Origin of the sequence: Pseudomonas sp. YeP6b (assembly GCF_025642995.1) — a bacterium.
GTDB lineage: Bacteria > Pseudomonadota > Gammaproteobacteria > Pseudomonadales > Pseudomonadaceae > Aquipseudomonas.
The window spans coordinates 114,560-170,868 of record NZ_CP080090.1; the positions used below are offsets into that span (position 1 = coordinate 114,560).

A 56,309-nucleotide genomic window follows, 5' to 3' on the forward strand; every position below is an offset into this window, starting at 1 on the left:
ATCGCCGAACGCTGCCGCAAACAGAACACCGAGTTCACCGGGCGCCAGGCGTGGCTGGAACGGGTTCGCCAATTGCTCAGCGCACAGCTGCACGCCGCGCCAGGTGTTGATGGGCTGGCCGAGCAGATGAACTGCTCACCGCGCACCTTGCGCCGACACCTGCATGAGTTGGGTTGCAGCTATCAGGGGCTGCTGGACGACCTGCGCTTTGAACGCGCCAAACAGTTGCTGGGCGCCGATGAACTGCCGATCTATCGAATTTCCGAGCTGTTGGGCTTCAGTGAAACCGCCAGTTTCAGGCATGCCTTTGTGCGCTGGAGCGGCGTGGCGCCGAGCCAATTTCGACCATGATGCCCCATTGAGGGGCGAATTTCGGACAGACAATTTGGCCATATTCATCCCCTTTTGGCCGCTCCTGCCATTCTCATAAACCGCATCCGCCGCAAGACTGCATCCACTGATACAGCCTGCGGAGAACAACAAATGCTGACGATCTACTCGGACGATCACCACCTGCATCACGGCCGTTGCGAATTGATGGACGGGCAACTGATGCCCTGCTTCGAAATGCCCTCGCGCGCCGACCATGTGCTGCAACGGGTCAAGGACCGCGACCTGGGCCCGGTGCAGGCGCCGCAGGACTTTGGCCTGGCGCCGCTGCACCGCATTCATAGCCGCGACTACCTCGACTTTTTCAAAGGTGCCTGGCAGCGCTGGACCCAATTCGGTAAGGACGGCGACCTGTTGCCCTACACCTGGCCCGCCCGCACCTTGCGCCGGGTAATCCCCACCAGCCTGCACGGCCAGCTGGGTTATTACAGCTTTGATGGCGGCGCGCCGATTACCGCCGGCACTTGGCAAGCGGCGTATAGCGCGGCGCAAGTGGCGCTCACGGCACAGCAGGCCATCGCGCAAGGTGCCAACGCCGCCTTTGCCCTGTGTCGCCCGCCTGGGCATCACGCCGCCAGCGATTTGATGGGCGGTTATTGCTACCTCAACAACGCGGCGATTGCCGCCCAGGCGTTTCTCGACCAAGGCTATAAAAAAGTCGCGATCCTCGATGTGGATTACCACCACGGTAACGGCACCCAGTCGATTTTTTATGCCCGCAGCGACGTGCTCTTCACCTCGATCCACGGCCACCCGGAGGCGGAGTTCCCGTTCTTCCTGGGCTACGCCGATGAGCTGGGTGAAGGCGCAGGCGTTGGTTTCAACTTCAACTATCCGCTGGCCGCAGGTTCCGGCTGGGAGCGCTGGAGCGCAGCCCTAGAGCAAGCCTGCCGGGAGATCGAGCGCTACGGCGCCGATGTCATCGTGGTGTCCTTGGGTGTGGACACGTTCAAGGACGACCCCATTTCACAGTTCAAACTCGACAGCCCCGACTACCTGGCGATGGGTGCGCGCATCGCCCAACTGGGCAAGCCGACGCTGTTTGTGATGGAAGGTGGCTACGCCGTGGAAGAAATCGGCATCAACGCCGTCAACGTGCTCGAAGGTTTTGAGGAGTCCGCCCAATGAACATGCTCAAGTCGCTCGTCCTCTGTGCTGCGGTTATCGGCGGCGCGGCCCACGCCGAAGAGAAACCCCTGAAGGTCTACAACTGGTTCGATTACATCACGCCCAAGGCGCTTGAAGACTTCAAGGCACAGAACCCCAAGATCAAGCTGGTGTACGACATCTTCGACACTAACGAAGCCCTGGAAGCCAAGCTGCTCACCGGCAACTCCGGCTATGACGTGGTGGTGCCCTCCAATGTGTTCCTGGCCAAACAGATCGAAGCTGGCGTGTTCCAGCCATTGGATCGCAGCCAGTTGCCGAACTGGAACCACCTCGACCCCAAGCTGATGAAGCTGATCGAGGCTAACGACCCCGGCAATAAATTTGCCGTGCCCTACATGTACGGCACCATCCTCATCGGCTTCAACCCGGCCAAAGTCAAAGCAGCGCTGGGCGATAACGCGCCGGTAAACAGTTGGGACCTGATCTTCAAGGAAGAGAACATCAGCAAGCTCAAGCAATGCGGTGTGGCGTTGCTGGATTCACCTTCGGAGATCCTGCCCCTGGCCTTGCAGCACCTGGGCCTGGACCCCAACAGCAGCAACCCCAAGGATTACGTCAAGGCCGAAGCGCTGCTGATGAAGATCCGCCCGTACATCACCTACTTCCACTCGTCCAAATACATGGCCGATATCGCCAACGGCGACATCTGCGTGGCTGTTGGTTATTCGGGCAGTTTTTCCCAGGCCGCCAACCGCGCCAAAGAGGCCAAAAATGGCGTGACCGTGGACATGCGCCTGCCCAAAGAAGGCGCGCCGATCTGGTTCGACATGCTCGCCATTCCCAAGGGCGCGCAAAACCCGCAGGACGCCTACACCTTTATCAACTACCTGCTGCAACCGCAGGTGATCGCACCGGTCAGCGACTTTGTCGGCTACCCCAACCCGAACAAGGACGCCACCGAACTGGTCGACCCGGCGATCCGCAATAACCCCAACCTGTACCCGACCGAAGCCGCCATGAACACGCTCTACACCCTCAAGCCACTGGGGCGTGACGCGGAACGAGCCCGGACGCGGGCCTGGACCAAGATCAAGTCAGGGACCTGAACCGATAGGCGAACGGCGGGTGCCCCATGCCTGCCGTAAGCGCGTCAGCGCCAGGGCGATGTCCGCCTCAGGCACCGCGGCGAAGCCCAGCACCAGCCCGGCACGCTGATCGGCGGGCGTGGTGGATTGGGGTAGCCAATAGCTGCTCAAACCGTTGACCTCGACGTCCGCCGCATGCGCCTGGGCCAGCAATTGCTGCTCGCGCGCCAAGCTGTCCACGCGCACCGTCAAGTGCAGCCCGGCGGCGACACTGGGCAGTTCGCCGACACCTGGCAAGCCACTGGGCCAACCGGCGAGCAAGGCGTTGCGTCGGCTCAATGCGGCACGCCGCATCCGGCGAATGTGCCGCTGGAAATGCCCGGCCGCCATGAACTCCGCCATCACCGCCTGGGTACTGACTTCGGAATGGCGCATGTCCACGGCGCGCCGGCGGGTAAAGGCGTCCACCAATCCTTGCGGCAGTACCAGGTAACCCAGACGCAAGGCGGGGAACGCCACCTTGCCGAAGGTGCCGACGTACAGCACTCGCCCACTGCGATCCAGCGCCGCCAAAGGTGACAGAGGCGCGCCGCTGTAGCGGTATTCGCCGTCGTAGTCGTCCTCGATGATCCAGCCGCCTGCACGCTCGGCCCAGGCCAGCAATTCCAAACGTCGCGCCAGGCTCATTACCACGCCCAATGGGTATTGATGGGACGGCGTGACATACGCCACACGACAATCCTTGAGCGTGTTTAGCACCTGGCAGTCGATGCCCTCGCCATCCACCGGCACACCCTGCAATCGCCCGCCGGCCAAAGCGAACGCGTGGCCTGCCGCACGATAGCCCGGATTCTCCACCGCCACCCCATCGCCGGGCTCTACCAGCAACTGTGCACAAAGGCTAATTGCCTGTTGCGCGCCGCAGGTGATCACAATTTGCTCAGCGGTGCACTGCATGCCTCGCGAGCTGCGCAGGTAAGCGGCGATCAAACCGCGCAGACGGCCGTCACCTGCCGGGTCACCGTAGCAGAGCTGTTGCAAGTCAGGCTTGCGCCAGAATGCCCCATTCAGCTTGGCCCATACCTCAAACGGAAACAGATCAAAGGCCGGCACACCCACACGAAACGCCCGAGGCGGCCCCGAGGGAGGCAGGGACAGGTGGTTATTTTTTACCCGCGTCAAACCCGCGCTGTGGATAACTTCACTGTCCAGATCTTCCGGCAAATCCGCCCACTTTGTGGATAAGGTTGGGGATAAGCCTGTTGAAAACCCTGTGGATAGTTTTGTGGATAGTTTTTTTGCCGTGGGCAGTTGGGCTACATAAGTACCATCGCCGACCCGGCTCTCAATAAACCCTTCCGCATACAGCTGATCGTAGGCGCGCACCACACTGTTTCGCGAGATCGACAGCGCCGCCGCCAAGTCACGTGTGGCGGGCAAGCGTGTGCCGCTGACCAGCCGCCCATCCAGCACCCGCTGGCGCAAGGCGTCATACAGCTGGCGCGTCAGCCCCTGGCGGCGATCCAGCTCGATACCTGCGGGGTTGAATGACAGTGGCGGCGAGATCGACGGCATATTGGACCTATGAAATTGGCGCTAGATGGCTCTTACAACGAACCATTAGCCTGCCTAGGATGCAGGCATTCGCCAAGGAATATTTCCATGTACAGACCCCGCGCTTTTGCTCTCGACGATTTGCCCGAACTGCACCAGCTGATCCAGCACGCGCGCTTGGCGCAGTTGGTGACCTTTGGTGAGCAAGGCCTGCAAGCCAGCCACTTGCCGCTGCTGCTGAACCCTGATGAAGGCCCGAACGGTACGCTTTACGGGCACCTGGCCAAAGCCAACCCGCAGTGGCGTGACCTGCAAAACGGCAGCGAAGCCCTGGTCATTTTTGCCGGCGCCGATGCCTATATCAGCCCGGCGTTCTACCCGGCCAAGGCCGAGCACGGCAAAGTGGTGCCGACCTGGAATTACATCGCGGTGCATGCGTACGGCAAGGCAGAAGTATTTACCGACGCCGAGCGTTTACTCGCCTTGGTCACGGCACTCACCGATCGCCACGAAGGCGGCCGCGCCCAGCCGTGGAAAGTCAGCGACGCCCCGGCCGACTACATTGACGGCATGCTCAAGGCCATCGTCGGTTTCGCCCTGCCCATCGAGCGCCTGATCGGCAAGCGCAAACTCAGCCAGAACCGCAGCCAAGCCGATATCAACGGCGTGCGCGAGGGCCTGGCTGCCAGCATCGATGTGCGCGACCAGACCCTCGCGCGCTTTATTCCCCAAGGAGCTTCAGAATGAGCCAGATCGACATCCGCCAGGTCACTGCCGCCGACCACGCCGCGTGGCTGCCGCTGTGGCAGGCGTACTTGACGTTCTACAACACCGAACTGCCCGACGCCGTTAGCCAAAGCACCTGGCAACGCTTGATCGATGCCAACGAGCCGACCCACTCGGCCCTGGCCTGGCAGGACGGCAAGGCGGTGGGCATGGTCAACTTCATCTACCACCGCTCCAACTGGAGCATCGAGAATTCCTGCTACCTGCAGGACCTGCTGGTGGACCCGGCCCAACGCGGCACCGGCGTGGGCCGCAAGCTGATCGAATTCGTCTACGCCACCGCCAAGGCCGATGGTTGCTGCAAGGTCCACTGGTTGACCCACGAGACCAATGCCACGGCGATCCAACTCTACGAACGCATTGCCGAACGTCCTGGCTTTATCCAATTTCGCAAAGGTCTTTAAGGAGCGCAGCATGCCTATCTCACCCGCCGACTGGAAAGGCGTCCCAGCGCCCACCGTTGAACTGCTCGAAGGGCGTTTTATCCGCCTGGAAAAACTCGACCCCGCGCGCCATGGCGACGGCCTGTGGCAAGCCCTCGAAGGCCCCGGCGCCGACCCGAAGCTCTGGGACTATTTGCCCTACGGCCCGTTTGCCGAACGCACCGCGTTCGATGCCTGGCTCAACAACCATGCCCAGCACAGCGAACCGTATTTCTTCAGCGTGATCGACCGCCAAAGCGGCGACGTGCAGGGCATCCTCAGCCTGATGTCCATCGTCCCGGCCCAGGGCCGCATCGAAATCGGCCACGTCACCTTCGGCGCACCGATGCAGCGCTCGCCGAAAAGCACCGAGGCGGTCTACCTGCTGGCCAAGTACGCGTTCGAGCAGGGCTACCGTCGCCTGGAATGGAAGTGCAACAACGGCAATGCCCGCTCCAAATACGCGGCGGAGCGCTTGGGCTTCAGTTTTGAAGGCGTGTTCCGCCAGCACATGGTGGTCAAAGGGCAGAACCGCGATACCGCGTGGTATTCGATCCTGGATTCGGAATGGCCGACGGTTGGGGCAGGGTTTGAGGAGTGGTTGTCGCAGGCGAACCAGAGTGGTTCCGGCCAACTGAAAACACTGGCCGAGTGCCGAGCCTGACGTTGCAAAACACTCTAGATTAATGTGGGAGCCGGGCTTGCCCGCGATGGCGGCCGGTCAGCACTGCAGATGCTGGCTGACACACCGCCATCGCGGGCAAGCCCGACTCCCACATTAGATTTCAGCGATTCCAAGCTTTGGGCTCAGCCGCCTTTACCCACCTTCCAGCCCAACGCCTTCAAGGCATCACACCCATCCTGCAACAACAGATGCGCTGCCGAAGCGACATGTTGCAGGTCAGCGCCTTCGGCCAACTCGGTACTTAAACAGGTGATGCTATTGAGCAGATCGCGGGCCGCCTGAATGCGCTGAGTGGTGGTTTCAAACAACTCACAGGCTTCGACGTCGTCATTGATGAAGAAAACGGGATTGCAGCTGATATTGCTGTCTAGCGGGGTGTAGGTAGGCATGGCTCTATCTCATTTATTTAAATGAAAACGACCACCCATTGCGGCTAAACAAATTAGGTGGCAGCTGTACGAGGGTTAGCCGACCGGGAAAAATGAAAAACCCGGCACACCCGAAGGTGTCCCGCGCACAGCCGCCATAGACAAAACTGCCAGGCAACAAAAAGCGCCACGTCTGAACGGGCGCTTGTGCATCATTTTTTCCCGACCGGCTAAAGTCGGTCACCGATAATTCGGCGACGACTGAACTATAGGTGAGCCATGAAGGGATACAAACGCCCAAGGAGACGATAAACGCAGATAACTCCTTTTCCTACAAACTTCTGCGAACCTTCATCACACCCATCTTCCATCCAAAGGGGCGGAACACGGCATTCAGCGACTTCAACGTCTGATTTCCCTCGCCCTGTTCGATATGCACCAAAGTACGCACCGAGATTTTGCACATTCGCGCAAACTTAATTTGATTCAATGCCGTCACCTCGACACGTAGACGGCGAACTGCTTCACCGATCTCTATAGTTCCTTCAGAAAGTCCCTCCAGAGTGCTATCCATCAACAGCATTCGCTCATCAATACTCATCGTCATAAGGCAGCAACTTTCTCGTATCAATGGAGGCTGACGGAAAAACTGCAATGTAATGCAGTTGCGAGATCAAACAAGCACGGATATCTGCATTATATTGCAGATTACCCCCTGTCATCTCCCCGACACACTCCTGCAATCCCCCTCCGCTATACAGGTCGACTCGTTTCCATAACAAGGTCGTCTGCCATGCCACCGTCGCCCCACCGCCTCGCACTCGCCATCACTTTATTGGCCAGCGGTCTCGCTGAGGCGGCGCCCACGCCGACCAAAACCTTGCAGATCGACACACCGACCACCACGGCGCAAACCCTGACCGGCAGTGATTCGTTGACGACCTCGGGGCCGGGCAGCATTACCACGCCCGGCGTGGCCGTCACGCTCAAGGATGGCACCAGCGGCGCGGGCGTGGTGATCACCAACGCGGGCAAGCTGGTCTCCTCCGGCGGGCGTGGTATCGACAGTTCGGGGACGATCACCGGGGCGCGCAACTACAGCCTCTATAACCTCGCGGGTGGCGTGATTCAGGGCGCCAACGACGCGCTGCGCATCAACAGCAACTTTGCCAGCGGCAGATTGTTGATCGACAACAGCGGCACCATTCGCTCGGCCACCGGCCAAGGGCTGGACCTGGATGCGATCCGCAGCGCCAACGTCACGACCACTATCATCAACCGCGCAGGCGGGTTGATTCGTGGCGATGCCAGTGACGGCATGAAGACCGGCGCCAACGCCAGCATCACCAACGATGGCGAGATTTCGACCGGCGATACGTTCTCGCGCGACGACAAATTCGACGGCGTCGATGTCGACTCTGCCACCGGCGTGACGGTGACCAACTATGGCCTGATTTCCGGTGGCCGCCACGGCATCACCACCGACCTGGGCGCGACGCTGACCAACTACGGCACGGTGATCGGCCGCAACGGTTCGGGCTTTGGCTCTGATGGCGACGGCACGGTGATCAACCACGGCACCATCACCGGCGCCTACTCCGGGCTGCAACCGGACGGCGACGGCGATGGCGTGGACATCGACAAAATCGCGCATGTCGAAAACTACGGAATCATCCAAGGCATCGGCGCCGGTGGCGTCGACAAAAACGGCTTTGCCAACGGCAGTGAAGGCATCGCCCTGGGCGGCGGCTATGTGTACAACGCCGGCGGCGCGTTGGTCAGCGGCGCCAATAACGCGATTCTGGTGGACGACGGCAGCGACGGCCCGGGCCTTGCCGCCACCACGCTGGAAAACCACGGCACCATCCAAGGCCTGAACGGCTTTGGCGTGAAGTTCGTCGGCAACTTCGCCGACACCGTGATCAACGGCGGCACCATCAGCGGCAGCAACGGCCTGGCCCTGGATCTGGGCGGCGGCGATGACACGTTGGTGTTGCTCGGCGGCAGCCGCTTTGTCGGGCTGGTGGACGGCGGCGCCGGCTATGACCGACTGAGCATGGATGACGCCGCCGGCGGCAGTTTCGGTGACAGCCGCAACTTCGAATGGCTGGACGTGAAACAAGGCACTTGGACCCTCACCGGCAGCGGCGATTTCAGCGATGGCGGCGAGATTTTCAGTGGCGCCAAGCTGATCAACCAAGGCGGCATTGCCGGTCACGTGACGGTCGATGCCGGCGGTATTTATGCCGGTGGCGGCACGGTGGGCAGCCTGGTGGTCAATGGCACGCTGCAGACCAACACGGCGCTGGGCACCGCGACCATCACCCGCGACCTGACCTTGGGCAGCGGTGCGACCCTGGCCTATGGTGTGAACGCCGACGGCAGCAGCGCACCGATCAAGGTCGGCGGCACGGCCAACCTCAATGGCGCGACCTTGGCGGTCAACCCCGGTGAGGGCACATACCCCTGGCAAAGCCACTACACCGTGCTGCAAGCCGCCAGCATCAACGGCACCTTTGGCAAGGTCACCAGCGACTATGCCTTCTTGACCCCGAGCCTGGATTACAGCCCCACCCAAGTCGGCCTGACGTACGCCCGTAATGACATCGCTTTCAGCCAGTTCGCCAGCACCAGTAACGGTGCCAGCGCGGCCAACAGCCTGGCGGGGCTGGGCAAGAACAACCCGCTGTACAACGCCCTGCTCAATACCACCACGGCCACCGCAGGCTCAGCCATCGAGCAACTGGCCGGCAGCAGCACCGCCAACCTCACCAGCGCCACCCTCGGTGCCAGTGCCCAAGTGGGCAGCAGCATGCTGGCGGCGATGCACCAGCTAGGCGGCGGCGCAGGCTTGCTGGTCGGGCTTGAGCAAAAAGACACACCCGTGCTCGCCGCCACTGGTGTACCCGCGCAAGCACGCAACCTCAACGACCCGAACGCCCGTGGCCGTCTGTGGCTGCAAGGCATCGGCAGCTACGGCAAACTCGACGGCGACCACGGCAGCAATGGCCTGACCCAACGTACCAAAGGTACTGTGCTCGGCGCCGACTGGGCGCTCGACAGCGACTGGCGCGTGGGCGTGCTGGGTGGCTATTCGAAAACCGACCTGAACACCACCGGTGTCGATGGCAGTGTCGACAGCTGGCACGCCGGCGTCTACGCCCTGCGCCAAAACGGGCCGCTGGCCTTGCGCCTGGGCGCGGCCTACAGCGGGCACCAGGGCGACAGCAAGCGCACGGTGGCCTTCAACGGTTTCAGCGACCGCCCCACAGGCGACTATGACGCCAACAGCCAGCAAGCCTTCGCCGAACTGGGTTACGCCATGGGCAGTGGCCGCCTGAGTGCCGAGCCGTTTGCCAACCTCGGCTACCAGCGCTACCAGCGTGACAGCTACAACGAAAAAGGCGGCGCCGCCGCGCTGCATGTCGACGGCCAGACCCAGGATAATTTCAGCAGCACGTTCGGTGTGCGCCTGGCGCACCTGAGCCAGCTGGACAACGGCATCAGCCTCACGCCACGCGTGAGCGCCGGCTGGAAGCACACCTACGGTGATGTCGACAGCAACACGCGCCAGGCTTTCCTGGCTGGCGGCACGGCGTTCAACGTCGAAGGCAGCGCCCTGGACCGCAACAGCCTGCTGCTCGAAGCCGGGCTGGACGTCGGCTTGTCGGCCCGCCACAGCCTGGGCCTTGGCTACACCGGCGAACAGGGCAGCAACAGCCGCAACCATGCGCTGACAGGCCAATGGCTGATGCGTTTTTAATCGCGCCGTACTAGAGACAACTCCCGCAAAACAGGGGTCGATGACCTGACAGTTATCACCTCGCCATCTCGCTAAATTCCCGGCCTCACTCATCAGAGGTTGGGATTACATGCCCTTTACACATCACAGACTTGCCCTTGTCCTGGCCCTTGCGCTCAGCGCCACCAGCCTTCCCTACGCACAGGCGCGAGGCGATATCGAGTACGCGCCGTACACATCTCACCCCTACGACGCGATTGACGACAACTGGCTGCAAAAGCCCCCACAGCAAGCAGCACCGGTCAAAGGGGACCTTACCGGCCAGGCCACCTCGTACAATGGCCTGCAAATCGCGAAGGTTCTGGAACCTGCGTTGATGGGCTTGCTGGAGCCTGATGATTTGGACTCGCAAGACCTCAAGGACTTAGAGACACTCACGGACACGTTGAGCAAACACCCCGGTGGGATCGGCGCCATCCTCGAACAGTTAGCCGGCAGCCAGAATGCCAACTTGGCTGCCGCCACCCAAAACGCCACGCAGCAGCTCGGTACCCAACTGCTCTCAACCCTGCGCACCCTGCCCACTGACGACAACGGACATTTCTGGGCGCAAGGCCTTGGCAACGACGCCAGCCTCGACAAACAACGCGGCAGCGCCGGTCTGAAATATGGCACCCAAGGTTTGTTGCTGGGCGCCGACTGGGCGCTGGATCACGCCTGGCGCGTAGGTGTGATGGGCGCAAAATCCACCAGCCACTTTGACGCAAAACGCTTTTCCGCCGACCTGGACAGCTGGCACCTGGGTGGATACGCCGTGCGTCAGGATGGGCCGTTGGCCCTGCGCCTGGGTGCGGTCTACAGCGACCATACCGGGCAGAACAAGCGCAACGTCACCCTGTTTGAATACAAGGAGCAGCTCAAGGGCAACTACAACGCCCAAAGCCAAACCGTGTTCTCCGAGCTGGGCTATCTACTGGGCAGTGAAGACTTGTACATGGAGCCCTTCGCAGGCCTTGGGTTTCAGCGCTATCACCGCGACAGCTTCAAGGAAACAGGTGGCCTGGCCGCGCTGAACGTTGGCTCACAAACTCAGAAAAACCTGAGCAGCACCTTCGGCCTGCGCCTGGCCACGGTGTACCACTTCGACAACCGGATGAGCCTCACACCACACTTGAGTACGAGCTGGAAACACCTCTACGGCGAAGTCGAAAGCCAAGTACGCCAATCCTCTCGCGCTGCGCCGCTCATTGACGCGTTCACCATCACAGGTACGTCTCTGGACCGTAACAGCCTGGACCTGCAAACCGGCCTGGACCTTGCCTTGTCGACACAACATAGCGTCGGTCTAACCTACAGCGCCCAAGCCGGTACCAACAGCCGCAGCCAAGGCCTGATGGGGCAGTGGAAAATGAGTTTTTAAACCCGCCGGGCAGTCAAGACAGACGTGCTTTGTTGTGGGAGCCGGCTTGCCTGCGATGCAGGCACCTCGCAGTATCAGGCACTGCGTCGAGGCCATCGCAGGCAAGCCACAGTTAACCGAGCACGCCCTCAATACGCAGGCGAAAAAAAAGGGGGGCACCTGCCCCCCCGAGGATTAAACGTTAGCCTCGAAGACTGTTAATCAGCCTTCGATTTCAATCAGTATTTCGCCAGGGTTTACCCGGTCGCCCTTGGCCACATGAACGGCGCTGACCTTGCCGGCAATCGCAGCCTGCACTTCGGTTTCCATCTTCATGGCTTCGGTAATCAACACGGCCTGGCCGGCTTTCACCACGTCGCCCTCCTTGACCAGCACGTCGACGATGTTGCCCGGCATCGCCGTGCTGACATGGCCGGGCTCGGTGGCGTGCTTGCGCTTGCTGCCGCCACTGCTGACAAACTCGTTGAGCGGTTCGAACACCACTTCTTCCGGCATGCCATCGATGGACAGGTAGAAGTGGCGCTTACCTTCGGCCTTGACGCCGACACCGGTGATATCGACGCGGTAGCTTTCGCCGTGTACGTCGATAACGAACTCAGTCGGTACACCTTCGCCACCGGCACGGGCCACGCCGCCGGCTTCCGGAATCGGCAGCAGCACTTCGGGCGTCAGGGTGCCGGCGTCACGTTCTTCGAGGAACTTGCGGCCGATGTCCGGGAACATTGCGTAGGTCAGCACGTCTTCTTCGGACTTGGCCAACGCACCGATTTCGCCGCGCAGCTTGGTCATTTCCGGCTTGAGCAAGTCGGCTGGACGCACGTCGATCACTTCTTCGCTGCCGATGGCCTGGCGACGCAGTTTTTCGTTCACAGTGCCCGGCGCCTTGCCGTAGCCGCCTTGCAGGTAGAGCTTCACTTCGTTGGTGATGGTCTTGTAGCGCTCGCCGGCCAGCACGTTGAAGAACGCCTGGGTGCCGACAATCTGCGAGGTCGGCGTCACCAGCGGCGGGAAGCCGAGGTCTTCCCGTACCCGTGGGATTTCGGCCAGCACTTCGCTCATGCGGTTCAGAGCACCCTGCTCTTTCAACTGGTTGGCCAGGTTGGAGATCATCCCGCCCGGTACCTGGTTGACTTGCACGCGGGTGTCGACGGCGGTGAACTCGCTTTCGAACTGGTGGTACTTCTTACGCACGGCGTAGAAGTACAGGCCAATTTCCTGCAGCAGTTCCAGGTCGAGGCCGGTGTCGAATTCGCTGCCTTTGAGGGCGGCAACCATCGACTCGGTGCCCGGGTGGCTGGTGCCCCAAGCGAAGCTGGAGATCGCCGTGTCGATGTGGTCGGCACCGTTTTCGATGGCCTTGAGTTGGCACATCGCGGCCAAGCCGGCCGTGTCATGGGAGTGAATAAAGATGGGCAGACTTTGTTCGGCTTTCAGCGCCTTGACCAGTTCACCGGTGGCGTACGGGGTCAGCAGGCCGGCCATGTCCTTGATCGCGATCGAGTCGCAACCCATCGACTCCAGTTGCTTGGCCTGGGCCACAAAGGCTTCGATGGTGTGCACCGGGCTGGTGGTGTAGGCGATGGTGCCTTGGGCGTGTTTGCCGGCGGCTTTCACCGCCTCGATAGCCACGCGCAGGTTACGCACATCGTTCATCGCGTCGAAGATGCGGAACACGTCGATGCCATTCACGGCAGCCTTGGCGACGAAGGCTTTGACCACGTCGTCGCTGTAGTGGCGGTAGCCCAGCAGGTTCTGGCCGCGCAGCAGCATCTGCAGGCGGGTGTTGGGCAACGCGGCACGCAGCTGGCGCAGGCGCTCCCACGGGTCTTCTTTGAGGAAGCGTACGCAGGCGTCGAAGGTTGCGCCGCCCCAAACTTCCAGAGACCAGTAGCCAACTTTGTCGAGCTTGTCGCAGATCGGCAGCATGTCGTCGGTGCGCATGCGGGTCGCCAGCAACGATTGGTGGGCGTCGCGCAGGATGGTGTCGGTTACGAAGATTTTTTTAGACATTGGAATATTCCTCACAGGCCTGCGTGGGCGGCGATGGCGGCGGCGATGGCCAGGGCCAGCTCTTCGGGTTTGCGCTTGATCGAGTAGTTGGTCAGCTCAGGGTGGCTTTCCACAAAGCTTGTATTAAATTGGCCGCTGCGGAATTCCGGGTTGCGCAGGATTTCTTGGTAGTAGGCGGCGGTGGTCTTCACACCCTGCAGGCGCATGTCGTCCAGGGCACGCAGGCCGCGGTCCATGGCTTCTTCCCAGGTCAACGCCCACACCACCAGTTTCAGGCACATGGAGTCGTAGAACGGCGGGATGGTGTAGCCGGTATAGATCGCCGTGTCGGTACGCACGCCGGGGCCGCCGGGCGCGTAGTAACGGGTAATCTTGCCGAAACTTGGCAGGAAGTTGTTCTTCGGGTCTTCGGCGTTGATACGGAACTGCAACGCGAAACCACGGTGCTGGATGTCTTCCTGTTTCACTGACAGCGGCAGGCCCGAGGCGATGCGGATCTGCTCGCGAACGATGTCGATGCCGGTGATTTCTTCGGTGATGGTGTGTTCCACCTGCACCCGGGTGTTCATTTCCATGAAGTACACCTCGCCCTCGGCGAGCAGGAACTCCACGGTACCGGCGTTCTCGTAGCCCACGGCCTTGGCCGCGCGCACCGACAGGTCGCCGATGTAAGCGCGCTGTTCCGGGGTGAGTTGCGGGCTTGGGGCGATTTCAATGAGCTTCTGGTTACGGCGCTGGATAGAGCAGTCGCGCTCAAACAAATGCACCACATTGCCGAAGCTGTCACCGAGGATCTGCGCCTCGATGTGCTTGGGATTGACGATGCATTTTTCCAGGAACACTTCCGCCGAGCCGAATGCCTTGGTGGCTTCGGAGATCACGCGAGGGAAGGCTTGTTCGAGTTCTTCGCGGCTGTTGCAACGACGAATACCGCGACCGCCGCCACCGGAGGTGGCCTTGAGCATCACCGGGTAACCAATGCGGTCGCCTTCGGTGAGGGCTTCAGCGATGTCGGCAACGTTGCCTTCAGTGCCGGGCGTCACTGGCACGCCGGCCTTGATCATGCTGCGGCGCGCTTCGGTCTTGTCGCCCATGCGGCGGATCACTTCCGCCGACGGGCCGATGAATTTGATCCCACGTTCGGCGCAGATGTCTGCCAGCTCGGCGTTTTCCGATAGGAAACCGTAGCCGGGGTGCAGCGCATCACAGCCGGTTTCCACGGCCAGGTTCACCAGCTTGCGCGGGTTCAGGTAGCCGGCCAGGGGCTCGGCACCAATGCTGTGGGCTTCGTCAGCACGTTTTACGTGCAACGCATGGCGGTCGGCGTCCGAGTAAACCGCGACCGAGCGAATGCCCATCTCGGCGCAGGCACGCACGATTCGTACGGCAATCTCACCCCGGTTGGCGATCAGGATCTTTTTTATCACTTGGAAATTCCCTTGAGCCGATTGCTGCGTTCTTCAACCCGCTGGATCCGAGTCGGCGCGTGACCAAATGTTTCATGACAGTCGCGAGACACACACTATGCGCACCGGAGGATTAACAAAAATCAATAATTATTGGGTTGTGTATAAGTAAAGACTTATAGTTGACCGGACAGCCTGGGGCGAGAGGATTTAAATAGTGCGTAAGTCATTGATGCGTATGACATTACGGCAATTGCAGATCTTCAATGAAGTCTGTGATTTGCGTTCCTACAGCCGTGCCGCCGAGGAAATGTCCCTCACACAACCTGCCGTTAGCCTACAAATTCGCCAGCTAGAAGAGCTGGTCGGCCAGCCGCTGTTCGATTACGTCGGCAAAAAGCTCTACATGACCGAAGCCGCCGAAGCCTTGCAACGGGCCAGCCGCGACATTTTCGGGCGCCTGGAAAACCTCGATATGCAGCTGTCGGACATGCAAGGCTCACTGCAGGGCCAACTGAAGTTGGCGATCGAATCCAGCGCCAAGTACTTCGTGCCCCACCTGTTTGCCGCCTTCAAGCGCCAGCACCCGGAAGTGCAATTGCACCTGACGGTGGTCAACCGCGCCCAGGTGATTCGCCGGCTTTCGGATAACCGCGATGATCTGGTGATCATGTCCATGGTGCCCCAGGACATGGGATTGGAATTTCTGCCGTTTCTGAACAACCCGATTGTCGCCGTGGCGCCGCTCGATCATCCTTTGAGCCTGCAAGGCCCGCTGCGCTTGCAGGACCTGGAGCCTTACACGCTGCTGCTGCGCGAGCCGGGTTCCGGCACGCGGCTGGCTTGCGAGGAGTACTTCAAGGAGAAACGCGTGCACTTCACCCAGACGGTGGAAGTGGCCTCGGCCGAGGCGCAGCGTGAGTGTGTGAGCGCGGGGTTGGGCGTGGCGCTGCTGACGCGCCACGCGGTCAACCTGGAACTGGCCATCGGCGGGCTCAAGGAGCTGCCGGTGGAAGAACTGCCGCTGTACCGCAGCTGGTGCCTGGTGCAGGCCAAGGCCAAGCGCCTATCACCAGTGGCCCATGCGTTCCTGGGCTTTATCCGCAGCGAGCGGGTGCAGATCAGCGCGTTGGCTGAACGCTTCGCTGGGCAGCCGCGGGTGCCTGCCAGTGGAGTTCCGGGTAGTCACTGATGCTCTGGAGTAATTGGCGCTCCTCACAACGGTCTTCGATTGCACGACGGAACGCCATGCGGCGCTGGTCTTCCTGCTGACGACGGGTTTTGACGGTGCTGCTGTCTTCGTATTGCCGGGCCATGTTGAGTCTCCCAATGCGAGTACGGGGAGGTCAGGATGGGCGCGGGGGATGACGGTTTGGCGGCGCGCGGGTTACAGGACGATGAATATTCGGAAATTGGCGCAAAGCCAATGTGGGAGCTGGCTTGCCTGCGATGGCGATGCATCAGCCACCCAATATGGCAACTGACAGACCGTAATCGCAGGCACGCCAGCTCCCACATTTTTGACCGCGCTCAGCCTTTGATCAGTCGTCGAGGGCTTTGACGGACTTAGGCGACAACCGCAGGCTGCGCAAGCTGCGCTTCACGCTCTTGAGGTGGTTGACCAGGCTCGGCCCGCGCGCCATGGCTACACCCATCGCCAGCACGTCAATCACCACCAAGTGGGCGATGCGCGAGGTCAGTGGCGTGTAGATTTCGGTGTCTTCGTGCACGTCAATCGCCAGGTTGACCGTGGACAGCTCCGCCAACGGCGTCTGGCTTGGGCACAAGGTAATCAGCGTCGCGCCGCTTTCACGCACCAGGTTGGCGGTGATCAGCAGGTCTTTGGAGCGGCCGGACTGAGAAATGCAGATGGCCACATCGGTCGGTTTCAACGTAACCGCCGACATCGCCTGCATGTGCGGGTCGCTGTAGGCCGCTGCGGTGAGCAACAGGCGGAAGAATTTGTGCTGGGCATCGGCAGCCACGGCGCCGGAAGCACCGAAGCCGTAAAACTCGACGCGCTGGGCCTGGGACATCGCGGTCACGGCCTTCTGCAACTCCACCGGGTCGAGCTTCTCGCGCACTTCCATGAGGGTGTGCAAGGTGGTGTCGAAGATTTTCAGGCTGTAGTCAGCAACAGAATCGTCTTCGTGAATCGCAAACTGCCCGAAGCTCGCCCCCGCTGCCAGGCTCTGGGCCAGCTTGAGTTTCAAGTCCTGGAACCCGGAGCAACCGATGGCGCGGCAAAAGCGCACGATGGTCGGCTCACTGATGCCCACGCTGTGGGCCAGGTCGGCCATGGAACTGTGCATCACGGCCGCAGGGTCAAGCAGCACGTGATCGGCAACCTTGAGTTCCGATTTGCGTAACAGGTGGCGCGACTGGGCGATATGTTGCAACAGGTTCAAAGGGCAGGACTCTTGTTATTGGCAGGTGCCAGGGATGTAGCAAGCTTGTAGTTATACTACAAGAATTACCGTTTTGCCCGTCCGATGCATCACTAAATCGCCCTGATGCCCTTTGAATCAGCGGGGGGCCGGCATGTAGCCACACGGGCGGCCTGGCGCGCTTTAAGGAAAGTCTGCATTTTTGCGTAACAATTCTGCTAGCCCTTGCGCCTCCATCGGCCGGCTGATCAGGTAGCCCTGCACTTCATCGCAGTGCTCCCCGCGCAGGAAATCCAACTGCTGCTGGTCCTCCACGCCCTCGGCCACTACCTTGAGCGCCAGCCCATGGGCCATGGCGATGATGGCGCGGGTAATGGCGGCGTCCTCGCGGCCCTGGCCCAGCCCGCGAATAAACGTCTGGTCGATCTTCACGTAGTCCACGGGGATGCGCTTGAGGTAGCTGAGGGACGAATAGCCGGTGCCAAAGTCATCGATGGCCAGCTTCACGCCCAGGTCGCGCAGTTGCTGGAAGGTGGCGATGATGTGTTCGACACTGTCGAGCAGTTGGCTTTCGGTCAGCTCCAGCTCGAGGTATTGCGGGTCCAGGCCGGTCTCTTCGAGCACCTGACGCACCAGGCTGACCAGCTTGCCTTGGCGCAGCTGATGCACGGAAAGGTTCACCGACACCCGAATCGGCGCCAGCCCCTGGCGCTGCCACTCACAGGCTTGCCAGCAGGCTTGGCGCAGCACGAATTCGCCCAGCGGTACGATCAAGCCAGTTTCTTCGGCCAGGCCGATAAAGTCCGCCGGCGGCACCATGCCCCACTGCGGGTGTTCCCAGCGAATCAGCGCCTCGGCGGCGTTCAGCTTGCCGGTAGCCAGGCACAGTTTCGGCTGGTAGAACACCGCCAGCTGGCGTTCTTCGATGGCCTTGCGCAGGTGGTTCTCCAGCTGCAAACGCTCCAGCGTGCTGGCCTGCAGGCTGTCGGTGTAGAACTGGAAGTTATTGCCGCCCAAGTGCTTGGCGTGTTGCATGGCCATGTTCGACTGGGTGACCAGTGCGGAAATTTCCCGCGCATTATCCGGCAGCAGGCTGACGCCAATAGAGGCGCTGACCACCAGCTCATGCCCTTCCACCGTCACCGGCACGCGCAGCTTGGCGAGAAGCCGAGTAGCCACACGCGCGAGGCTCGACAGGTTGCCATAGGCGTCGAACAGCACGGCGAACTCATCCCCGGACAGACGCGCGATGGTGTCGGCTTCGGGCAAGGCGTTGATCAGCCGGCGCGCCATTTTCTGCAACAACTGGTCGGCGACTTCATGGCCGAGGCTGTCGTTGAGCAACTTGAAGCGGTCCAGGTTGATATGCAGCAGCGCCAGGCTGCGCCCGCCTTGGCGCACGCGTGCATGGGCTTCGCGCAGGCGCTCGCGGAACAGCGAACGGTTGGCCAGGCCGGTCAACTCGTCGTAGTGGGTGAGGTAGCGCATGCGCTCCTCGGATTCACGCCGCGCCGAAAGATCGGCGAAGAAGCCCACAATATGGCTGACTTTTCCCCGAGCATCGCGCACCACGTTCAGTTGCAGCCATTGCGGGTACAGCTCGCCGTTCTTGCGCGTTTCCACCAGCTCGCCCTGCCAGGTGCCGTGGCTGAGCAATGCCTGGCGAATCACCGGGAAATGGCGGCGGGCATCGCGAGTGCTGGGCAGCTCCACCACGTTGCGCCCGAGCATGTCATCGATTTCAAAACCGGTGACGCGGCTGAAGGCCTGGTTAACGGCGATCAGCGCGTAGTCCGGGTCAAGAATCACGATGCCTTCGCTGGCCGCTTCGAACACGGTCGACGCCAGACGCTGCTGTTCCTCCAGGACCTTGCCGGCGCTAATGTCGCGGCGAGTACCGAGCATGCGCGTGACCCGTCCGCCGGGCGTGCGCTCCACGGCGCGGCCACGGTCTTCGATCCACACCCAATGGCCATCGCCATGCCGCACGCGGTATTCGACCTGATAGTCCTCGCTGCGGCCCTTAAGGTGCTCCACCAGCGCGCGCTTGAGCAGCGGCAAGTCGTCAGGGTGCAGGCGCGGCTTGAGGTGGCTGAGCATCGCCGTGACGTATTCAGGTTCCAGGCCGAACAGTTCCTTGAGTTGGGTGTGGTGGACTTCGTCGGTTTGCAGGTTCCAGTCCCACAGCCCCAGTTCGCTGGCTTGCAGGGCCATGGCCAGGCGCGCTTCACTTTTATTCAGGGCGAGGCTGGCGGCGTCCAGTTCCTGGCTGCGTTGCGCCATGCGGTCTTGCAGGCCGGTCTGGGCTTCGCGCAATTCCTGTTCGACCTGGCGCCGCTGCTCAACTTCGCGCACCAGTTCCTGATTCAACCGTTCGCTGCGCTGCTGCGCCTGCTGTAGATGCTCGATCAGTGCCTGGTTCTGGAAACGTCGCAACAACCCGCGCTGGGTCAGGCGGTTGACCTGCCACGCCACCAGGCTCAAAGAGCCCAGCAGGATTAGGCCGAGCACGCCCCAACCTTGTTGCGCAGGCGCGCCCTTCCAGAACAGATAAAGGATGGCCGGCACCAGACACGGCACGGCAAAGGACAGGAACGCGGGCAGGCTCACTGCATAGGCGACGCTGGCCGACAGCGTCGCCGCACCGAGCAGGCCGAACACCCAGGCCTGCTGCATGAAGCTGTCCGCCGGCACCAGGGCGATAGCGGCAGTGGCTAAGGTAAGGCCGCTGACCGCCGAGCCGAGCATGAACATGCGCCGCCAGATCGGTTGGGCTTGACGGCTGGGCATCGCCGAATCAAAGGCCGCCACCTGGATCACGCGCAACGCCACCAGCGCGAGCAGCCAGATCAGCCAGACGCTGTCCAACAGATATTGTTTGGGGTTCCATAGCAACCAGGCGCAGACCAGGCCATTCACCAACATCAATAAAGTCGGCAGCAATGACCCTTGGTACAGCAGGCGAGTGCGTTCGACCGCCATCTCGGTTGCGTAATGTTTACGGATGATCTGCGCAGGCGCCGCCGAGGGGCCGAACAGGTCGGGACTGAGAGTCATAGGCAGTGTTCTTATAATGGTGAGCCCGAAACGTGCACGGAGCATACACAAGCAAGCGCGTGGGCCAAACTGCCCCACGTCATAAAACCCGCGCGACAAACCGCCGCAAACTCCGGAGCCAGACACCTCGAGCGAGACACTGCGCGGGCTGCAGCCTATGACCAACCGGTCATCCATCTCGGCAGAATGTTTCCCCCCGCCCGAAGCGCTTCCTGAGGTTTCTTGCGACCACCCGGCATTGGGATTTGCCCCACTCCCCCGGGCACCCTAGAATGCGCCGATGCGCGATGATCTCTCCCTTTTGCTGAACTCCCTCAACGATGCCCAACGCCAGGCCGTAGCAGCCCCCGTTGGCCGTCAGTTGGTCCTGGCCGGTGCTGGTTCCGGTAAAACCCGTGTGCTGGTGCACCGTATCGCCTGGTTGATCCAGGTCGAAAACGCGTCCCCACACTCCATCCTGTCGGTGACCTTCACCAACAAGGCCGCTGCCGAGATGCGCCACCGCATCGAGCAGCTGATGGGCATCAGCCCGGCCGGCATGTGGGTGGGCACTTTCCACGGCCTGGCGCACCGCCTGTTGCGGGCGCATTGGCAGAAAGCGGGGCTGAGCCAGACCTTCCAGATCCTCGACAGCGATGACCAGCAACGCTTGGTCAAGCGCGTGATCCGCGAGCTGGGCCTCGATGAACAGCGCTGGCCCGCCCGCCAGGCGCAGTGGTTTATCAACGGTCAGAAAGACGAAGGCCTGCGCCCGCAACATATCCAGGCCAGCGGCGATTTGTTCCTGGCCACCATGCGCAGCATTTATGAAGCGTACGAGGCCGCCTGCGTGCGCGCCGGCGTGATCGACTTTTCCGAGCTGCTGCTGCGCGCGCTCGACCTGTGGCGAGACAACCCAGGCTTGCTGGCCCATTACCAGAAGCGCTTCCGGCACATTCTGGTGGACGAGTTCCAGGACACCAACGCCGTGCAATACGCTTGGCTGCGCTTGCTGGCCAAAGGCGGCGACAGCCTGATGGTGGTGGGCGATGACGACCAGTCGATCTACGGCTGGCGTGGCGCGAAGATCGAGAACATCTACCAGTATTCCGACGACTTCCCGGACGCGATCACTATCCGTCTGGAGCAGAACTACCGCTCCACCGCCGGCATCCTCAAGGCTGCCAACGCACTGATCGCCAATAACACCGGGCGCATGGGCAAAGAGCTGTGGACGGACGGCGGCAAAGGCGAAGCGATCAACTTGTACGCCGCGTTCAACGAGCACGATGAAGCGCGCTATGTGGTGGAAACCATCGAAAGCGCGCTGAAAACCGGCTTGGCGCGCAGCGATATCGCCATTCTGTACCGCTCCAACGCCCAATCGCGGGTATTGGAAGAAGCCTTGCTGCGCGAGCGCATCCCGTACCGCATCTATGGCGGCCAGCGCTTCTTCGAGCGTGCGGAAATCAAGAACGCCATGGCCTACCTGCGCCTGCTGGAAGGCCGTGGCAATGACGCGGCGCTGGAGCGGGTGATCAATATCCCGGCGCGTGGCATTGGCGAGAAGACCGTCGAGGCCATTCGCGACCACGCACGCCACGCCGATGTGTCGATGTGGGAAGCCATGCGCTTGCTGATCGCCAATAAAGGCCTGACCGGCCGCGCCGCCGGTGCCTTGGGCGTGTTTGTCGAGCTGATCGAGAACCTGGCCGCCAAGTGCGCAGAAATGCCCCTGCACTTGATGACCCAGACCGTGATCGAACAGTCCGGGCTGATTGCCTATCACGAAGCGGAAAAAGGCGAGAAAGGCCAGGCCCGGGTAGAAAACCTTGAGGAACTGGTCAGCGCCGCCCGCGCGTTCGAGAACACTGAGGACGATGAAGAGCTGACCCCGCTCGCCGCCTTCCTCGGCCATGCTTCGCTGGAAGCGGGTGATACCCAGGCCGATGAGCATGAAGACAGCGTCCAGTTGATGACCTTGCACAGCGCCAAGGGCCTGGAATTCCCTTACGTGTTCCTGGTGGGCATGGAAGAAGGCCTGTTCCCGCACAAGATGAGCCTGGAAGAGCCCGGCCGCCTTGAAGAAGAACGCCGCTTGGCTTACGTGGGCATCACCCGGGCCATGCAGAACCTGGTGATGACCTACGCCGAGACCCGACGCCTGTACGGCAGCGAGACCTACAACAAGGTGTCGCGCTTCGTACGTGAAGTGCCGAAAGGTTTGATCCAGGAAGTGCGCTTGTCCAACAGCGTCAGCCGCCCGTTCGGCGGCGGCCAGCAGCAGAACTCCAGCAGCATGTTTGCCGGCTCCGAAATTCCGGAAACGCCGTTCAGCCTTGGCCAGCAGGTCAAGCATGCGGTCTTCGGCGAGGGTGTGATCCTCAACTTCGAAGGCGCCGGTGCCCAGGCACGGGTGCAGGTGAACTTCGCCGAAGGCAGCAAGTGGCTGATGATGGGCTACGCGAAGCTCGAAGCCCTCTGACCTGAGCATTCCCACGCTCCGCGTGGGAATTCCGCCCGGGACGCTCTGCGTCGCGCTTTAACCTCGTGACTCGGAGCGTCACAGGATGCGTTACCACGCGGAGCGTGGGAACGATCGATCGGTAGGCTGGCCCTTGTTTTTGAGGAACGCGGGCCAATATCTGTAACTAGTCCTACAGACCTTTCGGGATTTGTCTTACGTAAAAGCCCGAAACATTATGCCGCTAGCCAGTGTCACGACACCTGTGCAACATGGCGCGCGTGCAATCCACAAATGGGAATTCCCTTGATGAAACGTTTTCTTAGCATCGCCATGGCGTTGTGCATCGGCCTGACGATGAGCCTCGACGCCAACGCCAAGCGCTTCGGTGGCGGCAAAAGCATGGGCTCGGCGCCGACTCACCAGACCAGCCAAATGGCTCCAGCCGCCGGTGCCGGCGGTGCAGCGGCAACGGCGGGTGCAACCGGTGCGGCTGGCGCAGCAGCCAAAGCTGGCGGTGCTTCGCGCTGGTTGGGCCCTCTGGCCGGTATCGCTGCCGGTGGCCTGCTCGCGTCCATGTTCATGGGCGGCGGCTTCCAGGGTATGCAGATCTTCGACATCCTGATCATGGCGGTCATCGCTTTCCTGATCTTCCGCTTTATCGCCGCCCGTCGCCGCAAGCAGCAGGAGCACTTGGCTCCAGCCGGCGCGCCGATGCAGCGTGAAGCGTTCGAGCAAAAACCAGCCATGGGTTCGATCTTCGGCGGTTCGGCTGCACCTGCTGCCGCTCGTCCGGTTATCAACGCACCGGCCTGGTTCAACGAAGAGCGTTTCGTCGAAGCGGCACGCAGCCACTTCCAGTCCCTGCAGCAACACTGGGACGCCAACGAAATGGATAAGATCTCCGAGTTCGTGACCCCGCAACTGCTGGAGTTCCTCAAGCGCGAACGCGCTGACCTGGGCGATGCGTTCCAGTCGACTTACATCGACGACCTGCGCGTACAGCTGGAAGGTGTGGATGATCGCGCCGACAAGACCATCGCAACTTTGACCTTCAGCGGCGTGTCGAAGACTTCGCGTTTCGACCAGGGTGAAGTGTTCAGCGAAAGCTGGAACATGGAACGCCCGCAAGGCGACAACCAGCCATGGCTGGTTGCCGGTATCCGCCAGAACGGCTGATCGCTGCGCGTTTGAGCACTTGGTAATAAAAACCCCGGACATGTTCCGGGGTTTTCTATTTCACGGTTGCACTTATAGCGAGCTACTGTATAAAACGCCCCTATTAACCGCGCCATCTAGCAAGAGGATCCCGGCCGTGGAAGAAATCATCGAACAATTGCGTGAAGCCAACGAACCGGTCCCGGTGCCTCTGGAGCTGCCTGACGAAGACCAACTGGTGGAAATCGAGGAACAACTGTTCATCGACATCCCGTTTGTCTTCCGCGAATTCCTGCTGACCGTCAGCGACGTGGTGTATGGCAGCCTGGAGCCGGTGACCGTCACCGACCCGCAGTCCCACACCTACCTGCCAGACGTTGCCGCCAACGCCTGGGATGCCGGCGTTGACCGCAGCATGATCCCGATCTGCCAGGACGGCGACGACTACTACTGCGTCGAAGAAGACGGCACCGTGGTGCTGTGGTCCGGCGAAGAAGAACTGGTCACCGAAGAAACTTGGGAATCGGTGTGGCACTGGGCGCGGGACGTCTGGCTGGAAAGCTGAGCCCCACACCCCGGCCTCTAGTGCTCCGGCGTATCTTTGTGGTTATCCAGGGTCTCCAGCAAGGCGACCTGCATCCGCGTATGCACGCGGATGAACCACCGCCAGAGCACCGCCGCCACCGCTGCCGCCACCACGGCGATCAGCACCAGCAACTTGTTGGTCGGCAAAATACTGGCCGACAAGGCTGCCAGTAGCAGGAAAATCACCAGCAGCGAGAGGATGGGGATCAGTTCGGCGATCACTCGTCGCACGCGCTGGGTATGCCGCCCGGCCATTTCCGGCTTCACGCTCATCTCCGCCAGCAACATCGACAGCGCCTTGAGCTTGCGATACGCCGCAATCAAAAACGGCAGCGACAACAACAACGCCCCGCCCCAGATCAACGCCTTCTGCCAACTTGGGTCACTGATCCAACCCTCCAGGTACCCACCGATGCGTGCCGCGAAGAAGCTGCCAGTAAAGAAGATCGCTACCACCAACGCCAGGTTTACACCCACTTGCAGGATGATCTTGCGAATCATCGACGCAAGCATTGCACCCTCACCCTGAGGCTGAATGCTGCGCAGCCACTCGCCATACATGCCAAACACCCGGCTCATGCGTTTGGGCATCACCGCCGCAATCTTCAACGACAACGGGTCGGCGCCGCGAATCAGGTACGGCGTGAGCAACGTGGTGATTGCCGACACGGCCACGGCCACTGGATAGAGGAAATCGCTGGTCACCTGCAAGGTCATGCCCAACGCGGCGATGATGAAGGAAAACTCGCCAATCTGTGACAGCCCCATGCCCACCCGCAACGAGGTGCGGCCGTCGTTGCCGGCGATAAACGCCCCCAGGCCGCAGGACAACATCTTGCCCAACACCACCGCCACGGTAATGACCGCGATCGGCCACGCGTATTGCAGCAGGATCTGTGGGTCGATCATCAAGCCAATCGCCACAAAGAAGATCGCGCTGAACATGTCGCGAACGGGTTCGATCAGGCGCTCAATCTTAATCAACTGACGAGATTCGGCCATGATCGCGCCAATCAGGAACGCGCCCAGCACCATGCTGTATTCAAGCTTCACCACCAGCAGGCAGAAGCCGAAACACAGGCCCAATACGGTGATCAACAGCATCTCGTTACTTTCGAACTTGGCCACGTAGGCCAGCAGGCGCGGCACCAGCAAAATGCCAATCACCAGCGCGACGATCATGAACAGCGAGAGCTTGCCGACCGTGGAGAATACCTCTCCGGAACTGACCGTACCGCTCACGGCAATGCTCGACAGCAAGGCGATGATGCCGATACCGAGGATGTCCTCAACGATCAGCACGCCGAAAATCAGCTGGGCGAAGCGCTGGTTTTTCATCTTCAGGTCGTTGAGCGCCTTGACGATGATGGTGGTCGAGGAAATCGCCAGGATCGCGCCGAGGAACAGCGAGTCCATGGTGTTCCAGTCGAACCAGCGGCCGATTTCGTAGCCGATCCAGATCATCAGAATGATCTCGAGGAACGCGGCGATAAACGCCGTGGCGCCGACCTTGAACAGCTTGCGCAGGCTGAACTCCAGGCCCAGGCAGAACATCAGGAAGATCACCCCCAGCTCGGCGAGGGTCTTGATCGTGTCTTCGTCGTGGATCAGGCCGAAGGGCGGGGTGTGGGGGCCGATGATGAACCCGGCAACGATATACCCCAGCACCACGGGCTGCTTGAGGCGGTGAAACAGGATGGTGACAACCCCCGCCACCAGCATGATCACGGCCAAGTCCTGGATAAAACTGATGGCGTGCATGGCGAGGGGCTCCTTAAGGGTACTGGCGCTTTTCCCACTTCCACCCGGACCTTGGAACGGTCGCAATAAGCGGAAGGAAAAGTCGGCCTTTGTCGTAAGAAATGCCCTGAGACGGGCTTTTGAAGGTTAACACCGCGACTTCCGGCAAAAAGCCGGTGCAATATATGGAAACAGATCGGTGACCGCGTGACGGCAAGCCGCCCACTGGCGTCCCGTAAGGGAGAGCGCTGCAAAGATTCCAGCACCCACAGAGGTGCCTCCCCAACCGATGCCTACAACCCGTGAGTGTGCTATGGAACCCGGAAACGCCCAGCTGTCGATGACGGTATTGATGACCCCTGACATGGCCAACTTCTCAGGCAATGTGCACGGCGGCACCCTGCTCAAGTACCTCGACGAAGTGGCCTACGCCTGCGCGAGCCGTTATGCCGGCCGCTATGTGGTGACCTTGTCGGTCGACCAGGTGATTTTTCGTGAGCCGATCCATGTCGGTGAACTGGTGACCTTCCTCGCCTCGGTCAACTACACCGGCAACACGTCGATGGAAGTGGGGATCAAAGTGGTGACCGAGAACATCCGCGAGCGCTCGGTGCGCCATACCAACAGCTGCTTCTTCACCATGGTGGCCGTGGACGACCAGCGCAAACCCGCCGTCGTACCGCCGCTGCAGCCGCAGAACAGCGAAGACAAACGCCGGTTCGTGCAGGCGCAGCAGCGTCGGCAGATTCGCCAAGAGCTGGAAAAACGCTACCAGGAAATCAAAGCCGACGGGCCGTAAGGCTCATTCCAACACGCAAAGAGGAAAGTGAGCACACACGCCGAAGCGCTGATCCAGCTGGTTCATGCGTTTCACGTGATCTTCGATCGTGTCTCGCCCGACTTTCTCGTTGGTGTCACGGTAGAACTGGGCCATGAGGCTATCGATCGCAGCTACCCGAGTGCGTACGGCAGGGCCCACCGGTTGCAGCCATTGCTCAAGCACAGCACTCTCGGTATCGCGCAGGTATGAACGGTACTTGTCGCGATAAATGCCCAACGTGCGTGCGTGTTGTTCCGTGACACCTTTATAGAACAATCGGAAGTTCTGCCGAAACTGATTCCAGTAGTCCTCAGGCAGAGTAAAACTGCCCAGGAACGCCTTGCGATCGGCAACGGACTCATCCTCAAGCAGTGCCGGCGAGATCGGCTGGCGATCAGTAACGTTGGGCTCGCGATGCTCGATCGATTGCACGCTGGCCTCGATGATCTTATCCATCATCGCCGTACGCTTCAGGGTGTCCGGTAATTGACCGGGTATGACGGGGCGCTCGGTCACGCCAGACTCACTGACGTGAGGGCTGCAACCGCCCAGCAGCAAGGTCAGGGCCAGCGCAGCAGAACTCAGTGACGAATGCGACATGGTCGTCCTCATTGAGCGTAAGGGGCCAAAAGCCCGGAAGCCTATCGCTGCCCCTTGCGGTACTCGATCAGACTAATCCCTAAAAGCTGATCGGTGTCGCCTCAAAACGCACTCGAGGATGGGCGATGCGGTCCTGGGCGCGCACCAGTTCCAGCTCGTAGCTCGCGCAGGCCTGGGTTTCCAGCAGCACTTCATGCACCGCCGCCGCCGTGAACTCAAAGGCCGCCAACAGGCTGTCGCCCAACAGCACCCGCGCCAGGAACAATCCCGACGTCAAGTCGCCCACGCCCACCGGCTGACGCGGGAAGGCCAACAGCGGCCGACGCAAGTGCCAGCTGCCTTCAGCCGTTACCAGCAGCATCTCAAAGCCATCCGGTAACTTGCCCGGATAATCCAAGTGCTTGACCAGCACGGCCTTGGGCCCGAGAGCCAGCAGCGCCCTGGCCATGCCCAGGCAATCAAACAGCGATTGCGGCTTGCGCCCGGCAAAGCTGTCCAGCTCCAGCTGGTTGGGGCAGAGGAAATCCGCCATGGCCGCCGCCTCGTCCAGCAGAAAATCGCTGACTTCCTGGGGCACGATGCAGCCCTTTTCCGGGTGGCCCATCACCGGGTCGCACAGGTACAAGGCCTTGGGGTTGATGGCCTTGATGCGCGCCACGCCGGTAAGAATCGCACGGCCTTGGTCGGCACTGCCCAGGTAGCCGGACAGCACCGCATCGCAGTTACCCAGCTCGCCAATCGCGGCAATGCCTTCCACCAGCGCCGGAATTTGCTGCGACGCCAACACTTCGCCCGCCCACTGACCATACTGGGTGTGGTTGGAGAACTGCACCGTGTTGAGCGGCCAGACGTTCACCCCGACCCGCTGCATGGGGAATACGGCGGCGCTGTTTCCGGCGTGGCCAAAGACCACATGAGACTGGATCGCAAGCAGATGAGGTGTGCGTTTCATGCGGGAGATTTCCGTAAAGCCGTTGAAATTCTGGCCGCGCAGTATGCGACTAAACACAGCCTATACGACAGGCCGGCGACACAGTTAAGCTGCTCTCACTTTGTTGGAGTTCACTGCATGCTGACCCTGGGAAACATCTTCGTATTGATGCTGTTGGCGACCGGCGCCGCTTGGGTGTGGCACAACCACGGCCTGCGCGAGCGGGCGCTGGAGCGGGTCAAGCAGCATTGCGCCAAGCTTGATATCGAACTGCTTGACGGCGCAGTAGCGCTAAAGCGCATCGGTTTTGTGAAAGATGCCAATGGTCGGCGCCGTCTGGCGCGCATCTATAACTTTGAGTTCACCGTGACCGGCGAAGCCCGCCATCCTGGGACAATCACCCAATTTGGCGCCCACAGCGCGCAGATCGAACTGGCGCCCTACCCGTTCGAGATCAAAACGCCGCTGCCCAGCGCTGAAGTGATCGAGCTGAGCCAATGGCGCCAGGACCACGCCAGCAAGAACCGTCACTGACGGCAGGCCGCTAACGCACGCTGCAAGGCGGCCACGTCCTGTGGCTGGCCAAAGATCAATTCAATACGTGAGTCGCGACGCCATTCGCTGGGTTGCCAGGTGAGGGTGCTGTTATCCACAGCATTGGCGCTGACCCAGCCTTCGGTGCTGTGGATAACCAGTTTGGCACGGCGCCACTCAAGACTTGTCAGCCAGTGATGCAAGCGCTGGGTGGCAAAGTGCTGGCTCGGGTGCCAGCGCCATCCAATACTCCACCCGCCTTCTTGAGCCTGGCTGAGGCAGATGGGCTGCGCGGGGTCGGCCCAGATAGCCGGCAGCTGCGCCAAGCCTTTGGGCACGTCGAAGTTATCCACAGCCGCGTTGGCCTGCGCATTCAGGCCCGGCAACCGTTCGAGCGGCAATTGCGCCTGGCGCGTCCAGTAAAGCGGGCAGTCGGGTAATTGCTGTTCAATGGCCTGGCGCTGCACGGCATCCAGCGACTCATCCTTGTTCAACACCAACAGCCCGGCACTGGCCAGCGTCTCGCGTTGCGCATCAGGCAAAGGTTTGCCCGCCGCCAGCGCCTCGGCATCCAGCACCAGCACGCACGGCTGAACCGCCAACACGCCCTGCCACGGCGCCTGCCGCAATTGCTTGAGCAACTGCGCCGGGTGGCCAAGGCCCGAGGGTTCGATAAACAGCCGATCCGGCTTGGCCTTACGCAGCAGGCGGCCCAGGCCTACCTGGAACGGTGCGCCATTCACACAACACAGGCAGCCGCCCGCTACTTCGCCCAGGGCAATGCCGTCGTCATCCTGGGTCAGCAAGGCGGCGTCCAGGCCGATCTGCCCGAACTCGTTGATCAACACCGCCCAGCGCTCGTTGGCCGGGCGTTGGGCAAGCAGGTGCTTGATCAGGCTGGTCTTGCCGGCGCCCAAAGGCCCGGCAATCACGTGGGTGGGAATGTTCTGCAGCATGTTGGGCATCTTTCAGACCGTGTAGAGCGTTTGATCCTACCCGGTTATGCGAGCCAATCCAGCGTCAGGATCAAGCGGCGCTCATCGGCCTTGAGTGCTGGCGAACGGTGAATCAAACCATGACCTTCGTTGCCATGCCATTTGGTGCCCTTAAGCATCGCCACTTCGCCGCAGAGAATCTGCTCGATGCGCTCAGTGGGTTCCGCGTCCGGCTGGGCCAGTTTGCGGCGGTCCATCACGCCTTCGCGCAGCCACTGGCTGCCGATGCCCGCGTAAGTAGTGATCAGCCGCACCGGCACGTGGTCAACGTGAAAACGCGGGCACATGGCCTTGTCCAGCAGCCGCAAACGCACGCCAATGCGCTTGGCGCCAAGCAAACAGGCAAACGCGCTGACCAGCCACGACACATCGGCGATAAAGCCGTCGTAGCCTTCAAGATCACGGCAACTGGACGCCAAACCCTGCAAGTTCGGCACTGCGTCCTCGGTATTGAGTTCAATCACCAAGGACTCAGCCAACGGCTCGTTAAGCGCCACCAGCAAAGCACCAAACTGGGCGATATGCAGGGGCAACTGGCGTTGCCAAACCGCGAGGTTCACGCCGTCATTGAGCACGTCAGCCAGCGCCAGCGGGGTTTCACCACGGGTCTGGCGGATCACCGGGCGCAGCGGGATAACCGGGGCCAGCATCAGGCGACCTCCTCGAACCAAGGGCCAAACGGGTCGGCCAACTGGCGCCAACCCTCGACGCCCAGGGCCATTTCTTCATCGGTGAGCAAGCAGGCGTCCAGCTCGGCACGCATCTGGGTGAAGTCGATGTTTTGCCCGATAAACACCAGCTCCTGGCGGCAATCGCCGGTGCTCAGCTGCCAGTTGCCCATGATCGCCGCCGCGCTTTCTTCGTCCTGGGGCCATTGGCTTTTCGGCACAAAGCGCCACCAGCGCCCGGCAAAACCATGGCGCATCAGGCCGCCGGCCTGAGACCAACTGCCCGCATCCTGATGCTTGCTCGCCAGCCAGAAAAACCCCTTGGAGCGCAGCAACTTGCCGTTCACCCACGGGCGGTCGATAAAGTCGAAAAAACGCTGTGGGTGAAACGGGCGGCGCGCGCGATAAGCCGTGGAGGCGATGCCGTATTCTTCGGTTTCCGGCACATGTTCACCGCGCAGTTCCCGCAACCAACCCGGCGCCTGGGCGGCACGTTCGAAGTCGAAGCGGCCAGTGTTGAGGATCTTGTTCAGCGGTACTTCGCCCATGACCATCGGGATGATTTGCGCCTGGGCGTTGAGGCGCTCGAGGATCGCCATTAATTCTTCGCGCTCGCGGCTGCTGATCAGGTCGATCTTGCTGATCAGGATCACGTCGGCAAACTCGATCTGCTCGATCAGCAGGTCGGTGATCGAGCGTTCGTCCTCTTCACCCAAGGTTTCACCGCGTGAGGCCAGGCTTTCAGCGGCCTGATAATCGAGCAGGAAGTTCATGCCATCGACCACGGTGACCATAGTGTCCAGGCGCGCGACATCGGCCAGGCTTTGCTCGTTTTCATCGCGAAAGGTGAAGGTTTCGGCCACGGGCAACGGCTCGGAAATACCAGTGGATTCGATCAGCAGGTAATCAAACCGACCTTCCTTGGCGAGTTTTCCGACTTCTTCCAGCAAGTCTTCCCGCAAGGTGCAGCAGATGCAGCCGTTGCTCATCTCCACCAGTTTTTCTTCGGAGCGGTTAAGGGTGACGTCGCGCTGCACCTCGCTGCCGTCGATGTTGATTTCGCTCATGTCGTTGACGATCACCGCCACCCGCAGGTTGTCGCGGTTGCGCAGGACGTAGTTGAGCAGCGTGCTTTTACCGGCGCCGAGAAAACCGGACAACACAGTAACGGGGAGACGATTGGGCATCAGGTATTCCTCATCAGGGGTGGCCGGTCAAATCGCCCGTTTATGGCGTTCGCGCAGCTCTTCACGTTCTTTGGCTTCGATACTCAGGGTCGCGGTGGGGCGTAGCAGCAGGCGTTTCAGGCCGATGGGGTCGCCGGTTTCACGGCACCAGCCGTACTCACCACGGGCGAGCAATTCCAGGGCGTCGTCGATCTTGTCCAGCAGCTTCTTTTCACGCTCCAGCAGGCGCAGTTGCCATTGGCGCTGTTCTTCGGCGCTGCCCACATCCGCGGGGTCGCTGTTGGTTTCTTGCTCGCGTAGCACCAGGAACTCGGCTTGGATGCGCGCCTGCAGTTCGTAGCGCTGGGTCAGCAGCAGTTCGCGGAAGAAACCTTGCTGGGCTTCATTCATGTAGTCGCAGGGCGGTTGCGCCAGCAGGTCTTGTTCAGTCATGGAGAGCGGTTCACGGGTCAGGCTGTGCTACGATGTTATAGTATAACAATGCGAATAAGCCAATCTCCCTTGCTCGTCACGACGAAGGGCGCAATGCTTGAACACTTTCTTGCCCCGAGAAGCCCTATGAAATACCTGGTGTGCGCACTGTTGTTGGCGGTGGCAGGACCGGCCTGCGCCCAAGCGCCGAGCCTGTTGGCAAACTGCACGCGCAGCGCCAACCTGCTGGCCTGTGTGGACCCGTTGGGCAATGCCTATAGCGTGGCGACTGTGGGCAGCACCACGTACTTGCGAGGTTTCGAGGTGATCGGCAAACGCTACTGGGCACAGACCAACAGCCGCTATGGGCAGCTGACGTTCTTTACCGGGTTGGCGTCCGATGGTGAGGCGTGGGTCGGCTATACGCGCCGCGTGGGCTGGACCACGATCAACCGGTTTTCCAGTTCAGGCGGCACCCGCGCGACGTTCACCTGCAGCCGTATGACCGGCTGTTAGACCTGGCCGTTCTTCTGCTCCTGAACCCAGGCCATGTAGCTGTTCATCGGCGGGTTCTTCTCGAAGTATTTTTTCAAGCCCTCGAACAGCCCATCCGCCACCGCCTGTTGATGGCGCGCCGTCACCAGCCGCTGGGCGTCCTGGGTGTTGGAGATAAACCCGGTCTCGACCAGGATCGACGGCACGTCCGGTGATTTGAGCACCGCGAAACCTGCTTGCTCCACGCGCTTCTGGTGCAGCGTGGTGATGCTTTGCAAGCTGCCCAACACCGAGCTGCCCAGTTGCAGGCTGGAGGCGATGGTGGCGTTCATCGACATGTCGAGAATCACCCCGGCCAGCATCGGGTCCTTGTCCTTGAGATTGAGCAACGTAGTGGCGCCCAGCAAATCCGCACCGTTTTCACGCTGCGCCATGAAGCGCGCCGTGGCGGAGGTGGCGCCGCCTTCAGACAACGCATACACCGACGCTCCGGATGCTGTGAGCCGTGGCGCGGCATCGGCGTGCACCGAAATAAACATATCGGCCTTGTGCTGACGGGCAATCTCCACGCGCTTGCGCAGCGGCACGAAGAAGTCGTCGTTGCGCACCAGTTTCACGTCAAAACCCTTCTCGCGCTTCAAACGTTTGGCCAGCAATTGGGCGATGGACAGCACCACGTCTTTCTCGCGCTGGCCCTTGGAGCCGATCGCGCCTGGGTCTTTGCCGCCGTGGCCGGGGTCGACCACCACGATGATGTCGCGCTTGGGATGGGCTTTATCCACCGGCGCAATCAAGGGCGGCGGTTCGGCGGCGATTTGGCGCGGCGCGTGGGTAGCGTTGGTCAGGTCGAGTACCAGGCGATGGCCTTGGCCATCCTGCGGCGGCAACAAGAAGCTGTTGAGCTGCATTGGCGCGGCCAGGTCCAGCACGATACGCGTATCACCTTTGCCGAAATGCCCGGAACGGATCGAGGTAATCCCGCTGTTTTTCAGCGCCAGCTGCGAGAAATCACCGCTGAGCCCGGCGCCGCTCAAGTCGATGATCAGGCGTTCCGGCGCGGTCAGGGAAAAGGTCTTGTATTGCACCGGGCCGCTGAGGTCGAACACCAGCCGCAGTTTGTCGTCGGAGCGCCACAGGCGCGCATTACGAATCTGTGTGGCGAAGGCCCCCAATGGAAAGGTGAACAGAGGGCTGACCAGCAGCAGGTTGAGGAGCTGACGTCTGTGCATGACATGTACCGCAAATAGAGGAGCGTCCCTGCTCGACATGACTGAAGAAAGGCTGGAACAGAAAAAGCATCGTCGACTCAATAGTTATAATATAACATGTCTTTTTATTTCCAACGATGGACCTGCTCATGAATGCGCTGACTCTGCCGGATATCGCCGCGCAGGCTTCACGCCAAGCCTTGCCGCTCGACTGGGTGGGCATGTGCGGCATCGCCTTGCCCATCCTCGTCGACGGCCAACGCCTGGCTGCCACTGCCGATGCGGGCGTCAGCCTGGACGACGGCGAGGCCCGTGGCATTCATATGTCACGCCTGTACCTGGCCCTGGAAATGCTCGACCAGCAGCTTCTTACGCCTGCACTTCTGCGTAATGTACTGCAGCGCTTTCTGGAGAGTCATGAAGGTTTATCTAAGAACGCGTACCTGCGAATTCACACGGATTTGCTGCTAAAACGTCCGGCGCTGGTCAGCCCATTAGCTGGCTGGAAAAGCTACCCGGTGTGCATCGAGGCGCGTCTGGAAAACCAGATGTTCCACGTGGAACTAAAAATTGACGTTACATACTCCTCAACCTGCCCCTGCTCCGCTGCGCTCGCCAGGCAATTGATTCAGCAGCAATTTGTTCAAGATTTCGCCAATACGCCGCTGCAACACGAAGACGTGCTGACCTGGCTCGGCAGCGCCAACGGCATCGTCGCCACACCCCACAGCCAACGCAGCAGCGCAGAGCTTTCCATCCAGTTGGACGCCAACCAGTCCACCTTGCCGCTCACCAACCTGATCGACGACGTCGAGGCCGCCCTCGGCACCGCCGTGCAAACCGCTGTGAAACGTGCGGACGAACAAGCCTTCGCCTTGGCCAACGGGCAGAACCTGATGTTCTGCGAAGACGCCGCCCGCCGCCTGAACCTCGCCTTGAAACGCTCGGATGCCGTCAAAGCCTTCCACCTGAAAGTGATCCATGCCGAAAGCCTGCACGCGCACGATGCCGTGGCTGAAAGCCGCTGGACGAGAGACTCTGCATGATCACCTGTAACGCTTTGCGTTGGGGCGCACCTGGGCAACCACTCACTCCAGCGCTGGATTTGACCCTGGAAAAAGGCAGCCTCACCGGCATCATCGGCGCCAACGGCACTGGCAAAAGCAGCCTGCTCAAAGTCATCGCAGGCCTGCAAAAACCGCTGGCGGGAAGAGTCAGCGTGGCGGTCCCACGCCGCGGTGGCCTGTCGTTCCTGCCACAGCAACAACACCTGGATCGGCAGTTCCCAATCAGCCTGCAGGCGTTGGTCGCCGCCGGTTTCTGGGGCACTCAGCTAACCCCGCTACAACGCAACGAACGCCTGCAAGCCGTCTTGGAGGATTGGTGCCTCAGTGGCCTGGAGCATCGCCCGTTGATGGCGTTGTCCGGTGGCGAACTGCAACGCGCCCTGCTCGCCCGCATGAGCCTGGCCGAAGCGCCCGTGTTGTTGCTCGACGAACCCCACGCCGCCCTCGACGAAGACGGCCAGGCGCTGTGCTGGAAACACATCCACGCCTGGCACGATCAAGGCCGCACGATCATCGTCGTCTGTCACGACCTGGCATCGGTGCGCCATCACACCCCGCACGTGGTGCAGATCAAAAGCACCGGCTGCGTGTTCGGCCCCAGTAAAGAACTGATCCGCCCGCAACCTCACATGCAGGTGGTCTGATGCACTTCGCCGCCCACTTGTGGATGCCGTTCCTCGACTTCGTGTTTATGCGCCGTGCACTCATTGGCGGGCTGGTGCTCGCGTGCAGCACCGCGCCGCTGGGTGTGTTTCTGATCCTGCGGCGCATGAGCCTGATCGGTGACGCCGTGGCCCACGGCATCCTGCCTGGCGCCGCATTGGGCTTCTGGTTTGCTGGCCTCAGCCTGCCCGCGCTGACCATCGGCGGCCTCGGCGCGGGCCTGAGCATGGCCGGCTTGGCCGCGTGGATCACGCGCCGCACCGGCCTGCGCGAAGACGCCAGCCTCGCCGCCATCTACCCCATCTCGCTGGCCGCCGGTGTGCTGATCCTCGGCCTCGCCGGTAAGCGCCTGGACCTGCTGCACCTGCTATTCGGCTCAGCCCTGGCGGTGGATGAAACCACCCTCACCGGCATGCTTTGGGTCTCCGGTTTCAGCCTGATCGCCATGGCGCTGATCTACAAACCGCTGCTGCTGGACACCCTCGACCCGCTGTTCCTGCAAACCGTCAGCCGTCTCGGCCCGATCGCCCACGGGTTGTTCCTGACCTTGGTGGTGCTGAATCTGGTGATTGGTTTCCAGGCCATCGGCGCGTTGATGGTGGTGGGTTTGATGATGTTGCCGGCGATTGCTTCACGCTTCTGGAGCCGGCGCCTGCCGGTGTTGATCGCGGTATCGGCGGTGCTGGGATGCCTGTCGGTGTGGTTCGGTTTGTTGCTGTCGTTCTACTACTCGCTGCCCAGCGGCCCGGCCATCGTGCTGGTGGCTGGCGGTGGGTATTTGCTGTCCGTAATCTTCGGTCCGGTGCACGGCTTGCTGCGCCGCCCGCCTTTGCTTACATCCCAATGAGGTGTTTCCCGATGCGCGCTCTACTCGTGCTGTTCAGCCTGCTGCTGCCTTTGTCGATGGCCCAGGCCGCCGACAAGCTCCAAGTGGTTACCAGCTTCAGTATTCTCGATGACATCACCCACCAGATCGGTGGCGACCACATCCAGATCAGCAACATGGTTGGCCCGGACGCTGACGCCCACACCTACGAACCCACGCCGGATGACGCCAAAGCGCTGCTCAAGGGCAAGCTCATCATCAAGAACGGCCTGAGCTTTGAACCTTGGCTGGACCGCCTGGTAACCAGCACAGAAACCAAAGCCACGGTCGTGACCGCCAGCAAGGGCGTGATCTCCCACACCATGGACGAAGACGGCGAAACCATCCCCGACCCGCACGCCTGGCACAACTTGGCCAACGCCGAAATCTATGTGAATAACATCACCAAGGCACTGGTGGCGGCCGACCCAAGCAACAAGGCGGACTACCTGCGCAACAGCCAAACCTACCTGAAAGAAATCTACCGCCTGCTGGCCGAAGCCAAAACCAAGTTCGGCGCGCTGCCACCGGGCAACCGTCGCATCGTCACCTCCCATGACGCCTTCGGTTACCTGGGCCAAGCTTATGGCATCCAGTTCCTGGCGCCCCAAGGTCTGTCGACTGAACGTGAGCCGTCGGCCGCCGAAGTCGCTGCGCTGATCACCCAGATCCGCAAGGACAAGGTCAAAGCCGTGTTCGTGGAAAACATCAAGGACTCGCGCCTGCTCAAGCAGATTGCTGACGAAAGCGGCGCACAGATCGGCGGCACGCTGTACTCCGACGCCCTTGCCGCCGAAGGCCCGGCCAGCACCTTCACCGGGCTGTTCGAGTACAACCTCAACACCCTGTGCGCCGCCCTGAGCAAGCCATGACCTTGAGCATGCTCGACCTGGAAGCGGCTGCCATCGGCAGCCGCTTCCCACTCGAACCGGTGCTCGACGCCCTGTCGTGGAACAGCGACGGCCTGATTGCTGCCATCGCCCAGCAGCACGGCAGCGGCGAAGTGTTGATGCTCGCCTGGATGAACCGCCAGGCCCTCAGCGAAACCCTGGCCACCGGGCAGGTCTGCTACTGGTCGCGCTCGCGACGGCAGCTGTGGCGCAAAGGCGAACGCTCCGGCAACCGGCAACGACTGCTCGAGGCACGTTTGGACTGCGACGGCGACGCGGTACTGCTGATCGTCGACCAACAAGGCCCGGCCTGCCACACCGGCCGGCCGACCTGTTTCTACAACGCCATCGACGGCGCCTACGTTCATATCATCACCTCGCCCCTTAAAAAGGAGCCCACTGCATGATCCGCAAGAACCCTTCCGGCGATCTGCCGGTGATTGCCGAGTCGGCCTACGTCGACAAAACCGCGATCATCTGCGGCAAGGTCATCATCGGCGAGAACGTGTTTGTCGGCCCTTACGCGGTGATCCGTGCCGACGAAGTCGACGCCACCGGCGACATGGACCCGATCACCATCGGTGCCAATTCGAATATCCAGGACGGCGTGGTCATCCACTCCAAATCTGGCGCGGCGGTGACGATCGGTGAATTCACGTCCATCGCGCATCGCTCCATCGTCCACGGCCCGTGCACCGTTGGCGACCGCGTGTTTATCGGTTTCAACAGCGTGCTGTTCAACTGCGCCGTCGGCGATGGCTGCGTGGTGCGCCACAACTCAGTGGTCGATGGCCGCGACCTGCCCGCCGCCTTCTATGTGCCCTCCACCACCCGCATCGGGCCGAACACCGACCTGTCGCAATTCCCGCCGGTGAGTGTCAGCGCTTCGGAGTTTTCCGAAGACGTGGCGCGCACCAACGTCGACCTGGTGCGCGGTTACAAAGCCCTGCAAAACGAGTTCTGAACCATGAGCCGCCTGCTGATTCGCAATGCCCGCCTGGTGAATGAAGGCCGGGAGTTCGATGCCGATGTACTGGTCGCCAACGGCCGCATCGAGAAGATTGCCGCCAGCCTCGAAGGCTACAACGAACCGGTAGAAATCGACGCCCAGGGTCAATGGCTGCTGCCCGGCATGATCGATGACCAGGTGCACTTTCGCGAACCTGGCGCGCCCGACAAAGGCAGTTTCTACAGCGAGTCCCGCGCGGCGGTGGCCGGTGGCATTACCAGCTTCATGGACATGCCCAACACCAACCCCGCCACCCTGAACCTCCAAGCCCTGGCCGATAAGAAGCGAAGGGCCGCATTGAATTCGGTGGCCAATTACGGCTTTCACTTTGGCGTGAGCAACGACAACCTGGACACCGTCGCCGCCCTCGACCCGCGCGAAGTGGCCGGGGTCAAAGTGTTCATGGGCGCCTCCACCGGCAACATGCTGGTGGACGACCCGCGGATTCTGGAGCGGCTGTTTGCCGAAGTACCGACCATCCTCCTCGCCCACTGCGAACACACGCCGAGCATCCTGGCGAACGAGCAGCGCCTGCGTGAGCGCTTCGGCGAGCACATTCCCGCCGTCGCCCACCCGCTGATCCGCGATGCCGAAGCCTGTTATCGCTCATCGTCTTTTGCGGTGGAACTGGCCAAGCGTCACGGCACGCGCCTGCACGTGCTGCACCTGACCAGCGCCCGCGAGCTGGCCCTGTTCGAGGACAAACCCTTATCGGAAAAACGCATCACCGCCGAGGTCTGCCTGCACCACTTGCTGTTCGATGACCGCGACTATCACCGCCTCGGCCACCAGATCAAATGCAACCCGGCGATCAAGACCCGCGCCGACCGCGACGCCCTGCGCCTGGCCCTGCTGAGTGACCGTCTGGATGTGATTGGCAGTGATCACGCGCCGCATACCTGGGCGCAGAAACAGTTGGGCTATCGCGAAGCGCCGTCAGGCCTGCCGCTGGTGCAGCACGCGTTGCCGGCGTTGTTGGAGTTGGTGATCGACGGGCATTTGCCGCTGACCACGCTGGTGGCGAAGACCAGTCACCGTGTGGCCGACTTGTTCGCCATCCCGGACCGAGGTTATCTACGCGAAGGCTATTGGGCCGACTTGGTGCTGATCAAACCCGAGCCCGAAGGCAAACCCGTCAGCAGCCAACCGATCCTCGCGCGCTGCGGCTGGACGCCCTTTGCCGAGCGCAGCTTTCGCCACAGCGTCAGCACCACGCTGGTGTCCGGCCACCTGGCGTGGCACAACGGCCAGGTGGTCGACAGTTGCCAGGGGTTGCCCCTGCATTTTCTGCGTTAAGCGCGGGGTTTGACCGTACCGCAATCGTTGCCCAGCCACTGGGCGTGCGTGTCCAGGCTGCCCTTCTGCTGGATGCCGGTGGCATTGAAAGTGCCGTTAACGGTGGTGGTGAATTCCTGCTGGCTCCGGAAGGTCGCAACGCCAGTGCCTTGGGCTTTCGGACAACTGAAGCGGAATTTCCATTGGTTGCCGGTTTTGTCGGTCACTTCCTGTTTGCAGCCCGATTGAGGGTCGGTCAACGGGATCGAATCAGAAGCAACCTGGGCGGGCGTGAGGCACACCTGCACGCCTTTACCCGCCATGGTGATGCCCTGCTTTTCGAGCATGGCGCGCTGTTCAGGCGTCATCTGTTGCTTGAGCTGACCGAGGATCAGCGACAGGTCCGGCAAGTCCTGGTTATCGACTTTCATATTGCTGGTGGTCAATTCCCACAAGCCCGGCGCCAGCATCTGCGCCTGAGCCGCCACGGGCAGCGTCAATCCAACAACCATGGCCAAACCAAGCAGACGAGCATTCATCGGGTAACTCCTGGGTAATTGTCGGCGTTAGACGCCGTAAAGTTGCCAGTGTTGCACGGCAAATAAAATAGCGACATTCACCGCTGTTCATGGTCTGTTAGGCACTGGATTGCCTGGAGTTACGTCGTTCATGGATTTTTTTGGCCCGCACCTGCTCGCCTACTTCATTGCCACGCTGCATTTTCTCGGGACTCTGGCCGCGATCCACGCAGTGCTGACCGTCAGGACCGCCCAAGGCTCTATCGCCTGGGCCTTGTCGCTGATGTTCATGCCCTACCTGACGCTGATCCCTTACCTGATCTTCGGCCGCAGCACCTTCGACGCGTACATCCAGGCCCGTCGCCAAGCCAACCAGGAAATGCACACCGCCATTACCGAGCTGAACTGGCGCCCTTGGGTCGAAGAAGCCCTGGCCGCGCGCAACTCCAGCGCCTACGCGTCCCTGCGCGCCATGCCCAAGCTGGGCCGCATGCCGTGCCTGGCCAACAATGAAGTGCGCTTGCTGATCAATGGCGAAGCCACGTTCAGCGCGATTTTCGAGGCGATTCGCAACGCCAAGACCGCCGTGCTGTTCCAGTTCTTCATCATTCATGACGACGATCTTGGCAGGCAGTTGCATGCCTTGCTGAAGGAAAAAGCTGCCGAAGGCGTAGATATTTACGTGCTCTACGACCGCATCGGCAGCCACGCCCTGCCCTACAGTTATGTGCAGTCGCTGCGCGACGCTGGGGTCAAAGTCAAAGCGTTCGCCACCCGCAGCGGTTGGCTCAATCGCTTTCAGGTCAACTTCCGCAACCACCGCAAGATCGTGGTGGTGGACGGCATCACCGGGTTTGTCGGTGGGCATAATGTCGGTGATGAGTACTTGGGCAAAAAGCCACCGCTGGCACCGTGGCGCGATACCCATGTGCAGGTCACAGGCCCTGTAGTGGCGTGCCTGCAGGAGTCGTTTGCCGAAGACTGGTTCTGGGCCGCACGGGAATTGCCGCCGCTGATCCTGCCGGACGCTTACCCCGAAGACGGTGTGCTCTGCCAGTTGCTCGCCAGTGGGCCGGCCGACCCGTATGAAACCTGCTCACTGTTTTTCGTCGAGGCCATTCACGCAGCGACCGAGCGGGTGTGGATCACCAGCCCGTATTTCGTGCCCGATGAAGCCGTGTTCGCGGCCCTGCGCCTGGCGGTGCTGCGCGGCGTGGATGTGCGCCTACTGCTGCCGTCGCGGCCGGACCACCGCATCGTCTATGCCGCTTCCAGCCTGTATGCGATCGAAGCGGTACGCGCCGGCGTGCGGGTGTTCCGCTACAAGCCGGGCTTCCTGCATCAGAAAGTGGTGTTGGTGGACAGCGAAATCAGCGCCATCGGCAGTGCGAACATGGACAACCGTTCGTTCCGGCTGAATTTTGAAGTGATGTTGCTGACGGTCGATGAAGCCTTTGCCAGCGAGGTGGAGCAGATGCTGCTGGATGACTTCGCCTTGGCCCATGAAGTCAGCCAGGAGGAAAGCCTTGAGACCCGCCGCCTGCAACATCTGGGCATGCGGGTAGCACGGCTTATTTCACCCATCCTCTGAACACAACAGAACAAACGTGGGAGCTGGCAAGCCAGCTCCCACGTTTTTTAGACCTTCTGTGTTCCTAAGTCAGCGGTAGATATCTTCCCGCGTCCACGGCAGTTCATGGCTGCCATCGGCATGCGGTTTTACCGCCAATATCTGGTGCAAATTGATCCAGCCCCGCGCAAACGCATACGCGCAACCCGCCAAATACAGCCGCCAGATGCGTAACGCTTGCTCCGGCACCCTCTTCGCCGCCGCTTCCAGGTTGTCTTCCAGGCGCTCGCTCCAATGGTCCAGCGTGCGCGCGTAGTGCAGGCGCAGGCTTTCGACGTCGACCACTTCCAGCCCGACCTCGCTGATTTCCGCCGTCATCATCGCCAGGTGCGGCAGCTCGCCGTTGGGGAACACATAACGCTCGATAAACTCCCCGGCGCCACGGCCAACTGGGCGGCCGTCGATGTGTTTAGCAGTAATGCCGTGGTTCATCACCAGGCCGCCTTCACGCACTGCGCCAAACAGGACCTTGCAGTACTGCGCCAGGTTGGCGTGGCCGACGTGTTCAAACATGCCCACGCTCACCACTTTGTCGAAACGACCGTCTTGCGGCAGGTCGCGGTAGTCGAGCAGTTGCAGGTCCACCTGGCCTTCCAGGCCCTCGGCTTTGACCCGTTCCCGGGCCAACTCCAGTTGTTCCTTGCTCAGGGTGATGCCAAACACTTTGACCCCGAACTCACGCGCCGCAAACCGCGCCAGCCCGCCCCAACCGCAGCCTACGTCGAGCAAATACTCACCCGGCTGCAAGCGCAACTTGCGGCACAGATGGCGAAATTTGTCTTGTTGAGCTTGATCGATGGATTCGCTGCCGGTTTCGAAATAACCGCAGGAGTACGCCATGTCCTGGTCCAGCCACAGCTGGTAGAACTCGTTGGACAGGTCGTAATGGTAGGAAATGGCCGCTGCGTCAGTGGCCTTGTCGTGGATCGAGCGCACCGGACGACTCCCCTCGTCGTCATCAATCAGGGCGTGACTCAACTCGTCACACACCCGGATCACTTCGGTGATGGAGCCTTCCAGCTCCAATTTGCCCTCGACGAAGGCTTCGCCCAATGAGTCGAGCGTTGGATGGGTCAGACTGGACACAAACGTGGGGTCCTTCACCACGATGGTCACACTGGGCTCGGGGCCCAAGTTGAATTCATGGCCGTCCCAGAGTCGAAGACGTAGCGGTAGCTTAAGATTCTGTAAGGCCGGTGGAAGTTGCGCGAGCATGAGTAATCCCCCTTGTTTCAGACGTCTGGTTTGAGGGTAGACCATCCGAAGACAAAGTAGGAGGCTATCGAATTGATAGCGCTATTCTATAGGCCTCGTCGCTCGAGCAAACCGTCCTGGATCCACTGTTTCAGCCACGTAACCGCTTGCAGTGGCGCACCCTCTCCAGTAGTGACTGCCAACTCTGCGCACAGTTCTGAAAAACTCCAGCCAGTGGTCACCATTCCCGCCAACGCGCAGGCTTCGGCCGGCTCCAGGCTGCGGTAATGGCACACGTTCTGGTGACGCCACACCAGGCAAATCTGCGCCAATTCCAATGCCTGGCTGTCAGGGAAATCCGACTCATCTTTGCTGGCTCGCCAGATCGCCACGCTGTTGAAATGGCACAGCACCTGCTGCACCGACGGCGCCAGGGTGACCTGCAAACCCGGCCAGTCTTCGGGTGCCAATTGCGCCATGTCATTCAGGCTCAGCGGCTCGCCCTGCGGCGCGTCAAAGGCCAGGGTAAACGCCCACTCCAACCGCGCCAGCTCGGCCAGCGGCGCGCTTTGCTCAGCCACCAGATGCTCAACGAGAAACGCCGGGAACCGCTCGCCCAGCCATCGCAGGCTGTAATGGGCAGACGGATAACGCCGCACATAGGCGTGTGTCAGTAACGCGAATTCATCGTCCCCCAGCCAATACCAGATGGCGCCGAAGTCATGCCGCAACACTTCTTGCAGTCGGGCGACATAGGCGTTGTGATAAATCGCCAGGCCCGTGTCCACGTCCAGGGTCGGCCCGCCCAGCAAGGCGGCGGCAAAACAATGGTTGGCCACCGAGGTTTCGCACAATAGATGCTGTTCAAAGGCCAGCTGCCAATCAATCAGGCGCATAACGCCCTCCTGGCCAACGCGGCAGCGCCCAGTTCACGGGCCTTGCTCAGCTCGGTGAGCAGCTCTTCGAAAGGTGGGAAATGGTCATCGCGCTCCAACAACGTCGACACCGGCCCCAACAGCTCCAGCGTTTGCTGATAAAGCGCCCACACCGGGTCGCAGACCGGATGGTCGTGGGTATCGACCACGTAATCGCCGTAATCCATATGCCCGGCCAAGTGCAGCTGGCGAATGCTTTCGGGCGGCAGGCTGCGGATAAAGGTCCAGGCGTCGAACCCGTGATTACGCGAGCTGACATACACATTGTTGACGTCCAGCAACAGCTGGCAGCCCGTGAGATGAGCCAAGGCATTGAGGAATTCCCACTCGGTGAATTCATCCGCCTTGGAGCGCACGTAGCTGGAGACATTTTCCAATACTAACGGGCGCTGTAACACGTCCTGCACTTGGCGCACGCGGCCGGCTACGTGATAAAGGCTTTCTTCGGTGTAAGGCAGTGGCAGCAAGTCGTGCAATTGGTGCGCACTGCCACGGCTCCAGCACAGGTGATCGGAAATCCACGCGGGCTGAATGCGCTCGGCGAGCTGTTTGATTTGTTTGAGGTAATCGATATCGAGGGCATGCGGCCCACCGATGGACAGGGACACACCGTGCATCACCAAGGGATAACGCTCGGCTATCGCGTCCAGGTAATACAAGGCTTTACCGCCCTGGACCAGATAATTCTCGGAGATCACTTCGAACCAATCCACGGCCGGCGATTGTTCAAGGATCTGCTGGTAGTACTCACTGCGTAAACCCAGGCCGTAACCCAGACTTGGAAGGGACGCGGACATGACTCACTCCAAGGCAAAGTGTCCGCAGCGGTGGGGGGCATCCGCTGCGGGTGCACTTGGTTGCCGGTTATTCGCCGACGGTGCCGCCTTTCTGGTCGCACATGGCTTTGCTCATGGAGAGGAAGCCCTGGCCTTTGCAAGAACCCTGACCTTTGCACGCGTGGTCTTTGGTTTTGCAGTCGTTCTGGCCTTTGCAAGCGTTGACGCCATAGCAATGCACAGCGGTATCAGCGGCTTGAGCCTGAGTGGCAACACCAGCAAACATAGTAGCGGCGGCCATTGCGAGGGCGGCACCAGCAGCAGCGGATTTGATGTTCATCGTGTATTCCTCATGATCGGTAGTGGAGCCGGTCTGAACGGATTGTTCAGTCTCGACATACCACTAGAGTGAGGTCCCTTATCCGCGTTACAGCCGTGTGCAAATATTTCTAAAATTAATCGTCGAGCTTCAAAAGCGGCTCCTGAAAGCGCAGCAAACGCCCGGCGTTGCCCAGTACCAGCAAGGTGCTGAGGTTATGCAACACCGCCGCAATCATCGCGCCTGCGGCCCCCAGCCAGCCAAACGCGGCGAACACGACGATGGCCAAGGTCCAACCCAAACCGATGATCACGTTGACCTGCAACGTATGGCGGCACTGGCGACTCAAACGCACACAGGTGCCCAGGCGGCGCAGATCGCTACCGATCAACACCACATCCGCCGAAGCGAGTGCAATGTCCGCCCCGCCCGCGCCCATCGCCACGCCGACCACGCCCGCCTTGAGCGCCAGCGAGTCGTTGATACCGTCACCGACCACCATCGGGCGGAAGCCGCTGCTGATTTCCCCCAGCACGCGGTTGAGTTTGTCTTCCGGCAGCGCCTGGGCTTCGACGTCGCTGATGCCCACGTCCAGCGCCAGGCTGTCCGCCACGCTTTGACGGTCGCCGGTCAGCAGCAGTTGGCGGCCCAGGCCCAAGTCCCGCAGTTCTTGCAGTGCCTGACGCGCTTCCGGCTTGACGCTGTCAGCCAGCAACAGCCAGGCGAGAAATTGCCCGTTCAGTGCCAACCCGGCAGTCGGCCCGTCATGGTTCGGGACTGCGGTAGTGGTAATACCCAGTTGCTCAAACAACTCCGGGCGCCCCAAGGCCGCTTCGCCCTGCTCGGTCTGCGCCACCACGCCAAGCCCCTGACGTTCGCGGATATCCGTGAGCCCCAGCATTTGTTCCTGCGTCGCCAACCCCGCCAGCGCACGGCTGACCGGGTGACTGCTGGCCGAACCCAGGCTGGCCGCCAGGTTCAGCAGCACCTGCCGATCCGGCGCCGTGGTTTCGACAGATTGCAGGCGCAGCGTGCCAAAAGTCAGCGTGCCGGTCTTATCCACAACCAACGACGTCAGGTCCGCCAGCTCTTCGAGGAACGCCGAGCTGCGAATCAAAATCCCGTGCCGCGCCGCCACCGCAATCCCGGCAATCGCCGTGGCCGGTGCCGACAGCACCAACGCACACGGGCACGCCGCCACCAGCACGGCGAGCATAGCCTGCGCGTCATTGGTCACAAACCAGGTCACCGCCGCCAGCAGCAATACCAGCACCATATAGCTGCCGGCGTAACGCTCTAGCAGCCGCGTGATCGGCGGCTTGGAACGCTCGGCGTTCTGCATCAGCGCGATAACCTTGCCCAAGGTCGATTCATTACCCGTACGGGTCACTTCAAGGCGCAGCAAACCGTCGAGGTTGATCGCGCCACCAAACACCTGCACGCCGACACTGGCTTCCAGCGGCACCGACTCACCCGTAATGGGCGCCGTGTCCAGGCTCGCCTGGCCCGACAGCACCACGCCATCGGCGGGCACGCGGTCACCGGCACGCACTTCGACGATATCGCCCGTGTTCAGCGTGCCGTTATCCACTTCCACAATGCTGCCGTCAGCCTGCACCAAACGCGCGTGGCTGCGGGTCAGCTTGCCCAGCGCATGAATCGCTTCCTGGGAGCCGATGACGCTGCGCTCTTCCAGCACATGGCCGAAAATCATGATGATCGGCAGCAAGGCGGCGGTCAGCAGGTCGCCCGTGGCCCACGCGCCAATCATCGCCAGGGCGATCAACTGGTCGGTGATGCCATGCAGGCTCGGGTAACGCAGGCTGTACCAGGCCGAGCGCATCACCGGCACGGCCACCAGTAAGGAGGCGACCCCAAGCAGCAGTTGGCTCACACCGTTCTGGTCCGGCGCCAGCCAGCGCCACACCAACCCCAATACCAGCAAGCCCAACGCCAACATGGCCAGGGTCAATTGCCGGGCAGCACTGCGCTGCTCGGCGGACGTCAGCATAGGCGCGCTCATTGTTCGGCTCCCTGAATGATCAAACGGGAGTCGTCTTTAGGATCGACCGTGGTCACGGAACCGGCCTGGCCAAGAATCTTCGGCAGGCGCTCGCGGTACAGCCGTAGCATCAAGCCCGGGTCTTTGACCTGGGCCAGGCTTGCGACGGTGGCGGTTTGCGCCTGGGCATTGGCCAGGCGCTCACTGGCCTGGGCGTGGGCGACTTGCACCACGCGGTCGGCCTCTTGGGTGGCGGTTTGGGTGAGTTTTTCCGCGTCGGTACGCGCATTGGCCACGGCTTTGTCGGCTTGCTGGCTGGCAGTCAGCACTGCGTTGAATGCATTCACCGCCGGGCCCGGCAGGCTCGATTGCACATCGACACGGGTCACTTCGATGCCCAGTCCCAAACCGGTGGAAGCCAACTCCGCCAGACGCTTATTGATGCCTTGCACCAGATCACCACGCAGCCGCTCACGACGCTCGGCGGCGCCATTATCGCTGCCGATCAATTCCGGGCGCGCCACCAGAATCGTGTCCAGATCGCGCGCGGCCGTCAGGGCCACGGCGCTGCGCGTCACCAGGCGGTCCAACGCCGGCAGCACATGCTCGCCTTGCAGCACAAACGCGTAGGGTTCGGTGACCTTGTAAAACACCCGCACATCCAGCTGCACCACCCCAGCATCGCCGGTCAGCAGGTAGCCGGAGCCGGCCAGTGCGTCGCTTAACGGCGTGGCAAAACTGGCCACGCGGTCGGCCTGCGTTGCCGCGTCGGAACGCAGAAGGTTCTCCACGCGACGTTCGATCACGCGGTCCGCCGCTGGCAACAGCACCACGTGCTCGAACGGCTGCGGCCACGCCAGCAGCAACCCGGCATTTTGAATACGGTCCAGCGCGCCGAAGTGCAACACCACCGCACGGTTCTGCGGGTCGATCTGGCGCACATTGGAAAACGCCCAGGCCAACGCCGCCAACACGGTCACCGCGTACAACGCCAGGAAGGTCAGGCGCCCAGCCTGGATCCATGGGCTGTCCGGGCTGTCACGCTCACTCATGGTTGAACATCCTTCGGCCCATCGACCAGCGCGCGGAACGGCGCAGCGTCGGTGCGCAGGATGATCTTGGTGCCCGGCGTCACCACCGTGCCCAAAGTGTCCAGCGAGCGCAGCAAGTTATACAGCTGCGGATTACCGGCGTAGGCACGCCCATAAATCTGTGCGGCTTCGACCCGCGACTGCGCCTCGATGTCGGCGGCTTTCACGGTGGCATCAGCCTGCACGATGCGCGCATCACGCTCGGCGGCGGAGCGAATCTGCGCCGCTTCACGTTTGCCCACGGCCGTGCGCTCGGTGGCGATGGTTTCGCGCTCGGCACGCATGCGGTCGACGGTGGCGGTGAGCGTCACCGACGGCAGCGTCAGGCGCTCGACACCGACTTGCACCACGCGCACGCCATAAGTGGTGAGCAATTGTTGATCAATCTGCTGGCGCAACTGCGCCTCGAAATCAGTGATGCGCACTTGGCTGGCGTCGGTGTTGATCAGGCTGGACAGGTCGAAACTCGCGGCGGTGGTTTCCAGCGCCGAGCCGACGAACGTGCGAATCTGCCGCGCCGCTTCATCCGGCTGGTTCTGCACCGCACGCATAAAGCGCTGCACATTGTCGGCATCACCCTGCACCTGCCACGCCACATAGGCTTGCACGATGATGCGCAGGCCATCGCGAGTGCCCACATCCTGCAAACCGCTGGAGGTGGTGCGCAAGCGCAGGTCCACCGGGATCGCCGCTTCGAACGGCGCCGGCCAGCGCCAGCCCAGGCCCGGTTCCAGCAGCACCCGCGACGGGTTGCCGAACCGCGTAATCACCGTGGCTTCGCCGGAACGCACCTGCACCAGGCTGGCGGCTGCTACCGCAAACAGCACCAGCAACACCGCCCAGGCCATGCGCCGCCAAGGGAACGGGCCAGCCGCTTGCTCATCACCGTGGTGGTGATGGTGGTGGCCGTGATGATGACCGTGATCGTGAGAATGAGCGCTCAACAGACAGACTCCTTATTGAACGGCTTTACGCGGCGCCATCGGGTCGGCCGGCAAAGTAAAAGAACGCAGATCAATCGTCGGTGCGCCATCGGCGCCTAGGCGGTGATCCAGAATAAGCAGCTTGGCGTGGGCCAAGCCTTGGCTGAGTTGGCCGAGGTACTGTTCCAGCACGAAGGCCTGGCCTGCAGCGGCGTAGGCCTTTTGCTCAGCGGTAAAACGCAGGTCGGCCGCTTGGGCACCGGCATTCACTTCGCGCGCGGTGGCCAACGCCTGATCGCGCGCGGTGCTGGCTTGCAGCAAGGCTTGGTTGGTCTGTTCGCTGGCGGCGCCGCGCTCGCGGGAGATCAGCGCCTGGGCGCCGATCTGGGCAGCCTGCACGGCGTGGTAGGCATTGGCGGCGCCGGCCGGTGGGTGAATCGCTTCCACCACCGTGGCTAAAATTTCTACGCCACTGTTGAGTTTCTGCAAATCCGCCTGCACCGAGCGGCCGATTTCATCGGCCAGTTGGGTGCGTTGCTCACCGAGCAATTCGTCGAGGGTGCGCGAGGCAAAATCGTGAACCAGGATACGGCTGGCGGTGCTGCGGATCAGCGTCGGCACATCCGCGCTGTTATAGGTGGCGGCCAGCGCGGCCTGATCAGTCAGGCCAATGCGGTAGACGAAACGCACGTCCATATTGACGATCTGGAAGCTCTGCTTGTCGCCGCTGCTGCTGGCAATTACCTGGGCTTTGTCATTCACATGGCTGGCGTCCCACAGCCGGTTGGCGATCAGTGGCGCCGGGCCTTCAGCAGAAACCAGCTCAGGTGGGGAGCCGTCGCTGACGCTGGTGGCCAGTTCATGCACCACGCCATTTTCGATGTTGATGACGCGGCCCAACGGCCAGGGCAACCCGGCATGCAAGCCAGGGCCGAACACTTCCACCGGTTTGCCGAAGCGCTCATAAATCCCACGGCCTTGCAGGGGCACTTCATGCACACCGGTCAGCGCCCAGCCGACCGCCAGCACCACCAGCAACACCGGCAGGAAAGCCCTGCGCATGTAGGTAAACGCCCAGATCTGGCGCAGGTCGATGCCGAAGCGGTTGTGCAATTCGTGCTGCAACGCCAGCAAGGGTCGTGGCGGCCAGCGCAGCAAGTCGGCGATAAAACTTTGCGCCATCAAGCGCGGTTCGAGGCGCGGCTGGCGTGGGCTGAACAACGACAGTACGGCCCTGAGCAAAAACTCCACGGCGACCAGCCCGGGCAGCAGGCCGATCAGCACGGCCAGGCGCAATGGCCAAACAGATTCCGCGCCGGCAAACAGCAGGCAGATCGCACTGACCACCAAACAGGCAATCGCCACCCGGCTCAACTGCGCCAGCTGTGACGCCTCCGGCCATTGCGCGGCGGTTTCCTGAGCCAGGCGGCGCTCGAACACCAACAAACCAAAGGCCAATGCCAGCCCCAACGCAGCGCCAATACTCGCCGATTGCCCCACAGCCGCAGCGGGCAGCGCCAGGTTCCAGAACTCGATAATGCTGACCAACGCCAGCAACGACCAGCCGCTCAGCCACAACACCGGCGCGCCAATCTGCGCCAGCAGGCCGCGGCCAAAACGTGCGACAAATCGCGCGTACCAGCCGGCGTCTTCAACGGGCGGTTCGATCAACTCAACCGTCGGTTCTTCCAGCGCCAGGGCCCGCCAATCGGCGACCCACCATGCCGACTGCAGGCCCGCCACCAACACCCACAAGGCCGACGCGCAGTTGATCAGCACCACCGGCCAGATCGACAGCGGCGCAAACAGGGCGACAAACAACGCCAGCACCCAACCGGAAACGGCCAGCGCCGTCAGGCTGATACCGGCCTGGCGCAATCGACGGGCATGAAACAGCCCCTGCTGAAAACGCGGCAGGCCTTCCACCGAAGCGCCGTCAGCTTCTAGATCCACTTGCATCCACTCAACGCCCGCTCGCACACAATTCGTTACGATATAACACGCAGCGTGAAATTTTTGTTCGAAAACACCACAAACCCCCTGTGGCAGCGGGCTTGCTCGCGATGGCGGTCTGCCGCTTATCGATGTTTAGTCTGATACACCGCTATCGCGGGCAAGCCCGCTCCCACATTTGTCCTTCATTGCATTCGAGATCGTGACTAACCCCCCAGAAACACGAGCCATCACTGGTGTAAGCACGGATAAATCGGCACACTCCAAACAGTTTTTCGCGGGTCCATGGACTAGGAAGCGTCACCTCTCATGATTTCGATCTATCAGCTCAAGCCGCGTTTTCAAAACCTGCTGCGCCCTCTGGTGCAACGTCTCTACGACAACGGCACCACTGCCAACCAGATCACCGTGCTGGCTGGCTTGGTTTCCTTGTTGGTCGGCTTGCTGATCGCAGGCTTTGCCCAACACCTCTGGCTGTTTGCGCTGATCCCGCTGTGGATGATCCTGCGCATGGCCCTCAACGCCATTGACGGCATGCTCGCCCGCGAATTCGGCCAGCAGTCGCGCCTGGGCGCCTACCTCAATGAACTGTGCGACGTGATCGCCGACAGCGCGCTGATCCTGCCCTTTGCATTAATCCCCGGCGTGAGCCTGGCGCCGGTGCTGCTGGTCACGTTGCTGGCGGTGTTCAGCGAATACGCTGGTGTGCTCGGGCCAATGGTCGGTGCGTCGCGGCGCTACGACGGCCCGATGGGCAAGAGTGATCGCGCGTTTGTACTCGGCGTGTTGGCCACCGGCGTGGCCTTGGGCTGGCTCGGCGCGGGTTGGGTCGACACGGTGATGTGGCTGGTTGCCGCCCTGCTCGCCTACACCTTGGTCAACCGTGTACGCCAAGGCCTTAAAGAAACGACGTCCCCTTCTGCATAAGGAATTTGCGATGCGCGAACAGCAAGAGCACAGCTTCAGTACCCACGATGGCGTCGAGCTTTTCTACCGGCACTGGCCGGCCACCGCGCCGCTTGGCGATGAGCCGCGCAAGGCGATCCTGCTGTTCCATCGCGGCCACGAGCATTCGGGGCGTATTGCCCACTTGGTCGATGAACTCGACCTGCCGCAGTTCGACTTCTTCGCCTGGGACGCTCGTGGTCACGGTCAATCCCCCGGCGCACGCGGTGACAGCCCCAGCTTCGCCACCAGTGCCCGCGACGTGCAGACCTTTCGCGACCACATCGGCGCCACTTACGGCATTGAAGAAGAAAATAGCGCAGTGATCGCCCAAAGCGTCGGTGCAGTGATCGCGGCCACGTGGGTGCACGATTACGCGCCGAAAATCCGCGCGTTGGTGCTCGCCTCCCCGGCCTTCAAGGTCAAGCTCTACGTGCCGTTCGCACGGCCGGGCCTGGCGTTGATGCGCAAGTTTCGCGGCAACTTTTTCGTCAACAGCTACGTCAAGGCCAAGTTCCTCAGCCATGACCCTGAACGCGTGGCGTCCTACGACAGCGACCCGCTGATCACCAAGGCGATTTCGGTGAATGTGCTGCTTGGCCTGTACGAAGCCGCCGACCGCGTTGTAGCCGATGCCCAGGCGATCCAGGTGCCGACCCAACTGCTGATCTCCGGCTCCGACTTTGTGGTGCACCGCAAACCCCAGCAGCAATTTTTCGACCGCCTCGGCAGCCTGAAAAAAGAACTGCACATCCTGCCCGGCTTCTTCCACGACACCCTCGGCGAGCGCGACCGCGCCGTGGCCGTGAGCAGCGCCAAGCGCTTTATCCTGCAGAACTTTGCCCACCCGCTGGACCGTGCCGCCCTACTCGACGCCGACAAACTCGGCGCCACCTGCGCCGAGTCCGAATCCCTCGCCGCGCCGCTGCCGCGCAATTCCCTGCGCGACCTGTACTGGCGCATGACCCGCGCCAGCATGGGCCTGGGCAAGAACTTGTCGGACGGGGTGAAGCTGGGCTTCGACACCGGCTTCGACTCCGGCAGCACCCTCGACTATGTGTACCGCAACACTCCCACCGGCAAGGGCGGGTTGGGGCGGATGATCGACACCAACTACCTCAACTCCATCGGCTGGCGCGGCATTCGCCAGCGCAAGTTGAACGTCGAAGAACTGCTGCGCCTGGCCATGGCCAAGTTGCGCAGCGATGATCGCGAAGTGCGCATTGTCGACATCGCTGCGGGCCACGGCCGCTACATTCTGGAAGCCTTGCAGGGTGTGTCGCCGTTGCCGGAATCGATCCTGCTGCGCGACTACAGCGACATCAACGTGCGTGACGGTAGCGCATTGATTCGTGAGAAAGGCCTGGGGGATATCGCCCAGTTCGTCAAAGGTGATGCGTTTGATCGCGCGGACCTGGCGGCGCTCGACCCCAAGCCGACGTTGGCGGTGGTGTCTGGTCTGTATGAATTGTTTGCCGATAACGCCATGGTCGGTGGCTCGTTGGCCGGTCTTGCCGAAGCCGTGGAGCCCGGCGGCTACCTGGTCTACACCGGCCAGCCGTGGCACCCGCAACTGGAACTGATCGCCCGCGCGTTGACCAGCCACCGCCAGGGCCAGGCCTGGGTGATGCGCCGACGCAGCCAGGCGGAGATGGATCAACTGGTCGAGGCGGCAGGCTTTCGCAAGATCACCCAGCGTGTGGATGAGTGGGGCATTTTCACCGTGTCCCTGGCGCAGAAGATCTGAGCATGCGCGAACCCGGTTTATTGAAACCTGCAGTCCTGTGGCTGTTGCTGTTGGCACCGCTGTTTTTCAGCACCTACGGCTTCGCCACCTGGGTCACCAGCCAGCGCAGCGACGTCGGCACGCTGGTGTTCGGCTGGGAAACCCATATGCCGTTCTGGGCCTGGACCATCGTGCCCTACTGGTCCATCGACCTGCTCTACGGCTTCTCCCTGCTGCTGCCCAATAGCCGCCATGAACTGAAACAACACGCGTTGCGCCTGCTGACGGCCCAGGTAATTGCCGTGAGCTGCTTCCTGATCTGGCCGCTGCGCTTCACGTTTGAACGGCCGGAGCTGGATGGCGTGTTCGGCTGGCTGTTTGCCGTGCTGGCGGGCTTCGACAAGCCATTCAACCAGGCGCCATCGCTGCACATCGCGCTGTTGGTGATCCTGTGGATCATGTACCAGCGCCACAGCCAAGGCTTTTGGCGCTGGGTGGTCCACGGTTGGTTCGCGTTGATCGGTATTTCGGTGCTGACCACTTATCAACATCACTTTATCGACTTACCCACAGGCGCCCTCGCCGGCTGGGTTTGCGTGTGGCTGTGGCCGTTGGAACACCCGAGCCCGCTGCTGAATGCGCGGCTTACGCGGGATAGAAAACGCTGGCGGCTAGGCGTGCGCTACGGCCTGGGCGCCTTGGCCTTGGTGATTCTCGCGTTGGTGCTCGGCGGTGGGTGGCTGTGGCTGCTGTGGCCAGCGGTTTCCCTGGGGTTGGTCAAGGCCAATTACTTCGTACTCGGCGCGCCGGGCTTTCAGAAACGCGCCGACGGCACCCTGACGCCTGCCGCGCGCTGGCTGTATGCGCCCTACTTGGCGGCGGCGTGGGTCAACTCGCGCCTGTGGACACGTAAACATCCACAGCCGGACCTGGTTGTGGATAACGTTTGGCTTGGGCGAATCCCCACGGTGGGTGAGCAAGGTTCATTCAAGGCCATCGTCGATCTGTGCGCCGAATTACCGATTAATCCACAGGGCCGCTCTTATGAATGCGTCCCCGTGCTGGACCTGATCGCGCCGACACCCGCCGAATGCCTGCAAGCCGCCCAGGCCATTGAACGCCTGCGCGCAAGCGGGCCGTTATTGGTGTGTTGCGCCCTCGGCTATTCACGCAGCGCCACGGCCGTCGCCGCGTGGCTGCTGCACAGCGGGCGCGCGGCAACGGTGGATGAGGCACTGGCTGTTATTCGTACAGCGCGCGCCAACGTGGTCCTGCATCCCGCTCACCGTGAAGCTCTGGAGGGTTTAGCCCATGCCCGCTGATATGGAACTCCAAGTGGTTGCCAGCCTGCTGCGTCGCGGCCGCTCGCTGGATCAGTTATCCACAGGCCTGACGCTGCTCGGCGTGTTATTCGGCCTGGCCCAACTGCTGTTGGCGAGTATTTCGCCGATCTGCCTGCTGCTCAGCCTGTGGATGATTACCCTCGGGCTGCTGCAAAAGTACTGGGCGCTGCGGGTAGCCTTCGATGCGGATCTATTCGCCCTGCTGGCGCGTGACACCGAGCGCACCCCGGACCTCGATCAAGCCCTGCAAACCCTTGGCTTGCAATCGGCCAAACGCGTCGGCCGGCCTTGGACCGAACGCCGTCGCGGCGCCCTCAAACTGCTGCGCAAGCAAGCCTGGCTCTTGGGCGCGCAAGTATTGCTGACCCTGGCCGTGATCCTCGCCAGCCCTTGGCTACCTTTCGCCGGATAAGGAATCCCCATGTTCGAACCCGTGGTTGCCACCCTGATTACCTCAATGGCCCGCACCGTGACCGGCGCCCGCAGCCTGTGGCTGGGTTGCGCGCCGGTGCCGGTGCAACGCATCTATTTTGCCAACCACAGCAGCCACGGCGACTTTGTGCTGGTGTGGGCGTCGTTGCCACAGAACCTGCGCAAATTCACGCGCCCGGTGGCCGGCAGCGACTACTGGAACAAAAGCGCGCTGCGCCGCTACATCATCAACCGCGTGTTCAACGGCGTGCTGATCGATCGCGAACGCAAAGACCCTGTGGATAACCCTTTGCAGCCCATGCTCGCCGCGCTGGAAGGCGGTGACTCGTTGATCATCTTCCCCGAGGGCACGCGCAATCTCGAAGACGGCTTGCTGCCCTTCAAGAGCGGCTTGTATCACCTGGCAAAAAGTTACCCACAGGCGGAACTGATTCCGGTGTGGATCGCCAACCTCAACCGGGTCATGCCCAAGGGCCGGGTCTTGCCGCTGCCTTTGTTGTGCACCACGAGCTTCGGCGCGCCGCTGCAATTGGAAGACGACGAAGACAAATCCGCC

Annotated in this window: 53 protein-coding genes (2 of these 53 running past the window's edge); 28 read left to right on the forward strand and 25 right to left on the reverse strand. The window is 61.5% G+C overall.

What is annotated here, in order from left to right; genetic code table 11:
• From KZH41_RS00500 to KZH41_RS00510, 3 genes are all read left to right on the forward strand, one after another.
• Positions 1–351: the 3' portion of an AraC family transcriptional regulator gene (locus KZH41_RS00500; protein ID WP_263274200.1), read on the forward strand. Its footprint begins 642 nt before the window's first position; the window shows 351 of its 993 coding nt (coding positions 643–993); its start codon lies beyond the left edge, outside the window; it ends in the stop codon at positions 349–351.
• Between the two features lie 132 nt (positions 352–483).
• A complete protein-coding gene (locus KZH41_RS00505) occupies positions 484–1,518 on the forward strand; it encodes a histone deacetylase family protein (protein ID WP_242153531.1) in 1,035 nt (344 codons plus the stop codon).
• Positions 1,515–2,606, forward strand: coding sequence for a polyamine ABC transporter substrate-binding protein (locus KZH41_RS00510; RefSeq protein ID WP_242153533.1), 1,092 nt, complete (start codon positions 1,515–1,517; stop codon positions 2,604–2,606). The genes KZH41_RS00505 and KZH41_RS00510 overlap by 4 nt, the downstream gene beginning before the upstream one ends.
• Here KZH41_RS00510 and KZH41_RS00515 read toward each other — a convergent pair.
• Complete coding sequence (locus KZH41_RS00515; protein WP_242153535.1) at positions 2,595–4,160, reverse strand: PLP-dependent aminotransferase family protein; 1,566 nt, start codon at positions 4,158–4,160, stop codon at positions 2,595–2,597. The genes KZH41_RS00510 and KZH41_RS00515 overlap by 12 nt on opposite strands.
• A gap of 87 nt (positions 4,161–4,247) precedes the next feature.
• Here KZH41_RS00515 and KZH41_RS00520 point away from each other — a divergent pair, with 87 nt between their 5' ends.
• From KZH41_RS00520 to KZH41_RS00530, 3 genes are read left to right on the forward strand one after another with little or no spacing between them, the layout of a single operon-like run.
• Positions 4,248–4,886: an FMN-binding negative transcriptional regulator gene (locus KZH41_RS00520; protein ID WP_094949004.1), complete on the forward strand. Its 639-nt coding sequence runs from the start codon at positions 4,248–4,250 to the stop codon at positions 4,884–4,886.
• Positions 4,883–5,329, forward strand: a complete 447-nt coding sequence (locus tag KZH41_RS00525) for a GNAT family N-acetyltransferase (RefSeq protein WP_094949005.1) — start codon at positions 4,883–4,885, stop codon at positions 5,327–5,329. Before KZH41_RS00520 ends, KZH41_RS00525 begins: the two co-directional genes overlap by 4 nt.
• Positions 5,330–5,339: 10 nt before the next feature.
• Positions 5,340–6,011, forward strand: a complete 672-nt coding sequence (locus tag KZH41_RS00530) for a GNAT family N-acetyltransferase (protein ID WP_242153539.1) — start codon at positions 5,340–5,342, stop codon at positions 6,009–6,011.
• A gap of 143 nt (positions 6,012–6,154) precedes the next feature.
• On the opposite strand, the gene KZH41_RS00535 is transcribed toward KZH41_RS00530, so the two are convergent.
• Together KZH41_RS00535 and KZH41_RS00540 are read right to left on the reverse strand one after the other, a co-directional pair.
• The gene (locus KZH41_RS00535) at positions 6,155–6,421 is read right to left on the reverse strand and encodes a hypothetical protein (protein WP_263274201.1); all 267 of its coding nucleotides are present in this window, start codon (positions 6,419–6,421) and stop codon (positions 6,155–6,157) included.
• A 310-nt stretch (positions 6,422–6,731) separates the two neighbouring features.
• Positions 6,732–7,007 (reverse strand): helix-turn-helix domain-containing protein, encoded by a 276-nt coding sequence (locus KZH41_RS00540; protein ID WP_263274202.1) that lies wholly within the window; start codon positions 7,005–7,007, stop codon positions 6,732–6,734.
• Between the two features lie 186 nt (positions 7,008–7,193).
• On the opposite strand from KZH41_RS00540, the gene KZH41_RS00545 reads away from it, so the two are divergent.
• Positions 7,194–10,163, forward strand: a complete 2,970-nt coding sequence (locus KZH41_RS00545; RefSeq protein ID WP_263274203.1) for an autotransporter domain-containing protein — start codon at positions 7,194–7,196, stop codon at positions 10,161–10,163.
• Positions 10,164–10,272: 109 nt separating this feature from the next.
• Positions 10,273–11,562, forward strand: a complete 1,290-nt coding sequence (locus tag KZH41_RS00550) for an autotransporter domain-containing protein (RefSeq protein ID WP_242153546.1) — start codon at positions 10,273–10,275, stop codon at positions 11,560–11,562.
• A 201-nt stretch (positions 11,563–11,763) separates the two neighbouring features.
• Here KZH41_RS00550 and oadA read toward each other — a convergent pair whose 3' ends face one another.
• On the reverse strand, positions 11,764–13,572 hold the full coding sequence (gene oadA / locus KZH41_RS00555; RefSeq protein WP_094949010.1) for a sodium-extruding oxaloacetate decarboxylase subunit alpha: 1,809 nt from the start codon (positions 13,570–13,572) through the stop codon (positions 11,764–11,766).
• Between the two features lie 11 nt (positions 13,573–13,583).
• Positions 13,584–14,999 carry an acetyl-CoA carboxylase biotin carboxylase subunit gene (locus KZH41_RS00560; RefSeq protein ID WP_003213442.1) on the reverse strand — a complete coding sequence of 472 codons (1,416 nt, stop codon included), beginning with the start codon at positions 14,997–14,999 and terminating at the stop codon, positions 13,584–13,586.
• 196 nt (positions 15,000–15,195) lie between these two features.
• On the opposite strand from KZH41_RS00560, the gene KZH41_RS00565 reads away from it, so the two are divergent.
• Positions 15,196–16,170 carry a LysR family transcriptional regulator gene (locus KZH41_RS00565; protein ID WP_094949011.1) on the forward strand — a complete coding sequence of 325 codons (975 nt, stop codon included), beginning with the start codon at positions 15,196–15,198 and terminating at the stop codon, positions 16,168–16,170.
• Here KZH41_RS00565 and KZH41_RS00570 read toward each other — a convergent pair.
• The 3 genes from KZH41_RS00570 to KZH41_RS00580 all read right to left on the reverse strand — a co-directional run bounded on the left by KZH41_RS00570 (position 16,100) and on the right by KZH41_RS00580 (position 20,422).
• Positions 16,100–16,294 carry a PA3496 family putative envelope integrity protein gene (locus tag KZH41_RS00570; RefSeq protein WP_082895969.1) on the reverse strand — a complete coding sequence of 65 codons (195 nt, stop codon included), beginning with the start codon at positions 16,292–16,294 and terminating at the stop codon, positions 16,100–16,102. The two genes, KZH41_RS00565 and KZH41_RS00570, sit on opposite strands and share 71 nt — an antisense overlap.
• 225 nt (positions 16,295–16,519) lie before the next feature.
• A complete protein-coding gene (gene hexR / locus KZH41_RS00575; protein ID WP_010168370.1) occupies positions 16,520–17,386 on the reverse strand; it encodes a transcriptional regulator HexR in 867 nt (288 codons plus the stop codon).
• Between the two features lie 162 nt (positions 17,387–17,548).
• Positions 17,549–20,422 carry an EAL domain-containing protein gene (locus KZH41_RS00580; RefSeq protein WP_263274204.1) on the reverse strand — a complete coding sequence of 958 codons (2,874 nt, stop codon included), beginning with the start codon at positions 20,420–20,422 and terminating at the stop codon, positions 17,549–17,551.
• 280 nt (positions 20,423–20,702) lie between these two features.
• Between KZH41_RS00580 and uvrD the strand changes: the two genes are divergently transcribed.
• From uvrD to KZH41_RS00595, 3 genes are all read left to right on the forward strand, one after another.
• Complete coding sequence (uvrD, locus tag KZH41_RS00585) at positions 20,703–22,886, forward strand: DNA helicase II (protein WP_263274205.1); 2,184 nt, start codon at positions 20,703–20,705, stop codon at positions 22,884–22,886.
• A gap of 288 nt (positions 22,887–23,174) precedes the next feature.
• On the forward strand, positions 23,175–24,044 hold the full coding sequence (locus KZH41_RS00590; protein WP_094949014.1) for a Tim44 domain-containing protein: 870 nt from the start codon (positions 23,175–23,177) through the stop codon (positions 24,042–24,044).
• Between the two features lie 136 nt (positions 24,045–24,180).
• A complete protein-coding gene (locus KZH41_RS00595) occupies positions 24,181–24,588 on the forward strand; it encodes an SMI1/KNR4 family protein (RefSeq protein ID WP_017739032.1) in 408 nt (135 codons plus the stop codon).
• Between the two features lie 17 nt (positions 24,589–24,605).
• Here the strand turns inward: KZH41_RS00595 and KZH41_RS00600 are convergent, their stop codons facing one another.
• Positions 24,606–26,369 carry a cation:proton antiporter gene (locus tag KZH41_RS00600; protein WP_242153554.1) on the reverse strand — a complete coding sequence of 588 codons (1,764 nt, stop codon included), beginning with the start codon at positions 26,367–26,369 and terminating at the stop codon, positions 24,606–24,608.
• A gap of 292 nt (positions 26,370–26,661) precedes the next feature.
• Here KZH41_RS00600 and KZH41_RS00605 point away from each other — a divergent pair, with 292 nt between their 5' ends.
• Entirely contained in the window at positions 26,662–27,147 is a 486-nt protein-coding gene (locus tag KZH41_RS00605; RefSeq protein ID WP_094949016.1) for an acyl-CoA thioesterase, read from the forward strand.
• A gap of 3 nt (positions 27,148–27,150) precedes the next feature.
• Here the strand turns inward: KZH41_RS00605 and KZH41_RS00610 are convergent, their stop codons facing one another.
• On the reverse strand, positions 27,151–27,768 hold the full coding sequence (locus tag KZH41_RS00610) for a hypothetical protein (RefSeq protein ID WP_094949017.1): 618 nt from the start codon (positions 27,766–27,768) through the stop codon (positions 27,151–27,153).
• A 79-nt stretch (positions 27,769–27,847) separates the two neighbouring features.
• A complete protein-coding gene (pdxY, locus tag KZH41_RS00615) occupies positions 27,848–28,720 on the reverse strand; it encodes a pyridoxal kinase PdxY (protein ID WP_094949018.1) in 873 nt (290 codons plus the stop codon).
• Positions 28,721–28,837: 117 nt separating this feature from the next.
• Here pdxY and KZH41_RS00620 point away from each other — a divergent pair, with 117 nt between their 5' ends.
• A complete protein-coding gene (locus tag KZH41_RS00620; RefSeq protein WP_083356039.1) occupies positions 28,838–29,233 on the forward strand; it encodes a DUF3301 domain-containing protein in 396 nt (131 codons plus the stop codon).
• On the opposite strand, the gene KZH41_RS00625 is transcribed toward KZH41_RS00620, so the two are convergent.
• From KZH41_RS00625 to dksA, 4 genes are read right to left on the reverse strand one after another with little or no spacing between them, the layout of a single operon-like run.
• On the reverse strand, positions 29,227–30,189 hold the full coding sequence (locus tag KZH41_RS00625; protein ID WP_263274206.1) for a CobW family GTP-binding protein: 963 nt from the start codon (positions 30,187–30,189) through the stop codon (positions 29,227–29,229). The two genes, KZH41_RS00620 and KZH41_RS00625, sit on opposite strands and share 7 nt — an antisense overlap.
• A 44-nt stretch (positions 30,190–30,233) precedes the next feature.
• The gene (locus tag KZH41_RS00630; RefSeq protein ID WP_242153560.1) at positions 30,234–30,878 is read right to left on the reverse strand and encodes a DUF1826 domain-containing protein; all 645 of its coding nucleotides are present in this window, start codon (positions 30,876–30,878) and stop codon (positions 30,234–30,236) included.
• Positions 30,878–32,083 (reverse strand): zinc metallochaperone GTPase ZigA, encoded by a 1,206-nt coding sequence (zigA, locus tag KZH41_RS00635; RefSeq protein WP_094949022.1) that lies wholly within the window; start codon positions 32,081–32,083, stop codon positions 30,878–30,880. The genes KZH41_RS00630 and zigA overlap by 1 nt, the downstream gene beginning before the upstream one ends.
• Before the next feature lie 27 nt (positions 32,084–32,110).
• Positions 32,111–32,515, reverse strand: coding sequence for an RNA polymerase-binding protein DksA (dksA, locus tag KZH41_RS00640; protein WP_094949023.1), 405 nt, complete (start codon positions 32,513–32,515; stop codon positions 32,111–32,113).
• A gap of 126 nt (positions 32,516–32,641) precedes the next feature.
• On the opposite strand from dksA, the gene KZH41_RS00645 reads away from it, so the two are divergent.
• On the forward strand, positions 32,642–33,010 hold the full coding sequence (locus tag KZH41_RS00645) for a glutamine synthetase (protein WP_094949024.1): 369 nt from the start codon (positions 32,642–32,644) through the stop codon (positions 33,008–33,010).
• Here the strand turns inward: KZH41_RS00645 and KZH41_RS00650 are convergent.
• Positions 33,007–34,218: an N-acetylmuramoyl-L-alanine amidase gene (locus KZH41_RS00650; protein ID WP_242153564.1), complete on the reverse strand. Its 1,212-nt coding sequence runs from the start codon at positions 34,216–34,218 to the stop codon at positions 33,007–33,009. The genes KZH41_RS00645 and KZH41_RS00650 overlap by 4 nt on opposite strands.
• 128 nt (positions 34,219–34,346) lie before the next feature.
• Here KZH41_RS00650 and folE2 point away from each other — a divergent pair, with 128 nt between their 5' ends.
• From folE2 to KZH41_RS00685, 7 genes are read left to right on the forward strand one after another with little or no spacing between them, the layout of a single operon-like run.
• On the forward strand, positions 34,347–35,243 hold the full coding sequence (gene folE2, locus KZH41_RS00655) for a GTP cyclohydrolase FolE2 (protein WP_094949025.1): 897 nt from the start codon (positions 34,347–34,349) through the stop codon (positions 35,241–35,243).
• Complete coding sequence (locus KZH41_RS00660; RefSeq protein WP_263274207.1) at positions 35,240–35,908, forward strand: metal ABC transporter ATP-binding protein; 669 nt, start codon at positions 35,240–35,242, stop codon at positions 35,906–35,908. The genes folE2 and KZH41_RS00660 overlap by 4 nt, the downstream gene beginning before the upstream one ends.
• Entirely contained in the window at positions 35,908–36,774 is an 867-nt protein-coding gene (locus tag KZH41_RS00665) for a metal ABC transporter permease (RefSeq protein ID WP_094949027.1), read from the forward strand. The genes KZH41_RS00660 and KZH41_RS00665 overlap by 1 nt, the downstream gene beginning before the upstream one ends.
• Positions 36,775–36,785: 11 nt before the next feature.
• Complete coding sequence (locus tag KZH41_RS00670) at positions 36,786–37,664, forward strand: metal ABC transporter substrate-binding protein (RefSeq protein WP_263274208.1); 879 nt, start codon at positions 36,786–36,788, stop codon at positions 37,662–37,664.
• Entirely contained in the window at positions 37,661–38,089 is a 429-nt protein-coding gene (gene hisI, locus KZH41_RS00675; protein ID WP_263274209.1) for a phosphoribosyl-AMP cyclohydrolase, read from the forward strand. Before KZH41_RS00670 ends, hisI begins: the two co-directional genes overlap by 4 nt.
• Entirely contained in the window at positions 38,086–38,646 is a 561-nt protein-coding gene (locus KZH41_RS00680) for a DapH/DapD/GlmU-related protein (RefSeq protein WP_017135756.1), read from the forward strand. The genes hisI and KZH41_RS00680 overlap by 4 nt, the downstream gene beginning before the upstream one ends.
• 3 nt (positions 38,647–38,649) lie before the next feature.
• Positions 38,650–39,987 (forward strand): dihydroorotase, encoded by a 1,338-nt coding sequence (locus KZH41_RS00685; RefSeq protein ID WP_094949030.1) that lies wholly within the window; start codon positions 38,650–38,652, stop codon positions 39,985–39,987.
• Here the strand turns inward: KZH41_RS00685 and KZH41_RS00690 are convergent.
• Positions 39,984–40,505: a DUF3617 domain-containing protein gene (locus tag KZH41_RS00690; RefSeq protein WP_094949031.1), complete on the reverse strand. Its 522-nt coding sequence runs from the start codon at positions 40,503–40,505 to the stop codon at positions 39,984–39,986. The genes KZH41_RS00685 and KZH41_RS00690 overlap by 4 nt on opposite strands.
• A gap of 130 nt (positions 40,506–40,635) precedes the next feature.
• Between KZH41_RS00690 and cls the strand changes: the two genes are divergently transcribed.
• Positions 40,636–42,075 (forward strand): cardiolipin synthase, encoded by a 1,440-nt coding sequence (gene cls, locus KZH41_RS00695; RefSeq protein WP_094949032.1) that lies wholly within the window; start codon positions 40,636–40,638, stop codon positions 42,073–42,075.
• 69 nt (positions 42,076–42,144) lie between these two features.
• Here the strand turns inward: cls and cfaB are convergent, their stop codons facing one another.
• The 8 genes from cfaB to hflK (KZH41_RS00735) all read right to left on the reverse strand — a co-directional run bounded on the left by cfaB (position 42,145) and on the right by hflK (KZH41_RS00735) (position 51,313).
• On the reverse strand, positions 42,145–43,329 hold the full coding sequence (cfaB, locus tag KZH41_RS00700) for a C17 cyclopropane fatty acid synthase CfaB (protein ID WP_094949033.1): 1,185 nt from the start codon (positions 43,327–43,329) through the stop codon (positions 42,145–42,147).
• 86 nt (positions 43,330–43,415) lie between these two features.
• Positions 43,416–44,204: a DNA-binding domain-containing protein gene (locus tag KZH41_RS00705; protein WP_263274210.1), complete on the reverse strand. Its 789-nt coding sequence runs from the start codon at positions 44,202–44,204 to the stop codon at positions 43,416–43,418.
• Positions 44,195–45,040 (reverse strand): DUF692 domain-containing protein, encoded by an 846-nt coding sequence (locus KZH41_RS00710; protein WP_094949035.1) that lies wholly within the window; start codon positions 45,038–45,040, stop codon positions 44,195–44,197. The genes KZH41_RS00705 and KZH41_RS00710 overlap by 10 nt, the downstream gene beginning before the upstream one ends.
• Before the next feature lie 67 nt (positions 45,041–45,107).
• Positions 45,108–45,359 carry a hypothetical protein gene (locus KZH41_RS00715; RefSeq protein ID WP_094949036.1) on the reverse strand — a complete coding sequence of 84 codons (252 nt, stop codon included), beginning with the start codon at positions 45,357–45,359 and terminating at the stop codon, positions 45,108–45,110.
• A 115-nt stretch (positions 45,360–45,474) separates the two neighbouring features.
• Complete coding sequence (locus tag KZH41_RS00720) at positions 45,475–47,361, reverse strand: cation-translocating P-type ATPase (protein ID WP_263274211.1); 1,887 nt, start codon at positions 47,359–47,361, stop codon at positions 45,475–45,477.
• Positions 47,358–48,392, reverse strand: coding sequence for a protease modulator HflK (hflK, locus tag KZH41_RS00725; protein WP_263274212.1), 1,035 nt, complete (start codon positions 48,390–48,392; stop codon positions 47,358–47,360). Before hflK (KZH41_RS00725) ends, KZH41_RS00720 begins: the two co-directional genes overlap by 4 nt.
• Complete coding sequence (gene hflC, locus KZH41_RS00730; protein ID WP_242156156.1) at positions 48,389–49,378, reverse strand: protease modulator HflC; 990 nt, start codon at positions 49,376–49,378, stop codon at positions 48,389–48,391. Before hflC ends, hflK (KZH41_RS00725) begins: the two co-directional genes overlap by 4 nt.
• 9 nt (positions 49,379–49,387) lie before the next feature.
• A complete protein-coding gene (gene hflK / locus KZH41_RS00735) occupies positions 49,388–51,313 on the reverse strand; it encodes a protease modulator HflK (RefSeq protein ID WP_263274213.1) in 1,926 nt (641 codons plus the stop codon).
• Positions 51,314–51,616: 303 nt separating this feature from the next.
• Here hflK (KZH41_RS00735) and KZH41_RS00740 point away from each other — a divergent pair, with 303 nt between their 5' ends.
• The 5 genes in view from KZH41_RS00740 to KZH41_RS00760 are tightly spaced (at most 10 nt apart) and all read left to right on the forward strand, a layout consistent with a single transcriptional unit that may run on beyond the window.
• On the forward strand, positions 51,617–52,234 hold the full coding sequence (locus tag KZH41_RS00740) for a CDP-alcohol phosphatidyltransferase family protein (protein ID WP_094949041.1): 618 nt from the start codon (positions 51,617–51,619) through the stop codon (positions 52,232–52,234).
• Positions 52,235–52,244: 10 nt separating this feature from the next.
• On the forward strand, positions 52,245–53,999 hold the full coding sequence (locus KZH41_RS00745; protein WP_242153581.1) for a bifunctional alpha/beta hydrolase/class I SAM-dependent methyltransferase: 1,755 nt from the start codon (positions 52,245–52,247) through the stop codon (positions 53,997–53,999).
• Positions 54,000–54,001: 2 nt separating this feature from the next.
• The gene (locus KZH41_RS00750; RefSeq protein WP_263274214.1) at positions 54,002–55,300 is read left to right on the forward strand and encodes a phosphatase PAP2/dual specificity phosphatase family protein; all 1,299 of its coding nucleotides are present in this window, start codon (positions 54,002–54,004) and stop codon (positions 55,298–55,300) included.
• Positions 55,290–55,733 (forward strand): hypothetical protein, encoded by a 444-nt coding sequence (locus tag KZH41_RS00755; protein ID WP_263274215.1) that lies wholly within the window; start codon positions 55,290–55,292, stop codon positions 55,731–55,733. The genes KZH41_RS00750 and KZH41_RS00755 overlap by 11 nt, the downstream gene beginning before the upstream one ends.
• A gap of 9 nt (positions 55,734–55,742) precedes the next feature.
• Positions 55,743–56,309, forward strand: partial view of a lysophospholipid acyltransferase family protein gene (locus tag KZH41_RS00760; RefSeq protein ID WP_094949045.1) — the 5' portion only. Its footprint extends 54 nt past the window's final position; 567 of the gene's 621 nt are visible here — the first part of the coding sequence; the start codon lies at positions 55,743–55,745; its stop codon lies off the right edge, out of view.

What these genes read in the sequence shown, in the direction of transcription:
- KZH41_RS00540 (WP_263274202.1), bottom strand. Translation starts at nt 7,007, where the DNA reads ATGACGATGAGTATTGATGAGCGAATGCTGTTGATGGATAGCACTCTG.
- KZH41_RS00715 (WP_094949036.1), bottom strand. Translation starts at nt 45,359, where the DNA reads ATGAACATCAAATCCGCTGCTGCTGGTGCCGCCCTCGCAATGGCCGCC.
- KZH41_RS00750 (WP_263274214.1), top strand. Translation starts at nt 54,002, where the DNA reads ATGCGCGAACCCGGTTTATTGAAACCTGCAGTCCTGTGGCTGTTGCTG.
- KZH41_RS00660 (WP_263274207.1), top strand. Translation starts at nt 35,240, where the DNA reads ATGATCACCTGTAACGCTTTGCGTTGGGGCGCACCTGGGCAACCACTC.
- KZH41_RS00545 (WP_263274203.1), top strand. Translation starts at nt 7,194, where the DNA reads ATGCCACCGTCGCCCCACCGCCTCGCACTCGCCATCACTTTATTGGCC.
- KZH41_RS00590 (WP_094949014.1), top strand. Translation starts at nt 23,175, where the DNA reads ATGAAACGTTTTCTTAGCATCGCCATGGCGTTGTGCATCGGCCTGACG.
- KZH41_RS00740 (WP_094949041.1), top strand. Translation starts at nt 51,617, where the DNA reads ATGATTTCGATCTATCAGCTCAAGCCGCGTTTTCAAAACCTGCTGCGC.
- KZH41_RS00665 (WP_094949027.1), top strand. Translation starts at nt 35,908, where the DNA reads ATGCACTTCGCCGCCCACTTGTGGATGCCGTTCCTCGACTTCGTGTTT.
- KZH41_RS00530 (WP_242153539.1), top strand. Translation starts at nt 5,340, where the DNA reads ATGCCTATCTCACCCGCCGACTGGAAAGGCGTCCCAGCGCCCACCGTT.
- KZH41_RS00680 (WP_017135756.1), top strand. Translation starts at nt 38,086, where the DNA reads ATGATCCGCAAGAACCCTTCCGGCGATCTGCCGGTGATTGCCGAGTCG.
- uvrD (WP_263274205.1), top strand. Translation starts at nt 20,703, where the DNA reads ATGCGCGATGATCTCTCCCTTTTGCTGAACTCCCTCAACGATGCCCAA.
- dksA (WP_094949023.1), bottom strand. Translation starts at nt 32,515, where the DNA reads ATGACTGAACAAGACCTGCTGGCGCAACCGCCCTGCGACTACATGAAT.
- KZH41_RS00520 (WP_094949004.1), top strand. Translation starts at nt 4,248, where the DNA reads ATGTACAGACCCCGCGCTTTTGCTCTCGACGATTTGCCCGAACTGCAC.
- oadA (WP_094949010.1), bottom strand. Translation starts at nt 13,572, where the DNA reads ATGTCTAAAAAAATCTTCGTAACCGACACCATCCTGCGCGACGCCCAC.
- hisI (WP_263274209.1), top strand. Translation starts at nt 37,661, where the DNA reads ATGACCTTGAGCATGCTCGACCTGGAAGCGGCTGCCATCGGCAGCCGC.
- KZH41_RS00550 (WP_242153546.1), top strand. Translation starts at nt 10,273, where the DNA reads ATGCCCTTTACACATCACAGACTTGCCCTTGTCCTGGCCCTTGCGCTC.
- pdxY (WP_094949018.1), bottom strand. Translation starts at nt 28,720, where the DNA reads ATGAAACGCACACCTCATCTGCTTGCGATCCAGTCTCATGTGGTCTTT.
- KZH41_RS00705 (WP_263274210.1), bottom strand. Translation starts at nt 44,204, where the DNA reads ATGCGCCTGATTGATTGGCAGCTGGCCTTTGAACAGCATCTATTGTGC.
- folE2 (WP_094949025.1), top strand. Translation starts at nt 34,347, where the DNA reads ATGAATGCGCTGACTCTGCCGGATATCGCCGCGCAGGCTTCACGCCAA.
- KZH41_RS00610 (WP_094949017.1), bottom strand. Translation starts at nt 27,768, where the DNA reads ATGTCGCATTCGTCACTGAGTTCTGCTGCGCTGGCCCTGACCTTGCTG.
- KZH41_RS00645 (WP_094949024.1), top strand. Translation starts at nt 32,642, where the DNA reads ATGAAATACCTGGTGTGCGCACTGTTGTTGGCGGTGGCAGGACCGGCC.
- KZH41_RS00600 (WP_242153554.1), bottom strand. Translation starts at nt 26,369, where the DNA reads ATGCACGCCATCAGTTTTATCCAGGACTTGGCCGTGATCATGCTGGTG.
- KZH41_RS00580 (WP_263274204.1), bottom strand. Translation starts at nt 20,422, where the DNA reads ATGACTCTCAGTCCCGACCTGTTCGGCCCCTCGGCGGCGCCTGCGCAG.
- hflK (WP_263274213.1), bottom strand. Translation starts at nt 51,313, where the DNA reads ATGCAAGTGGATCTAGAAGCTGACGGCGCTTCGGTGGAAGGCCTGCCG.
- KZH41_RS00535 (WP_263274201.1), bottom strand. Translation starts at nt 6,421, where the DNA reads ATGCCTACCTACACCCCGCTAGACAGCAATATCAGCTGCAATCCCGTT.
- KZH41_RS00630 (WP_242153560.1), bottom strand. Translation starts at nt 30,878, where the DNA reads ATGCTGGCCCCGGTTATCCCGCTGCGCCCGGTGATCCGCCAGACCCGT.
- cls (WP_094949032.1), top strand. Translation starts at nt 40,636, where the DNA reads ATGGATTTTTTTGGCCCGCACCTGCTCGCCTACTTCATTGCCACGCTG.
- KZH41_RS00570 (WP_082895969.1), bottom strand. Translation starts at nt 16,294, where the DNA reads ATGGCCCGGCAATACGAAGACAGCAGCACCGTCAAAACCCGTCGTCAG.
- KZH41_RS00670 (WP_263274208.1), top strand. Translation starts at nt 36,786, where the DNA reads ATGCGCGCTCTACTCGTGCTGTTCAGCCTGCTGCTGCCTTTGTCGATG.
- KZH41_RS00745 (WP_242153581.1), top strand. Translation starts at nt 52,245, where the DNA reads ATGCGCGAACAGCAAGAGCACAGCTTCAGTACCCACGATGGCGTCGAG.
- KZH41_RS00510 (WP_242153533.1), top strand. Translation starts at nt 1,515, where the DNA reads ATGAACATGCTCAAGTCGCTCGTCCTCTGTGCTGCGGTTATCGGCGGC.
- KZH41_RS00690 (WP_094949031.1), bottom strand. Translation starts at nt 40,505, where the DNA reads ATGAATGCTCGTCTGCTTGGTTTGGCCATGGTTGTTGGATTGACGCTG.
- KZH41_RS00525 (WP_094949005.1), top strand. Translation starts at nt 4,883, where the DNA reads ATGAGCCAGATCGACATCCGCCAGGTCACTGCCGCCGACCACGCCGCG.
- KZH41_RS00720 (WP_263274211.1), bottom strand. Translation starts at nt 47,361, where the DNA reads ATGAGCGCGCCTATGCTGACGTCCGCCGAGCAGCGCAGTGCTGCCCGG.
- KZH41_RS00620 (WP_083356039.1), top strand. Translation starts at nt 28,838, where the DNA reads ATGCTGACCCTGGGAAACATCTTCGTATTGATGCTGTTGGCGACCGGC.
- KZH41_RS00710 (WP_094949035.1), bottom strand. Translation starts at nt 45,040, where the DNA reads ATGTCCGCGTCCCTTCCAAGTCTGGGTTACGGCCTGGGTTTACGCAGT.
- KZH41_RS00685 (WP_094949030.1), top strand. Translation starts at nt 38,650, where the DNA reads ATGAGCCGCCTGCTGATTCGCAATGCCCGCCTGGTGAATGAAGGCCGG.
- KZH41_RS00515 (WP_242153535.1), bottom strand. Translation starts at nt 4,160, where the DNA reads ATGCCGTCGATCTCGCCGCCACTGTCATTCAACCCCGCAGGTATCGAG.
- KZH41_RS00625 (WP_263274206.1), bottom strand. Translation starts at nt 30,189, where the DNA reads ATGCTGCAGAACATTCCCACCCACGTGATTGCCGGGCCTTTGGGCGCC.
- KZH41_RS00605 (WP_094949016.1), top strand. Translation starts at nt 26,662, where the DNA reads ATGGAACCCGGAAACGCCCAGCTGTCGATGACGGTATTGATGACCCCT.
- KZH41_RS00505 (WP_242153531.1), top strand. Translation starts at nt 484, where the DNA reads ATGCTGACGATCTACTCGGACGATCACCACCTGCATCACGGCCGTTGC.
- hflK (WP_263274212.1), bottom strand. Translation starts at nt 48,392, where the DNA reads ATGAGTGAGCGTGACAGCCCGGACAGCCCATGGATCCAGGCTGGGCGC.
- zigA (WP_094949022.1), bottom strand. Translation starts at nt 32,083, where the DNA reads ATGCCCAATCGTCTCCCCGTTACTGTGTTGTCCGGTTTTCTCGGCGCC.
- KZH41_RS00650 (WP_242153564.1), bottom strand. Translation starts at nt 34,218, where the DNA reads ATGCACAGACGTCAGCTCCTCAACCTGCTGCTGGTCAGCCCTCTGTTC.
- KZH41_RS00755 (WP_263274215.1), top strand. Translation starts at nt 55,290, where the DNA reads ATGCCCGCTGATATGGAACTCCAAGTGGTTGCCAGCCTGCTGCGTCGC.
- cfaB (WP_094949033.1), bottom strand. Translation starts at nt 43,329, where the DNA reads ATGCTCGCGCAACTTCCACCGGCCTTACAGAATCTTAAGCTACCGCTA.